The organism is Vibrio sp. SCSIO 43086, from assembly GCF_051132235.1.
In the GTDB taxonomy this organism is placed as follows: Bacteria; Pseudomonadota; Gammaproteobacteria; order Enterobacterales; family Vibrionaceae; genus Vibrio; species Vibrio diabolicus.
Genome location: NZ_CP072677.1, coordinates 2,529,045 through 2,586,715 on the forward strand (window position 1 = coordinate 2,529,045; position 57,671 = coordinate 2,586,715).

Sequence of the window (57,671 nt, forward strand, 5' to 3'; positions counted from 1 at the left end):
CATAATCATCAACAGTAACGTGACCACCAAGAATCGAGTTATTACCGATATGAGTGTGGTTACCAATAACAACATCATGCGCAACGTGTGCATTCACACACAATAAGTTGTCATCACCAATGATCGTGGTTGCTTTGTCTTGCACTGTGCCACGGTGAACTTGGACCGCTTCACGAATGACGTTACGATCACCGATAACCACGGTTGTATCTTCACCACCGTATTTTTTATCTTGGTTTTCCTCACCAATAACAGCATGCGGGAAAATACGGTTATCTTTGCCAATAGTCGTGTGACCTTTGATCACAACGTGAGACATCACTTCTGTGCCTTCACCAATTTCAACCGTAGAGGTGATGTACGTAAAAGGACCTACCGTTACGTTAGCACCAATTTTGGCGCCCTCTTCTACCACCGCTGCCGGGTGGATTTTAGCGGTTTCATGAATCATATTAAAACTCTCGACGAGCACACTTCAGTTCTGCAGAACATACCACTTCGCCGTCAACTTTTGCTACACCGCTAAATGCAGCAATGCCGCGACGTTCTTTCAGAAATTCTACCTCAATAACCAATTGGTCGCCCGGAACCACTGGTTTACGGAATTTCGCGCCGTCTACGCTTGCAAAGTAGTACAGTTCATTTTCTGTTGGTGCACCAAATGATTTAAATGCAAGTAAGCCTGTTGCCTGAGCCATTGCTTCTAAAATCAAAACACCTGGGAATACTGGTAGTTGAGGAAAGTGACCTGTGAACTGAGGTTCGTTAACCGACACGTTTTTAATCGCGTGAAGGTACTTCTCTTCTTGGAAGTCTATCACTCGGTCGATCAATAAGAATGGGTAGCGATGAGGTAGTAGCTCTTGAATTTCAGAGATGTTCATCGTTTTCTTTTCAGTAGTCAAAGTCGTCTTCCTATATCAATTTTTTGCCGCCAAGATGGCAAACGTGGCAACAGGTCGTAAAGCCGAATCGCTTTGCAATATACCAGCAAAATACGCACCATCTTGGAGTTAAATCTACTTAGAGCGCGTCATTATAGAAGAAAAAGACCCGCATTTCGCGAGTCTTCGTACAGAATATGGAACTAGAGCCTGTTAGCTTTCACGTTAAATACAGAGCGAAAGATAACTTGTTCTAAATTTCTTCTTTCTGTTCCAGCTGTTTTTCAACCGCTTTCAGGCGCTTATTCATCTCATCAATACGGTGAACTCGAGTTGCAGTTTTACGCCACTCTCTGTTCGTTTGTAGTGGAATACCTGATGAGTAAAGGCCTTTTTCTTCGATACTGCGCATTACCATGCCCATACCTGTAATCGCCACACCATCTGCGATAGTGATATGGCCATTCAGTACAGACGCGCCGCCAATCTGGCAGTACTTACCAATTTTTGTACTGCCCGCGACAATAGTACCACCAGGCATCACGGTACCATATCCGATCTGCACGTTGTGCGCGATTTGAAGTTGGTTATCCAGAATGACATTGTCTTCAATGATTGTATCTTCGAGTGCACCGCGGTCAATCGTAGTACAAGCACCAATCTCAACGCGGTTACCGATACGCACTGAACCAAGCTGAGGAATTTTAATCCACTCGCCTTTGTCATTCGCATAACCGAAGCCATCAGAGCCAATGACGGTGCCCGATTGAACAAGACAGTCATCACCCAATGACACTTCATGATAGATAGTGACATTAGCCCAAAGCTTGGTGTTATTCCCTAGCTTGGCGTTCTTACCGATAAAACAACCAGCGCCAACGCTTACGTTGTCGCCGAGTTCCACGCCCGTTTCAATCACGGCGTTAGCGCCGATTGTAACGTTCTCACCCATCTTAACGTCAGCGGCAATCACAGCACTTGGTGCAATATCGTCTGCCGGTTTTGGTGTGGTATCCATCGCTTGGACCACACGAGCAAATGCGACATAAGGGTCCGAAACCACTAGCGCGTTTCCAACGCATTGCTCTTTATGCTCAGCCTTTACCATAACAACGGTAGCTTGGCACTCAGAAAGGTGTTTTGCGTATTTTGGGTTAGACAAGAAGGTTACATCACCTTCTTGTGCTTTATCCATTGGGGCAACACGGCTTACAACGAGAGACTCGTCACCAAACAGCTCACCCCCGGTAATTGTCGCCAATTCGGCTAATGTTAATGTCTTCATAACTTCTTATTTTAGAGCTTTAATTACGTCTTCAGAGATATTGAATTCTGGCTTGCCGTACTGCAAAGCAGAGATATCAATCACAAGATCGTAACCATTTTTGTCTGCGACTTTCTTAACTGCATCTTGAATCGTTTTGAAAAGCTTCGCTTTTTCTTCAGCTTCACGACGCGCACTTGCTTTTTCAAGTGCTTGTGCTTTCACTTTGTACTCGCTGTCTAGCTTCGCGATATCGATACGTAGCTTTTCAACTTCGTCTTGACCCAAAAGCTCGCCGTCACGCTGTAGCTTCTCAATCTTTGTTTTAGCTTGTGCTTGGATTGACTTCAGTTCATCAGCTTTGCTTTTGAAGTCTTTCTGCATTTTTTGTAGTACAACTTCACGTTGAGGAAGAGCTTGAAAAACTTGAGCTGTATTTACGTAAGCAATTTTCTGTGCAGCTTCTGCCGCATTTGCAAACATTGAAGAGCTCAGTACAAGAAGGCCAATCCCAGCCGCTTTGATCATTTTATTCAAAATATTTTCCTCTTTAGAAAGTTCTACCGATAGTGAATGTGAAGAACTCTTCATCATCGCCATCAAATTTCTTAATTGGTTTCGCTAGTGAGAATACTAGTGGCCCCATTGGAGACATCCACTGCAACGCCGCACCGTAAGAAGAGCGGTAGTTGGTTGGATCTGAGTAATCGTAGTAGTAGTTAGCACCCGAAATGTTGCTATTTTCTCGGTAATCAAACTCGGTATCCCAAACACTTGCCATATCAAAGAAGATACTGGTACGAATTTGGTTTTGTACTTCCTCTGATGCGAACGGCGTTGGAACGATCAATTCAATACTTGCTAATGCGACTGCGTTACCACCCACTGAATCATCTGTCGCAATATCTGTACCATTGTTTGAGCCGGATGTATCGCGGTAAACCGCTTTTGGACCAACAGAGTTTGAGCCAAAGCCACGAAGCGACGTAAAACCACCGGCGTAGTAGTTTTCATAGAATGGGAACAAGTTATCGTTACCATCCGTTTGACCATAACCATTACCGTAACCTAAACGGCCACGGAACAAGAGGGTAAACTCGTGCTTCTTAGTCAATGGCACATACTGGCGAACATCGTACTGCAGTTTAAAGTATTGAACGTCAGAGCCAGGTACCGTCATTTTATAGAATGCACGTTGGTGGTTACCTGCCGTTGGGAAGTAACCACGGTTTAAGTTATTACGTGTCCAAGAGATATTGAAGTCGAAGTCGTTCGTATTCAATGCCCCACTTGAATCTATATTATCTTTTTGCGCTTCTAAGAACTGCTCTACCTGCAAGTAAGGCGATAAGTTACCGATCTTGTTGTGCGTATAACCGACACCGAATTCAAAACGGTTCAGCTCATCGAATGGGAAGCCCCACGTTAAGCTCGCACCATAGCTTTCGTTGGTATAGTCAACGATATTGGCTTCTTTCGCTTCAAATTCGTTGTAGAAGACCTTACCACCTAAGCTAACACCGTCTAAGTTCCAGTACGGGTCTCGGTAATCTAGACTGATGTTTTTCTGGTAGTCATTCATCATCGCGTTGATACCAACACGGTTACCGCTACCAATAAAGTTATCTTGTTGCAGGCCAACCTGGAAGCTCACACCCGATTCTGTACCGTAGCCAACACCGAAGTTAACGCTACCAGAGTTCGCTTCTTTGACAGAGTAAACTAGGTCAACTTGATCATCACTACCAGGAACTCGAACCGTCTGTACTTCAACATTTTCAAAGTAGCCCAAACGGTTTAGACGAGTTTTACCCGTTTCAATCGATTTCGAGTTCAACCAACTGCCTTCCATCTGACGCATTTCACGACGAAGGACTTCATCTTTGGTTGAGTTGTTACCCGTGAAGCGGATATCACGAACGTAAATTCGGTTACCTGGATCGACGTTAACGACCAAAGATACTTCTTGATTCTCATCGTCAAACTCAGGAATGGTATTCACTTGAGGATAAGCGTAGCCGGACTCACCAAGCACACGTTTAATACCCTCTTCCATTGAAGTGACCAACGAGCCGTTGTACGTCTCATTGTCTTCAAATGGTACAAGTCGTTCGAACGTCGCTTCCTCACCAATCAAATCACCACGGAACTTTACGTCCTTGACGGTATAAACCTCTCCCTCTTCTAAGCCAAGAGTAATGTATACCCCTTTCTTGTCAGGAGAGATTGCAACTTGTGTCGAATCAACGTTAAATTTTAAGTAACCGCGGTCCAGATAGAATGATTTGAGCGCTTCAATATCACCTGCAAGCACTTGTTTTTGGTACTTTTCGTCAGACAGGAAATTCCACCACGGCACATCAACATTCAAGTTAAAACGAGAAAGAAGGTCCTCATCGCTGAAAACTTCATTGCCGATAAAATTGATTTGCTGAATTTTTGCCGACACGCCTTCAGTAAAGACAAACTTTAGGTCAGAACGGTTACGTGGCAGTGGAGTCACCACAGCTTTTACTGTGGCGTTGTATTTACCTACGCTGTAGTAAAAGTCTTCTAAGCCTTTTTCAATGTTGCTTAGCGTGGTGCGGTCAAGCGCTTCGCCTTCACGAACACCAGATGCGTTCAGGTTTTCTTGTAGCTGCTCGTCCTTGATTGCTTTGTTACCAGAAAATGAGATGCTGGCAATGGTAGGACGTTCTTTGACTTGAACCATCAGAACGCCGCCGTCACGTAACACTTTCACATCTTCAAAGTTACCAGATGCATACAGTGCACGGATAATCTCTGCAACATCGCCTTGGCCAATGGTATCACCGACACGTACAGGCATTTTCAACAACGCAGCACCCAGTGCTACACGCTGCAATCCATCGATTTCAATATCTTGAACTACGAAGTTCTCTGCTCCATTTGCAGATACACTGGTCGCCAGTAAACTTGCAAATAGAATTCGCTTAATCGCCATACTTGTTCTAATTATTCCTTGCTACTGCTTTTGTCTCTGAACTATCACAGACGAGTAAAATCATTAAATAGCGCTAACGCCATGAGCGAGAAGATGATCGCACCACCAATTCTAAAGCCCATTTCCTGCACTCTCTCAGGAACGGGACGTCGAATGACTGCTTCAATTGCAAAAAACAACAGATGACCGCCATCCAACATTGGTAAAGGAACGAGATTAATAATACCTAGGTTAACACTAATTAGAGCGAGAAAACCTAAAAAGTAGACCAAGCCATAATCAGCCGTCGCACCTGCGCCTTTGGCTATTGATATTGGACCACTCAGATTATTCAGACCAACGTCACCAACAATCAGTTTCTTAAGCATGCTGATTGTCAAGCCAATGACTTGGCCGGTTTTGTCTACCGCCTTACCTACTGACTCGAATACACCAAACTGAAGGTCGAAGCGATAACTTTCTGGCCATTCTGCGACTTTAGGTGCAATACCTGCAAAACCAACGACTTCTTTGTTAGCTAGCTCACGGCTACCAGGCGTCAGCGTTAATGTTTGCTCATAGCCCTGACGCAATACCGTTAATTCAATCGGTGTATCAGGATTAGAGCGAACCGCTTCAACAACCTGCTTCCACTCCGTGACGCGTTGTTCATCAATAGCGACAATCTCATCACCTGGAAGCACACCTGCTTTTTCCGCCGCTCCACCTTGCGAAACCTGTTCGATAACGCGATACACCTCCGGTGTATACGGCGCAAAACCCAAGGACTGCATCGCAGACTGAGTTTCAGGGTCGAACTCCCATTCGCGCAGATCGAGCGTTTTCGTTACTTCTGAACCAACTTCATTCGCTGACGTCAGTGTTACTGTCATCAAATCATCGCCAATATGAGAAATCAATCCCATATTTACCGATTCCCAATCCGGAGTTTTGATACCAGATATCGATTTAAGTTCCATTCCAGATTCAATTCCGGCTTCTGCGACGATCGAATTGGGCGTAACTTCACCAATTACTGGCTTAACTGCTGGGATACCAATAAGAAATACGAGCCAATAGGCGAAGATTGCGAAAAGGAAGTTAAAGATAGGGCCTGCCGCAACAATAGAGGTTCGCTTCCATAGCGGCTTCTTATCAAACGCTAAGTGCTTCTCATGTTCTGGCACCTCATCAACACGGCTATCAACCATTTTTACATAGCCGCCGAGAGGGATCATTGAGATGCTGTACTCCGTTCCGTCTTTGCCTACCTTACTCCAGATAGACTTACCGAAACCGATTGAAAACTTTTCAACTTTCACGCCGCAACGGCGAGCAACCCAAAAGTGCCCAAACTCGTGCACAGCGACAAGAATGCCCAGTGCGACGATAAAAGAAATGAGATTCCACAATATACCAGTCATCAGCTACGCTCGCGTATGGTTTCTAGGGCAATAGTTCGTGCCATTCTATCTAGCTCTAACAAGCTTTCCAAGCTATTCGCATTCTCAGCTTTGCAGCTTGCATTGATTTTATTCAACACAGACTCATTGATGCGAGCGATATCCGTAAAACCTAGGCTGTTATTTAAAAATGCATCAACAGCGACTTCATTCACTGCATTCAGTGCCGTTGTTGCATGTTGACCTTCATAACAAGCGTCAATTGCTAGTTTTAAACATGGGTAACGAGCAAAATCAGGTTGCAAAAACGTCAATTCGCCAATTTGCGTGAAGTCTAGTGGCTTAACCCCCGCTTCAACTCTTGATGGGTATGACATAGTCAGTGCAATAGGGGTCGCCATATCCGGCTCACCCATTTGTGCCAAAACCGAACCATCGCGGTATTGAACCATTGAATGAATAACAGACTGCGGATGAATAATAACCTTTAGCTGCTCGCGAGCCGCATTAAACAACCATTTAGCTTCGATATACTCTAAGCCTTTGTTCATCATCGTGGCTGAGTCAACGGAAATCTTTGGTCCCATCGACCAGTTTGGATGGGCGATCGCCTGTTCAGGAGTCACCTTTTCCAGTTCTGCGATGTCAGTGTAACGGAAAGGACCACCAGAACCAGTCAGCAAAATATGAGAAATGCCATGTTCTTGTAAATTACAACGACCTAAATTGGTTTGTACTTGCTGTGGTAAGCACTGGAAAATAGCATTGTGTTCACTATCGACGGGAAGTAGCTCCGCACCAAACTCTTCTACGGCATCAATAAATAACTGGCCTGACATTACCAGCGCTTCTTTATTTGCCAACAATACTCGCTTACCAGCTTTCACAGCAGCCATGGTAGGCAGTAGACCAGCCGCTCCGACAATAGCAGCCATCACACTGTCAACTTCGTCCAATGAAGCAATATGGCATAGAGCATCCACACCACCTAATACTTCGGTGTTTGGAGAAACCAAATGTAACTCAGATTGGAGTTGAACCGCTGCGGCTTTGTCCGCCATGACCGCGTATTTAGGTTGCCACTGACGACATAGCCCGATCATCTTTTCAACGTTGGTGCTTGCCGCTAAGGCAACGACAGAAAACAGCTCTGGGTTTTGTTCGACCACTTTAAGCGTGCTTGCACCAATGGATCCAGTAGCACCAAGAATCGTTAACTTTTGCATGTTGTAAGACCGTTAGAAAGCTCAGGAGCGACAATGCCGCTCCTGATAAATTAGAATACGTAGTAAAGAAGAGCAAAAACTGGGAATGCTGCGGTTAGGCTGTCAATACGATCGAGCACACCGCCATGTCCTGGGATAATGTTGCTGCTGTCTTTAATGCCTGAGACACGCTTGAACATACTTTCCACCAGATCGCCGAGCACTGATATAACAACAGTAACCAACGTAATCAACACCATATGTACAGGACTGGTGAACTGAATATCGAACCAATCAGCAAATGCCCACGCCACGATCAATGCCGTGATAATGCCGCCAATAAGCCCTTCAATGGTTTTATTCGGACTGACATGTGGCGCCATCTTGCGTTTGCCTAAGCTTTTGCCTGCAAAGTAAGCACCGCTATCTGCAGCCCATACCAAGAAACAAACGTATAACACGAGCTTTGCTCCGTGGTATGGATCTACCGTAATGTCATGAGCTCTAAGAATAACTACACTCCAAAGGAATGGAATTAATGTCAGAAAACCAAAGACATGGCGTAAAACAAAATTATTTTGCCAAGATTTCGTCGTTTTGGGATAAGTAATCGCCATTAAGCTAGCAATAATCCACCAAACAAAACCAAGGCCCAGTACAACATAATGAGGCGTTACTAAATGGTTGAGGCTATGTGCGTCAGGCGAAATATATAGAAAACTAAGTCCGGTAACAATGACTGCCGGAACGAGGGCAGCAAAGCGAGAGTTGCTTCCTGTAAATTGAGTCCACTCCCAAAAACCTAATAGGGTAATTGCAGTTAAAGCGGCAATAAAGCCCATTAGGGGTAATTTAAAAATGCCTAAAATAACCAGGGGAGCTAAAATTAGTGCTGTTATTATTCTCTGTTTCAAACTAACTAGTCCTTATTGAGCTGCCATCAATGCCTTTATTTGTTCACCTGTACAGCCAAAACGACGTTCTCGATTGATAAACCAAGTTACAGCTTCAACTAAGCTGTCTTCGTCGAATTCCGGCCAATACTCGGGTGTAAAGTACATTTCTGCATAAGCCATTTGCCACAACATAAAGTTGCTGATGCGACACTCTCCACTGGTACGAATCAAAAGATCCACTTCAGGTAAGTCTGCCATGGTCAAATGCTCAGTGATTAGCTGCTCATTGATATCCTCTACACGAATCTCACCGTTACGTGCTTTTAACGCTAACGTTTTGGCCGCTTCTGTGATGTCCCACTTACCGCCATAATTGGCTGCAATGTTGATCACCATCCCCGTGTTACCTGCCGTTAGATTTTCAGCTTCTACAATCTTCTTTTGTAGACGCTCACTAAATCGACTGGTATCACCGATCACGCGCAACCGTAAATTATTTTTGTGTAGTTTTTTTACTTCACTAGACAGGACCGTGATAAACAGTTCCATCAAAAGACCCACTTCTTCCTCCGGACGACGCCAGTTTTCACTACTAAAAGCAAATAGCGTCATGGCTTTAATGCCAAGCTTTGAAGCAGCAGCCACGGTCTTACGAACGGCATTAACGCCTTTTTTGTGACCAAATACGCGAGGTTTTCCTTTGGACTTAGCCCAACGGCCATTACCGTCCATAATGATGGCAATATGCTTAGGAAGGGAATCAGAGAAGGCTTGAGAATTTTGCATAGGGAGTTAATTGAGTTCCATCAGTTGGATAGACTAACATAAAAAAACGCTGAGCTGTGAGCACAGCGTTTTCCAACAGTGATGTGTGTGGGAGTATTAAACTTCCATCAACTCTTTTTCTTTTGCAGAAAGAACTTCATCGATCTTCTTAACTGCAACGTCAGTTAGTTTTTGAATTTCGTCTTGTGCTTTACGATCTTCATCTTCAGAGATTTCTTTATCTTTTAGAAGCGCTTTTAGATCGTTGTTTGCGTCACGACGGATGTTACGAACAGCAACACGACCACCTTCAGCTTCACCACGAACAATCTTAACTAGGTCTTTACGACGCTCTTCCGTTAGTGGTGGAAGTGGAACACGGATGATAGTACCAGCAGACATAGGATTTAGACCAAGATCAGACGTCATGATCGCTTTTTCTACTTTCGGAGTCAGCTCTTTATCGAAAACCGTGATTGCAAGTGTACGTGCATCTTCAGCAATAACGTTTGCTACTTGGTTTAGAGGTGTTGCTGCACCGTAGTATTCTACAGAAATACCAGATAGTAGGCTTGGGTGTGCACGACCTGTACGAATTTTAGAAAGGTTGTTCTTAAGCGCTTCAACGCTTTTATCCATGCGCTCTTGCGCGTCTTTTTTGATTTCGTTAATCACAGTTTCACCTTAAAAATGTCATCTTTCCTGAAGAAAGCCTAAAACGGTTGAGCAAAGCAAACGCCACCCTAACGCTTTGGGTGGCACCTTGGGACAAGCTTATTCGTTGATTAGCGTGCCTTCTGCTTCGCCCATAACCACGCGACGTAGTGCGCCTGGTTTGTTCATGTTAAATACGCGGATTGGCATTTTGTGGTCACGAGCTAGCGTAAACGCCGCCAAGTCCATCACTTTCAGCTCTTTATCCAGAACTTCTGCGTAAGATAGCTTATCATACAGCTCTGCGTCTGGGTTTGCTACAGGGTCAGCAGTAAATACACCATCAACTTTCGTCGCTTTTAGTACAACATCCGCTTCGATTTCAATACCACGTAGGCAAGCAGCAGAATCCGTTGTAAAGAACGGGTTACCCGTACCAGCAGAGAAGATGACAACACGGCCTTGGCGAAGCTCACGGATCGCATCAGCCCAATTATAGTCGTCACATACGCCTTTTAGAGGAATGGCAGACATAACGCGCGCATTCACGTATGCACGGTGAAGGGCATCGCGCATCGCTAGGCCATTCATTACTGTAGCAAGCATACCCATGTGGTCACCAACTACGCGGTTCATACCAGCTTCAGCAAGGCCTGCACCACGGAACAAGTTACCGCCACCGATAACTACACCAACCTGAACACCCAGTTCAACCAGTTCTTTAACTTCTTGTGCCATGCGATCAAGGACCGCAGGATCAATACCAAAACCGTCTTCACCTTGAAGAGCTTCACCACTCAGTTTTAATAGAATACGTTGATACGCTGGTTTAGGGTTCGTAGTCATGGAGTTTACCTTCCAAAGAGAGTTGTTGATTAACAGTCATGAATAGACACAAATTCAGTTATGGCTATTCATCACGGCTAATCGTTCACTGCTCATAAAAAGACCGCAGCCAAGGCTACGGTCTAATCTTTATACAGTCTCTAAGGATTAACCTTTTTGAGCTGCAGCAACTTCTTCAGCGAAGCTCATTTCTTCTTTCTTCTCGATACCTTCACCTACTTCTAGGCGAACGAATGTAGAAACTGAAGCGCCTTTTTCTTTCAGCATTTCACCTACAGTTTTCTTAGGTTCCATGATGAAAGCTTGACCTGTTAGAGAGATCTCGCCAGTGAATTTCTTCATGCGGCCAACAACCATCTTCTCAGCGATTTCAGCAGGCTTGCCTTCGTTCATTGCGATTTCAACTTGAACCGCTTTCTCTTTTTCTACTACGTCAGCTGGTACGTCTTCTGGGTTAACGAACTCAGGCTTAGAAGCAGCAACGTGCATTGCAACGTGCTTAAGAGTTTCTGCGTCGCCTTCACCAGCAACAACAACACCGATTTTCTCACCGTGACGGTAAGAAGCAATTGCAGTGCCTTGAACATATTCTACGCGACGGATAGTGATGTTTTCACCGATTTTAGCTACAAGAGCTACACGTGCGTCTTCGAATTGTGCTTGTAGCTCTTCAACAGTCGCTTTTGAAGCTAGAGCTGCAGCTGCAACTTCTTCTGCGAATGCAGTGAAGTTACCGTCTTTAGCAACGAAGTCAGTTTGGCAGTTAACTTCAAGAAGAACAGCAACGCCGTTTTCTTCTTTGATGATGATTGCGCCTTCAGCTGCAACGTTACCAGCTTTCTTAGCTGCTTTCGCTGCGCCAGATTTACGCATGTTTTCAATTGCTAGTTCGATGTCAGCGTTTGCTTCTACAAGCGCTTTCTTACATTCCATCATGCCAGCGCCAGTACGCTCGCGAAGTTCTTTAACTAGAGCAGCAGTTACAGTTGCCATTCTGTATTCCTCGTTTGATTCGAAATAAGGTAAAAAACAGGGGCCTAACATTGTCGGCCCCCATTGCTAACTATAACTTAGTTTATGCTACACAAAGGTTTCACATAGACCAAGTGTGACACAGAGCCGCTATTATTCAGCTTCTACGAAACCGTCTTTTTCAGCAACTGCAGCTACGTCTTTGTTACGACCTTCAGATACTGCTGAAGCAGCAGCGTTCAGGTATAGCTGTACAGCGCGGATCGCGTCGTCGTTACCTGGGATTACGTAGTCAACGCCGTCTGGGTTAGAGTTAGTATCTACCACAGCGTATACTGGAATACCTAGGTTGTTAGCTTCTTTAATTGCAATGTGTTCGTGATCAGCGTCGATTACGAATAGAGCGTCTGGTAGGCCGCCCATGTCTTTGATACCACCAAGAGATTTCTCTAGCTTCTCCATTTCGCGAGTACGCATTAGAGCTTCTTTCTTAGTTAGTTTGTCAAAAGTACCGTCTTGAGATTGAGTCTCTAGATCTTTTAGACGCTTGATAGACTGACGAACTGTTTTGTAGTTTGTAAGCATACCGCCTAACCAGCGGTTGTTTACGTAAAACTGGTTGCTTGCGATTGCAGCTTCTTTAACAGCTTCAGATGCAGCGCGCTTAGTACCTACGAATAGAACTTTACCTTTCTTCTCGCCAACTTTAGCTAGTTCAGCTAGAGCGTCGTTGAACATTGGTACAGTTTTTTCTAGGTTGATGATATGAACTTTGTTACGAGCGCCAAAGATGAATGGCTTCATTTTTGGGTTCCAGTAACGAGTCTGGTGACCGAAGTGAACACCAGCTTTTAGCATATCGCGCATTGATACAGTTGCCATTTTAAATTCCTCTATGGGGTTAGGCCTCCACATTCCCCATAACTCCGACCAAGCTTCTGCTCAGCACCCCGGAATATGTGACGGAATGTGTGTGATTTAAAGATAAAAGGTTATTCGGATGAAGCTTGCTTCGCCGCTTAGCTTTGCTGAGCGAAGAGAACAGTCCTCTATTCCGGCGCGCTTTATACCATATTTTAGCTCACTGTGGCTAGTAAAAATTATTTCTTCACCGTGCCACTTTCTCCTATTTATAAGCAAAACTTTAAACATACGATCGAATTAAGAATGATGCATATTCCTATCTAACTTGGGTTAACGCCCCGATGTCTGATAGAATGCGGCCATTCGCACGTTTACGTGCTTAGGAATAAGTAGAGAAAGCCAATGTCAATCAAGATTAAAACTGCTGAAGAAATAGAACGCATGCGCATTGCGGGCAAGCTGGCCGCAGAGATTCTAGAAATGATCGAACCACACATCAAAGTTGGTGTGACGACAGAAGAGTTGAACAAAATCTGTCATGAGTACGCTCTAGAAAAAGGCGCATACTCTGCTCCGCTTGATTACCATGGTTTCCCTAAGTCGATTTGTACTTCAATCAACCATATCGTATGCCACGGTATTCCAGCAGAAAAAGACGAAATCGGTAGCAACGGTCAAATGAAGCCAGCGGTACTAAAAGATGGCGACATCTTAAACGTTGATATTACCGTAATCGTTCCAAATGACGAAAATGCGGATCTGAGCGTGCGTCCTCAAGGTTACCATGGTGACACTTCTAAGATGTTCCTAGTCGGTGATGTTTCACCTGCAAACAAACGTCTATGCATGGTTGCTCAAGAAGCACTGTATGTTGGTATGCGTACCGTTAAGCCAGGTTCAACAGTTGGTGACATCGGTACAGCTATCGAGAAGTACATCAAAGAGAACAACAAAAACAACCCTCGCAACAAGTTTTCTATTGTGAAAGACTTCTGTGGCCACGGTATCGGCGATGAGTTCCATGAAGAACCACAAGTGGTTCATTACAAGAACAAAGACCGCCGCGTACTAAAAGAAGGCATGTGCTTTACTATTGAGCCGATGATTAACGCAGGTAAATTTGGTTGCTCTGTTGACGCTCAAGACGATTGGACCGTTTACACAGGCGACGGCAAGAACTCTGCGCAATGGGAACATACCATTGTTGTAACAAAAGAAGGTTGTGAAGTACTGACGCTTCGTAGCGACGATACGATTCCTCGCCTAATGAAAAACGCGTAAAGCTTACGACCACTCGTTGTTTACTATATCCCTGCTTCGGCGGGGATATTTTTTATCTGCCACAAATTTGTTAGATTGTAACTAGATTAGCTTGCACGGATGGCAAATATGACACTTCAGTCCCCTCTTACCTTTTCCGATGAACAAATCAATATCGGAGAACTCAAACAAGAGTTAGAGAAATTTAGCTCCGATCAAAACCAAGAGTTTCTCAATCATCATCCGGTAACAAGCTTGGTTTTAGCCAGAGCAGAATACATGGATCTGCTTCTGAATCGTTTGTGGCAACATTTTGGCTTCAAAGATATTTACAACATTTCCCTAGTTGCCGTGGGTGGCTATGGGCGTGGCGAGCTGCATCCGCTCTCCGATATCGATATTTTGATTCTGTCGAACAATAAGCTACCGACCGCGCTAGAAGCAAAAATCAGCGAATTCATTACGCTGTTGTGGGATTTAAAACTCGAGGTCGGACACGCAGTTCGCACCGTTAACGAATGTGCGGAAATTGGTAAAGCCGATCTGACCGTCGCGACAAATCTTCAAGAAGCGCGTCTACTGTGTGGCAGCGAGGATACCTTTCAGGCACTGAAGAAAGTTGTATTATCAGACTCCTTTTGGCCAAGTGAAACGTTTTATCGCGCTAAAATTCAAGAGCAGCGAGAACGCCATGCCCGTTACCACGATACGACCTACAACTTAGAACCAGACATTAAGTCGACCCCTGGCGGGCTGCGCGATATTCATACATTAAGCTGGGTCGCCCGGCGTCACTTTGGTGCCACGTCATTGCTGGAAATGAGCCGATACGGATTTTTAACTGACGCAGAATACCGAGAATTGGTTGAATGTCAGGACTTCCTTTGGCGAGTGCGTTTCGCTCTGCACATGGAGCTTCGCCGCTATGACAACCGCTTGACCTTTGCCCATCAAGCACAAGTTGCGGAAAATCTAGGCTACGTCGGTGAAGGCAACCGAGGCGTAGAAATGATGATGAAAGAGTTTTATCGCACACTTCGTCGTGTGGCAGAGCTCAATAAAATGCTACTCAAACTTTTTGATCAAGCGATCATTAATGGTGGTGCGACAGAAAGTGCCGAGATTCTCGATGCCGACTTCCAACGTCGTGGCTCTTTGATTGAAGCGCGGAAACCCGCATTGTTTCAAGCTCGCCCAGAAACTATTCTGGATATGTTCTTACATATCGCGAACGATTCAACCATTGAAGGGGTGAGCCCACCAACACTACGTCAGCTGCGCACCGCGCGCCGTCGACTCAACAAATTTTTGCACACCATTCCTGCTGCGCGTGAAAAGTTCATGGCGTTATGTCGTCACCCTAATGCTCTGCATAAAGCATTCAGCCTAATGCACCGATTAGGGGTTATGGCGGCCTATTTACCACAATGGAGTCAAATTGTTGGTCAAATGCAGTTTGACTTATTCCACGCCTACACCGTTGATGAACACAGTATTCGCTTACTGAAACACATCAACACCTTTAGTGACCCAGACAATCATGCGAAGCACCCTATTTGCTGTGACGTCTACCCTCGGATGCAAAAGAAAGAACTGTTGATTATTGCCGCTATTTTCCACGATATCGGTAAAGGACGTGGCGGCGATCACTCTGTTATAGGCGAAGGTGAGGCTTACGACTTCTGTATTGAGCATGGCTTATCAAAGCCCGAGGCCAAACTTGTCGCTTGGTTGGTAAGGCATCATCTATTAATGTCCGTCACAGCACAGCGCCGAGACATTTATGATCCCGATGTGATTACCGAATTTGCCAAAAAAGTCAGAGACGAAGAATCTCTCGATTATCTTGTGTGCCTGACAGTTGCAGATATTTGTGCAACTAACCCAGAACTTTGGAATGCTTGGAAACGAACCTTACTGGCAGAGCTGTATTACTCCACACAACGTGCTTTACGTAGAGGGTTAGAGAATCCTGTCGATGTGCGTGAGCGAATTCGCCACAATCAACAAATGGCCTCCGCAATGCTACGTAAAGAGGGCTTTGCCGCGCGCGAAATTGAAGTATTGTGGCAGCGCTTTAAAGCTGACTATTTCCTTCGTCATACTCATACGCAAATCGCGTGGCACTGCGAACACTTACTTCGCATGGAAGATCCGACTAAGCCTTTGGTGTTGATCAGTAAAAAAGCCACTCGTGGCGGCACTGAGGTGTTTGTATATACGAAAGACCAGCCAGCTTTATTTGCGACGGTCGTGGCGGAGTTAGATAGGCGTAATTTTAATGTACACGACGCGCAAATCATGACCAGCAAAGATGGGCACGTGATTGATACCTTTATGGTACTCGATCAACATGGCGAAGCGATCGATGAGTCTCGTCACGCGGCGGTGATTAAACACCTCACCCATGTACTGGAGGCGGGCCGACCAACCAAGATTAAAACGCGCCGTACTCCGAACAAACTTCAGCACTTTAATGTGAAAACCAAAGTCGACTTCTTACCAACCAAAGGTAAAAAACACACTTTAATGGAGTTTGTCGCGCTAGACACACCAGGGCTGTTGGCCAAAGTAGGCCGTACGTTTGCTGATTTAAATATCAACCTTCATGGTGCAAAAATCACCACCATTGGTGAGCGAGCAGAAGACTTATTTATTTTAACCAGTGATGCAGGGGGAAGATTAAGTGAAGAACAACAGGATGAGCTAAGAGAGAGATTGATCGAAAAGTTATCTGATGAGGTCGCTGCTTAGATCAAACCTGCCAATCTTTTCGGTTCAGGGCGAGAGCGATCTTGCCCACAAGTTAAGCATTTTGGCTAAATATCAGCTATCTAGCTCATACATAGGCTGCTACAGTTATATCAATATCAATTCGATGTAATAGAGGTAGCCTATGTATCCCCACCTCACTGGTTTGGGTATTCACGACCCTAAGCAGATTGAACGTTATTCCCTACGCCAAGAAGCACACAAAGACGTGCTCAAGATATATTTCCACAAGCAAAAAGGCGAGCTGTTCGCCAAAAGCGTTAAATTCAAATACCCGCGCCAAATCAAAAATGTTCTTGTGGACAGTGGCAGTCACAAATATAAAGAAGTAACGGAAATCAACCGTAACCTCACATTGGTCATTGATGAACTGAATAAAATCACTAAGCCAACAAAACAACCTGAGGTTGATGTCAAAGAGAAAATTCTCTCAGACCTTCGTCATTTAGAAAAAGTCGTTTCGAGCAAGATCGCAGAGATCGAAGCAGATCTCGAAAAACTAAAGTAAAACGTTAAGTCTTAAATATTAAAAAAGGGTTAGCATTGATGCTAACCCTTTTTATTTGTACTCAATCATTATCTAGATCTAACTGCGCCGATTATCGGTTGATCATTGATTCATCCCACTCAAAACGAGTAAACAATTGCTGCCAAGTTTCATCAATATTGGCAGTCATGACAACCTCTTGATCGGTAAATGGGTGGACGAACCGTAACTCTGAAGCGTGCAGTAGCAAGCGGTGAGCATCAAACTCTGTGCGATACAGCTTGTTGTGCTTGCCGTCTCCGTGCGTTGTATCACCCACAATAGGATGGCGTAGATGCGCCATATGACGACGAAGTTGGTGCTTACGCCCCGTTTTAGGTTTCATCTCAACTAAGCAGTAGCGCGTTGTAGGAAATTTACCCGTCGAATAGGGAACTTCCACTTTAGCCAACGGTTTATATTCCGTCACCGCTTCTTGCGCTTCTTTTTCTTGTGAAGCAAACTTATCCGCAATCTTGTCTAACTCGACTTTAAGTGCGTAATCCAAGACGCCCTCTTCCTCAATCCAACCGCGTACTATCGCGTGGTACGTCTTTTCCATTTTATGTTCAGCAAACATCGGCATGACTTGTGACGCGACTTCACTCGACAACGCAAACACGAGCACACCAGATGTTGGACGATCCAGACGATGTAATGGGAACACATGCTGACCAATTTGGTCGCGCAAAGTTTGCATGACAAACTGAGTTTCGTGTTTATCTAACCAACTGCGATGCACTAACATGCCTGCAGGCTTGTTGACCGCTACAAAATATTCATCCTGATAAACGATCTCCAGCTCAACTGGTTCTGAAGATCGTGCTATTTCTTGTTCTAACATTTGGTTACTTACATAGTTCATCAATGGTTCGGATTGTAACAAGCAGCTCTGCGAACTGCGGTTCCTGCTTCCACGCTTCTGAAAAATAGGGCTCGAGAGAAAACCCTCTTGGCAATGGTTGGTTGTTTTCCACTAGCACGTGCATTCTGTCTATAAAGATCCACTGCAACCACTCATGAGGATGCAGTGTATCAATCGCAAATGGCTCCACGCTTTGTAAGACTTGCTCTGAAGGCCTAGTGTGTTGCCACAACTTATGTTCTTTAAGCTGCGTTTCAAGTTGGTGAAGTAAGTCGACCAATTGAGTATTTGTTACCATTAATTCTATCTCGAACCTTGAATTAGCCGAGAATGATACCATTTCTTGTGAAAAGAACGTTAGGACGTCGTATTTAATGGAAAACATTCAAACCCTCACTCAACTGTTGAACAACAGCCACTGTGATTATCAAATCTTCGATCTTGGTCGTCGTATAAAAACCATCGCTAAGAAAGAGTTTGCCGATGTAGAAAAAGGTCAAGCACCGTACCCATTCCCAATGCAGCGTAGAGCACACCTTGCCATCGCTTATTGGAATGAACAAAAGCAACCTTGGATTTGGTTTCTTAAGTTTGAATTGGACGAGCGCGGTTTGTTAAAGCAAGCGGATATCGGCAATTTCATTAAATACGTAGTGGAAGCCATGGGAACACGCCTCAATGATGATATCACTGAAGAGCAACAGCAAAAGCTGTCTAATAACCCATATACGTTCAAACCTTCCGAAGACAAAATGGCCGTGTTTCATAGCCAGGTCCGCGCGAACCTCGATCTTCCTACCAGCCAATATTATGAGCACACTCAGCATTACTTTTCAGGTGGCTTAGGCTGGGATAATTGGCAAACCGTAGGTCTGCAAGGGATCACCGACATGGCCGCTCGTTTGGACAAAGAGCAAAACGGGGTAATGATACGCAAAGCGTTGAACCACCTACCGAATGAACCACTTTATGCTCTGTTGGGTGCGCTTGAGCATGTAAAGTTACAAGAGCGTTTAGCTGAGCGTATCGCCGACAAAGCACAACAAGAAATCGCAAGTAGCGAACCGGATCTCTTCCTACTTTCAGCACTTATTCGAGCTTTGGCTGGCTCACCAACAGCCATTGCCTCTCCAGTGTTAGAAGCGATATTACAAAGCCCTCGTTTAAGCCATCAGGAAGTACTGATTGGCGTGGCTGGCCGAGCTTGGCACTTACTAGCCAATGAAAAGGTAGCAGAACAGTTTTTGCTACGTTTAGCTCAAACCGGTAATCAAGCCCTATTTAATCAGTTATTTGCCGATTTAGTGATGCTACCAGAGTTAAGAATGGTGCTATTGCCCTTGCTACATTCAAATCCATCTGAAGAACTAGCAAACGCGCTAGTAAGCTTACAACAAGCAACAAAGGGATAATAAAGGTTCAGGGATGATTGGTGATCTTTTAGCAATTTTAGGGCTATGCTTTTTCTGTTATCTGTTTTGGCAACAACGTCGTCAAGCCGAACTCGCAAAAGTGGCAATCACGCGTAAATGTGAGCAATTGGATCTCCAATTAATCAGCATCGCCTTTGGTGCCCATAAACTAAAAACGCCAGACGGAGTCTGGCGTTGGCATACGGTGTATCAATTTGAGTTTTCATCTCTTGGTGACGATTGCTACCAAGGGGAGTTAACCATGGTCGGTTTCAGGCCGCAGAACTTTCACCTACCACCGCATCGCTTGTAAATTCCATTTCAAAGTAAGGACCATATAGATCCTTACTTTCTTTTGTTTCAACAAATCCCAGTTTTTTCAGCACCGCCATAGAAGCTTGATGGTTGCTATTCACATTAGCTTTCACCTTGTGTAGCCCCAGCTCACGGCACGCCTTGGGGAAAAACGCTTTTAGAGCTTCTGTCGCTAACCCTTTACCCCAATAAGATTTATCAAAAATAAACCCTAACTCAGGCTCGGAATCGAGATGGGAAATGAACACGTGCCCCATATAGTCACGACTGGTACTTTCTAGCACCGCCATACTATAAATATTTTCATCATCCAGTATTTTCTCAAACATCTGTTTGGCAGACGCGACAGTATACGGACCGTTCATTTCAGCACGGTTTTTCGCACAGCAATTCAGCATGACGAACTCTAGTTGCAACGACTCATTGTAGGGTAGAAGAAGCATTCTTCTGGTTACTATGGCCACATCTGTTCCTTGATTACAACAAACTTTATTTATCCGCAGATCACAAACTCGATGAGCTTGAATATGCTCAATAGCTGCGGGGCATAACACCTTGTAGAGAAGCCGAAAGTTAAACCAACTGATTGGAAAGGATATTGATCTGGATTGTTTTTTATTAAGTGTTATTAGGAATTTATAAATTTTGTGATATTGATATACCCAAGCCACCTCTAGGTGCTTAATTCAACGAGAACGACTAGGTATCTTTTTATATAAGAAAGACCCCGACACATAAGTATCGGGGTCATGGTCTTACTCGCAGCAGTCCGGCTACTAAAAGTGCTCCATGCATCATCCATAATAGTGGCTGATTCCGTCAGCTTATTCCTTACGTCGCCGTCCTAGCGGTGTCCTTATCATCCTGATAGCTAACATTCCCCGTTAGCACACATCACTTGTTCCTTGAGCGGTGTCCCTTGCATCTTCCTGACGCTGTCCATAACCTCTATCCTAGAGGGGTCCATTGTCTATCCTTAGTCATCAACATCCTATTGATGATAGTGTCCTTACAATGTCCTACGCTCCATGCTTGATTAATCATCCTGACCAACCAAATCATCTTCCTGACGATAACCAAATCCTTGGTGCTTTCCTGTTCCATGTCTGCTTCCTGCTGACAACTCTCAATTTACGCCTTTCCTAAAAATTGACAATCTATCCTAGATAAATATTTATACGCCACATTGGTTAAATAGTTGTTAAGTCATTATTTATCAATAACTTGATGATTGTAACTTCTATTTTTCCGCTCACGAAATCGTTTTCTCTCACAACCCATGTAAGAGATCTCTCACACCACACATTCCAAATTGCTATTCGCCAAATTAGGGGACTCAACGTATGATGATAGATATATCGTTGTTAAGGATTAAAAATGTTAACTCAAGACGTTACTAAAGAATTAGAAGCGGTAATGGAACAACTGCAACAACAAGGAAAAGAACCAACCGTAGCGTTAGTGAAAGCACGCTTGAAAACGCCCGTCCCAATGCCTGCATTAATCACCGCAATAAAAAGTTGGAAAAGTGCTCAGCGTGTTCCCAAGGTTGAAGTCGCAGCGCAAGCGCATACCGATAATGATCGTCTTGCAGCGCTAGAAAGCACGGTGAAAAAACTAGTCGCTCGCATTGAAGAGCTAGAAGCTAAGCTAAGTGAGAAGTCATCATGAAGTTATGGGTAGATGCAGACGCGTGTCCGAAAGTCATCCGCGAAACCATTGTGCGTGCCGCCGAACGCACGGGGATTGAATGTACGTTTGTCGCCAACCACGTTGTCCCGGTGCCCAAAAGAGACAACATCCACTCGCTGCAAGTTCCAGCTGGATTTGACATCGCTGACAACGAAATCGTTAAGCGTGTGGAGGCCAACGATTTGGTGATCACATCAGACATTCCGCTTGCAGATGAGGTCATCTCTAAAGGCGCTCAAGCCCTCAGTTCACGTGGCGAGCTTTATACGAAAGACACCATCAAAGCGCGTCTAAATATCCGCGACTTCATGGAAACCATGCGTTCAAGCGGAATTCAGACTGGTGGTCCCGCTGCGCTTTCCCAAACCGATCGCCGCGAATTTGCGAACCATTTAGATCGTATTTTGGCTAAATTTAAGAAGTAATACTCACTCTATTCATATTGAGCCAGCAAATCAAAGCCTGGCTCATTCCTGAAAATTCATTCTCAGCATTGCACCCAAAGCGTGCTCTTACTCCCATTTGTTTTGTTCTGTTTATTTTTCATCTCGCTCGCCATAGCTTCAATATGCAACGTGGTTTATTTTGAACGACGTTTTTAATAAGTGTATAGAGAATAATGGGCTTTAACATCGTTTCCAGTGGAAGCTACCTGCCAACGAATCAATGGTCTGATCGAGAGATGGATCGCTTCCTAAAATTAGCGCCAGGGACCTGCCGAAATAAATTCGACGTTGAATATCGTCATGTAGCCAATACAAAAGAGACCGCTATTTACATGGCGGTGCAGGCAATAGAGCAGTGTTTAGGAAACACACATACCTTAAGCTCCGTTGATCTCCTTATCTACGCTAGCGGCACACACCACCAGTCTCTACCCTACGACGCCTCAGCGGTTCTCGCCGCGTTAGACGCTCCGACATGGCTAGAAAGCTTTGATTTGAACAGCACCTGTTTATCCTTTCTCTCTGCGCTTGATCTTGCTCAGAGTCTATTCTTAGCAAAACGGTACCGTCGGATTCTTATTGTCACCAGCGAACTCGCCACTGGCATCACACTGAATCGAAATTTTACGCTCAAACCAGAAGTTGCAACTTTATTCGCGGACGGTGCCGCCGCATTTTTGCTCGAAGAACACAACGATGATGGATTGCTCACCAGTCACTTTGAAACGCATCATACCGGGTATTCATTTTGTCAAATTAAGGGCGGAGGTAGTCATATCAATCCGCATACCTCCGAGCATCAAGCCTATTTAAAAAGTTGCCAGTTTGAGATGGAGGGCAAAGCACTCTTTAAACATGTGCGTAAAGCCTTACCAGCGTTTCTAAAAAAAGGGTTTGACGCCTCTCCGGTAACACTCTGCGATATTGATTATTTTCTTCCGCATCAAGCCAGCGCGCATGGATTAAAAAAACTGCCTTCACTCACCGGGCTACCAACAGAGAAAACAGTTAATCACTTTTCGACTTTGGGAAACCAAGTCGCTGCCTCACTCCCAATTAACTTACACTGGCTGCGTAATCAGCCAGAAACAGCAGGAAAACATGTGTTATTAGCTGGCACCGCCGCAGGGTTGTCACTAGGGATGGGAGTGCTAAAACTATGAAGATATTAGTCACTGGTGGCAGTGGAATGTTGGGTAGCGCAATTCTAAGAATGTTTCACCAGCAACATGAACTGCATTTTACAGCACGAAACACAGTCATCGCTAAACAACTCGCCGAGCAATTCGATGTTATCCCACATATAGTCGATTTAAGAGACCACTCAGCAGTTCATGCGGTATGCCAAGGTATGGATGCAATCATCCATTGTGCCGCTCTCTCAAGCCCATGGGGCAAGTGGGAAGCGTTTTATCAAGCCAATGTAGATGCCACCAAAAACCTCGTCAGTGCGGCTAATTCGCATCAAATCTCGCGCTTTATCCATATTTCCTCCACCAGCGTCTATTTTGACCATCAAGACCGTTGGAATATTCGAGAAACCGACGCCATTGCTTCACACTGGTGTAATGATTACGCACACACCAAATACCTATCTGAACTTGAAGCCATAAAAGGCCAAAGCAAAGCGATCATTTTAAGACCGCGTGGCATTTTTGGTCCCAACGATCGCGCGATTATCCCAAGAGTGCTTAAGGCGATAAAAAACAACACTCTGCTTCTGCCATCGGGTAGAAACCCAGTGGTTGATCTAACTTATGTCGACAACGTTGCCCATGCGGCGATGCTCGCTTGCACTCAGGCAGACCGGCTTCAGCATGGTGATGTCTTCAATATTTCCAACAACGAACCAATGCCAATTGAGACTGTTCTACAAGCTTTATGTGTGGGGTTGAACCTAAAAGTAAAGTTACAATCATTACCATACGGTGTGGTATCACCATTATTAAAGCTCAGTGAGCAAATACGAAGGCGCTTACCACATCAGCCAGAGCCAAGGCTCACCTCATACAGCGCAGGATTGTTTAACTATCATCAAACTCTGGATATCAGCAAGGCGAAACAAACACTGAATTACCAACCGCTTTTTTCAATTCAAGAAGGAATACAGCAGTATGCAAACTGGTCTAAAAATAAAAATCTTTGAGGCTGGACACTGCGTACACCCAGGCTTTGTTGTCAAACCAGGTTCTGGTATCAAGCCTAGAACATTTCCTGCAGCCGTTGCGTTAATTCAGCACCCGACACAAGGCAACATCCTGTTTGATACGGGATATCACGAGCACTTTTTTAGCGCGACTCGTCCCTTCCCTGAACGTTTTTATGCTTGGACAACACCTTGCCGCTATCAACAAGAACATGGGATTGTTGCGCAGTTAGCAAAAGAAAATCTCAAACCTCATGATATTGATCATTTAGTGCTCTCCCACTTTCACGCTGATCACATTGCCGCCGTGTCTGAGTTTTCTCACTCTCAATTGCATTGCCAACAAAAAGGGGTAGATGCGATTACTAAAAGTGGTCGAATTGGAGGCGTAAGAAAAGGCTACCTAAAAGCTCTGCTTCCTCCACAACTAGAATCTAACTTCATCATTCATGGTGATTTTTCTGTGCCAATCAGCCAAATTCTTCCTCAGTGCCAAGGGGTTAACTTGCTCTGTAAAGACATGTTCGACGATGGACTTATTTATATGGTTAGCTTGCCAGGCCATGCTGCGGGTCAAGTGGGCTTGCTGGTTAAAAGAGACCAAAGTTGGCTGTTCTTACTCGCCGATGCATGCTGGTTAATCGAGAGCTTGAGTGAAAATATCGATCAGCATTGGCTGGCGAACATGCTTTGCGATGACACAAAAGCCTATAAAAACACCCTCTCCGAGTTGAGAAGTTGCTACCAACGAACCCACCACGTTGTTCGCTTTGTACCTTCACATTGTCAGGAAACTATCCAACAGCTAATCAAAGAAGGATGGATGAAGTGAGAACGCTTATCTCAGAATTCTGGCGAACCCGCTACCGCCCTTTCGGCTCAAGGGAACAAGTCGAAACATGGCAGCAACAACACTTAACGCAACACTTGGATTGGGTATGCCGTCATTCACCGTATTACCGCTCTTTTCAAGGTGCACCACTCAATGATTTCCCTATCATGAATAAGCAAACCATGATGGAGAACCTTTCAGAGTTAAATACGAAGGGCTTAGATGCTGAACAGTTAATGCAGCAGGCACTCAAAGCAGAGCAGTCACGCAACTTTGCCGCTTCGAAAGTTGGCGATGTTACGGTTGGGCTCTCTTCGGGCACATCAGGCATGCGCGGGCTGTTTCTTGCTGACAAGCAGGAAACACAACTGTGGGCCGGCAATATATTGGCTCGCCTTTTGCCCAACCTATGGCAAAAGCACCGAATTGCACTAGCCTTGCGAGCCAACAGCCCACTGTATAAATCCGTCGCGAAAGGGCCTGTCACATTCTTTTATGCCGATTTAACCAAACCTTACCAAGAATGGATAAAAGAGTTGGATGAGTTCCAACCCACGCTTTTGGTTGGTAGTGCGCAAGCTCTTCAGCTCTGCACCCAGTTCAGCGGTCAATTTGGTCAACCCGCAATTCAACCACAGCGGATCATTTCTGGGGCAGAGGTTCTAACCGAGAGTGACCGTCACTATATTTCTCAACGGTTCGACAGCGAACTCCATGAAGTCTATCAATGTACTGAAGGTTTTCTTGCATGTACTGATCAGCATGGACAAATGCGCTGGAATCAAGATGTTGTTTACATCGAAAAACATTGGCTGAATACCGAACGTACTCATTACAGCCCAATCATTACCGATTTTCGTCGTAAAACTCAGCCAATTATTCGTTATCAGCTCGACGATATTATTGAGAATAAACAGGATAATGGCGTATTTGAACCTCTTGGCGCGATTGCCGGACGATGTGGTGATCGCCTCACGCTAAACGCAAACCACGTCCCAGTGACGGTGTTACCAGATCTCATCTACCGCGCTATAACACTATCCGCCCAAGGCCGCGTGGATTACCGAATCACCCAAACAGGGTCACAAGCCATTCAAATTGAAGCGGATGTTCACCACCATCGGGTTATACATCAAGCCTTGATAAAGTTGTTTGACCAATTGCGGCTTGATCCTGTCAGATTTAGTTACCGCCCTGCGCCTATTTGGACGCCAATGAATAAACAACGACGTGTGGTGAACATATGCGGGTCTTAATCACCGGAGCCCGAGCACCAGTTGCACTAGAGTGGGCAACCATGTGTATGCATCATGGGCATGAAGTCATTCTCACCGATTCGCTAAAAAAGCCTCTGGGATCGTTTTTGCGAGGCATCGAGTCTTATATCCCCACCGCTTCACCTCGATTTGCATTTCCCACCTACCAACAGCAGATCCTAAAAATCATTACTCAGATGCACATTGATATGGTGATACCCACTTGTGAAGAAGTGTATTACTTGGCTCATGTTGACAAACAATGCCCAGATGTGAATTTCTTTCTGCCCGATGTGGCGCTGCTCAATGCCCTACACAACAAGTTGACCGTCTTTGAACAGCTTCAAGGCTTGCCAGAAATTACACTTCCAAAAACTCGTTTGGTCGCTGATAAAAGTGAGGTTGAAACTAATGAAAGAACCGTTCTAAAACCAGTTTACTCTCGGTTTGGCGGGCAAGTAATAAGAGATGTGACAACTCAGTCTATTTCTGCCGTCACGATATCGCCACTTTATCCTTGGGTTCAGCAACAAAAAATCCATGGGACTCCGGTGTGTAACTATGCGATTTTTGAACATGGTGACCTTAAAGCACACCAAGCTTATGTGCCGAAATACTGTGTAAACGGCTCGGCCGCCAGTGCTTTTCAGCCGATCTCGTGCGAACGACTAGATACATTTATCGCAGCTTTTGGTAAACGTCATACTTATCATGGGCAAGTGTCGTTTGACTTCATCAAATCACAAGATGAACTCTACGTGATTGAATGTAACCCAAGAGCCACCAGTGGTTTGCACCTACTCTCGTCTCGATGCAACCAACTGCTTCCTAATATGGAGTTTACCAGTCCTTCCAAGCAGCGATTGCATCATTTAGGTCCAATAACACTCATCGCTGAAGGCGGGTTATCCCTGTTCAAGGCTCGAACTTGGCAAGATTGGTGGTCTGGAGTGAATGTGATGCAACAGCATAACTTACCGGTCGGGAGCCAAATCCGGAGTATGTTTGAATTACTCCGGTTAGCTAGGCAGAACAAGACGAAGTGGAGCGACGCTTCTACCGTTGATATTGAGTGGAATGGAGAGGCATTGAACTCATGACACTTTCCTCTCAAGAATGGCATCAAACCTTTATCACTCTTATGCAGTCAAATCCTATTGATGAATGCACAGCAAGCTTTGGTTGCTACTATATCGATGATGTTGCCATTCCTTACTCCGTAACACCAAAAATACCAAACAACTGTTATGCAGTCTCCCCTATGACACTGCTTAGTGGCTACGCCGAAGAAGAGCTTCACAAAGTCAAAAATGTGGCTGTTCGATGGGTATGTAAGTTACTTATTAATATGACTAAACCAATCTTATCATTGGCTGGATTGGATCAAGTCCAAACGCTCAACAATCAGTGCTTGTCCACCAATATGTATAGCGAACAATGGGCAGCCTTAAATCTCGATGAACTGCGTCGCGTCGCACTCGATCAATACCCCACCTTTCCCTTGGTGCTTCGCTCCATTAACCAACGTCAACAATCACGCTTTATTCAGCGATTAGAGCAGCAGCAATGGCAAAGCTTGGTAACACGACAAGTGTATCTACTTGATGATTGGCAAGCGTTCAGCTTCAACCGAGATTTAACGAAAGACTTCAAACTGCTTAATGATAAAGATTGGCAGTTTAGGCCACTGACCACTAATGAAGAGTTTCAGCGTGCCAAAGAGTTATATGACATGCTTTACCTTGATAAATACAGCCTCAATAACATCCAGTTTTCAAGCCAATATTTAAAACAGGCGAGCCAGAACAAATTAGTACATTTAGTGGGACTGTTTTATCAAGAAGAGATGCTGGCTACGTTAGGCATTGTAGAAATTGATAATGATATGACTTGCCCAATTTTTGGCTACGATACCAATAAGCCACAACGCCTCGCATTGTATCGTCGAATATCGGCCTATACCATCCGCCATGCAATGATATACCAGCGTCGCTTTAATATGAGCTCAGGCGCTCCGGCTTTTAAACGCAACAGAAAAGCCCGGCCAGAAATTGAATTTAGCTATGTTTATATTGCGCACTTACCTTGGTACAAACGCATAATTTGGAAAAGCTTGTGCTGGCTCACTCAGCACTTTTATCGCCCTTTGTTGATACGTTTTCAGCTATAAACCGACATCTATAATCAGGTAAGCCTGCGTACACAGTCTCAATCGATAAAAAAGCCTGCGACGTTCGCAGGCTTTTTATAATGGAGCTGTGTGAGGTAACCGTTTTCTACGGTGTGTAGTATGTTGCTGCGCCAGGGCCTACTGGTAAACCAAATACGAATACCCATAGGTAGAACAGCACACTCCAACCTATAATGAAGCAGATTGAGTAAGGTAGCATGGTCGCGATCAGCGTACCGATACCTAAGTTCTTCATGTAACGAGTCGCTACGGCAAGAATCAAACCAAAGTAGCTCATCATTGGAGTAATGATGTTTGTCGTCGAGTCACCAATTCGGTAAGCAGCCTGAATCGTTTCCGGTGCATAACCAACAAGCATCAACATAGGAACAAAAATCGGAGCCGTTACTGCCCACTGTGCCGATGCCGAACCAATCATTAGGTTGATAAAGCCACACATCAGGATGAAGGCAAAGAACAACATTGGACCAGTTAAGCCAATTTCTTGCAGGAAGCTAGCGCCAGCAACCGCGAATACCTGACCGAAGTTAGTCCATTTAAAGAAAGCAACGAACTGAGCCGCAAAGAAAACTAATACAATGTACATGCCCATAGAAGACATAGATTTCGCCATTGCATCAATTACATCGCGATCCGTCTTCATCGTGCCAACAACTTTACCAAACACAAAGCCTGGAATAGCAAAGAACACAAAGATGAATGCCACGATACTTTTCAGGAATGGTGAACCTGCAATTGTACCTGCATCAGAACGTAGAATGCCGTCTTCTGGAACAACCGTCCAAGCAAGCAGCGCTGAAACAACCAGTACAGCAACACCTGCTAGTTTTAGGCCTTTCTTCTCAATGTCTGTTAAGCCACCCATTTTGTCGTTCGACAAATCTTCTGAGGCTTCTTCTTCACTGTATTTGCCAAGCTTTGGCTCAACAATTTTTTCAGTAACAAACGCACCAGTGATTGCAATGAAGAACGTCGAAACAAACATGAAGTACCAGTTAACTTCTGGACCAACAGTGTAAGTTGGGTCAATCATTTGCGCTGCAGTTTCAGTAATACCTGACAGTAGCGGGTCAACCGTACCGATAAGTAGGTTTGCTGAATAACCACCGGATACACCAGCGAATGCCGCAGCAAGGCCTGCAAGTGGGTGACGACCTAGAGAATGGAACAGCATTGCTGCCAGTGGAATAAGTACCACATACCCCAGCTCTGATGCCGTATTTGAAATGATACCAGCGAAAACAACAGTCACTGTTACCATGCGTTGAGATGCGCCCATGACCAAGCCACGCATAGCTGCAGATAGCAAACCAGAGTACTCAGCAATAGCAACACCCAACATCGCAACCAAAACCGTACCTAAAGGCGCAAAGCCAACAAAGTTTTTCACTAAGTTAGTAACGATAAGTTCGAGTCCATCAGCGTTAAGTAAGCTGACGACATGAATCATGCCATCTGCGGCACGACCTTTTGCGCCCTCAGGACGAGGGTCTACAACGGAAACTTCGAAGTATCCTGCAATGCCCGACATCACCAGAATGGCTAAACAGAAAATGGCAAATAGTGTGATCGGGTGAGGTAATAAGTTCCCCAAATATTCGACAGTATCCAAAAAGCGCGTAAACAGCGGCTTCTTAGGCGAGTTTTGTTTAATTGAATCAGATGAACTCATCTGTTCCCTCCTTGTTTTTATTCCTGTGCAAATGTGACAAAAATGTCAAAAAAGCGAGCGAAGGGTACTTGAGTAGAAGGTTAAAGAAAAGCCCTAAATGTTACAAACTGTGACCATTAGAGAGTTTTATAACCAATAATAAACAAAAACGTAGATATTTCATCCATGCAAAACAGTTAAGTCAAAATTATCAATTAAACAAAACCATAAGCCAGAAATATGCAGAACGATTACTTCTGCACTGCTTTAAACCTCGGATTCGCCTTACAAATGACATATAGACGCCCTCTTCGTTTTACGACCTGGCAATCCGGATGACGACTTTTTGCACTTTTTAATGATTTTACTACCTTCATGATTTATTCCTTTTCGCTCTTAAATTGACCAAAACGACGGTTGAAGTTCGCAATACGACCTTCTGTTTGAACCACTCGCTGTTTACCGGTGTAGTACGGATGGGATGCTGACGACACATCTAACGTAAAGTAAGGGTAGGTTTTGCCATCTTTCCATTCGATGGTTCTCTCTGTTTTCAACGTAGAACCAACAACGAAGTATTCATCTACGCTGGTGTCGTGGAACACCACTGGACGATATTCAGGGTGGATTCCTGGTTTCATAATACTTTTCCTCTTAATTAAAATGTTATGTTATAACATTTTAATTAATAATCATTATCAACAAGAAAAGCAAGAGAAATTTGTGATACTTTTCATCTCAATGAATTCTTAAAGATGTCCACCATGTATTCCATTGAACCCATCGGTGTCATTGAGACACCGTACAAAGAAAAGTTTGCAGTACCGCGCCAGCCTCGCTTAGTACCAACAGCGAAAGCACGCGTAAAACTGTTAGGCGCAGCGAATAGCCCTGAAGCAGTGCGTGGGCTAGAACAGTTCTCTCACGTTTGGCTGTTATTTTTGTTTGATCAAAATCTGGAAGCAGGTTGGAAGCCAACCGTCCGTCCGCCACGACTAGGCGGCAATGAACGAATAGGTGTCTTTGCCTCACGCTCGACTTTCCGCCCAAACGGAATCGGAATGTCAGCCGTTGAAGTAAAAGGAGTCACTAAGCAAGGCGATCAAATCTATCTTGATCTAGGCAGTGTTGATCTCGTGGATGGTACACCGATTGTGGACATTAAGCCCTATATCCCCTATTCGGATTCGATTCCAGAAGCACAAGGTGGATACGCAGACCAAGAACCAGAAAAGTCACAAGTCAACTTTTCTGCTCAAGCATTAGCAACGATAGAAAATCGATCCGATACTGACTATGTAAGATCAGTCATTGAACAAGTTCTGGCCCAAGATCCTCGTCCTGCATACAAGAAAAACAAGCCGGACGGCAAAGAATATGCGGTAAATTTGTTCGACTTGAACGTAAAGTTCACAGCAACAAGCAACTTAATAACGGTTACCGCTATTGAAAGCTTTTGACAAACGCAATTGGCTGATATTATAGACGGCTAATAAATTTCCCTTTCGGGAACTCCCATACTCCAGCTTATTAAAGCTTGAGTATCTAACTTAAATAAACGGATAAATTTAATGCGTACCAGTAATTATCTTCTTTCTACTCTGAAGGAGACTCCAAACGACGCAGAAGTAGTGAGCCACCAGCTCATGCTACGTGCAGGTATGATCCGTAAGCTGGCTTCAGGTCTATACACCTGGCTACCTACTGGTCTACGTGTACTGCGTAAAGTCGAAAACATCGTTCGTCAAGAAATCGACAATGCAGGCGCAGTCGAAACTTTGATGCCCGTTGTTCAGCCGTTTGAACTATGGGAAGAGACAGGCCGCAGCGAAAAGATGGGTCCTGAGCTACTTCGCTTTACTGACCGTCATGTTCGTCCGTTTGTACTTAGCCCAACCGCTGAAGAAGTGATCACTAGCCTTGTTCGCAATGAAGTGAGCTCTTACAAACAGCTTCCGCTAAACCTGTACCAAATCCAAACCAAATTCCGTGACGAACGTCGCCCACGCTTCGGTGTAATGCGTTCACGTGAATTCTCAATGATGGATGCGTACAGCTTTGACATTGATAAAGACGGCCTACAAAAGTCATACGACGCAATGCACGATGCTTACTGCAAAGCATTCGATCGCATGGGCCTGGATTACCGTCCTGTACTAGCAGATAGCGGTGCTATCGGTGGTAGCGGCTCTCAAGAGTTCCACGTACTGGCTGAAAGTGGCGAAGACATCATCGCATTCTCTACCGAGTCAGATTACGCGGCAAACATCGAAAAAGCAGAAGCACTAGCTCCAGCCTCTGAAGCAGCGGCACCAACGCAAGAAATGACGTTGGTAGATACGCCAAACGCAAAAACAATCGCTGAATTGGTTGAGCAGTTCGAGCTGCCAATTGAAAAAACAGTGAAAACTTTGTTTGTGAAAGCGTCTGACGAGGTTGATGCACCAATCATCGCGCTTATCATTCGTGGCGATCATGAACTGAACGAAGTGAAAGCAGAGAACCTTCCTCAAGTTGCAGCTCCACTGGAAATGGCATCTGAAGAAGAAATTCGTGAGCTTATCGGTGCTGGTCCTGGTTCTCTAGGCCCTGTTGGCCTTAAACTGCCGTTCATCGTTGACCGCAGCGTAGCGGTAATGAGTGATTTCGGTGCGGGTGCGAACATCGATGGCAAACACTACTTCGGCATTAACTGGGGTCGTGACGCAGAGCTTGGTCAAGTTGAAGACCTACGCAACGTGGTTGAAGGCGATCCAAGCCCATGTGGTAAAGGCACTATCCAGCTTAAGCGTGGTATCGAAGTTGGCCATATCTTCCAACTTGGCAACGCTTACTCGGCAGCGATGAACTGTGGTGTACTTGGTCCTGATGGTAAGAACGTCATCCTAGAAATGGGCTGTTACGGCATCGGTATCACTCGCGTCGTAGCGGCTGCTATTGAGCAAAACCATGACAAATACGGCATCATCTGGCCAGATGCAATCGCACCATTCCAGGTTGCGATCGTTCCAATGAACATGCACAAGTCAGAAGAAGTAAAAGAAGCCGCTGAGAAGTTGTACGCTGAGCTAACGGCAATGGGCATCGAAGTCCTATTTGACGACCGTAAAGAACGCCCAGGCGTAATGTTCTCTGATATGGAGCTTATTGGTGTACCGCATACCATTATTATCGGTGACCGCTCGATGAAAGAAGGCAACTTCGAATACAAGAACCGTGCTACTGGTGAGAAAACGCCAGTCGCAATGACTGATATTATCGAGCACGTAAAAGCTCAACTAAAGTAAGCGCTCGACGAGTTCGCATTTGAAGTAATTTCAAATAATTAGAAAGGGTTGGCTTCGGTCAGCCCTTTTTTATTACTGGGCAACCTTACTACTCCCCTTTAGATCTATTCACTTTGTTAATCTTTGGTTCAGCTTCTTGCTATTAAACTGATTTCATCATCTAAAGGAGGTCAGTTATGGATTTAAAAAGTCTTCTAAACCAAGCACTCAAATCAGAGTTACTCAAGCAAGGGGCTGATGCGTTAGGTAAACAAACTAACAACATCAAATCCTCATCAAACTCAAGTAGCCTGAAAACGCTAGGAGCAGGTGCCGTTGGCGGAGGCCTTATCGGTATGCTGATGGGCTCGAAGAAAAGTAAAAAAATGACCAAGAAAATAGGCTCGAGCGCATTAAAAGTCGGTGGCGCTGCTGCGCTTGGAGCATTAGCCTACAAAGTTTATAACGACTGGCAAGCCAAACAGTCCAGTCAAGGTGTTCATGAGACCTTTGACCCCGATGACAGCAAACACAGTGTACTAATTTTAAAAGCAATAATTGGAGCCGCAAAAGCCGATGGCCATGTCGATGAAGAGGAAATGGCCCGCATCGAGCAAACCCTCGCGGATATGGGCGCAGATGAGCACGTACGTCAACTCGTTCAGCAAGAACTAAACAAACCGCTCGATCCTGCTGAAATTGCTAATCAGGCGACCTCTCCTCAACAAGCGTCAGAAATTTATCTCGCGTCTTTGATTGTTGCTGATGAGCAAAACTTCATGGAAAAAGCGTATTTGCAAGAACTGGCAAAACAACTTCAGCTTTCACCAGAAGTCACTCAGCAGTTAGAAGTACAAATGCAGTGATTAAATCTCGCTCAAGCAACTCCTCAACTTGAGCCAAAACAACTCTGCACTTTGAGTTTCAAATCTGCTGTGTGTATATTGAGATAAGTTATCATTTAGTGGAAAGAAAACATGCAAGTATACGGCTGTTGTGAACTGGTTCGTGAGCTTTATGCTCAAATTGGTAGTGGCGATCAAGCTTACATTCCTCAGGCAATTTCATGTGCTGTTAAAGCGCTGAACGATGTTGCTGCGGATGAATCGCTACCAAAAGAAGTGCGTGAAAAAGCGGCATTTGCTGCGGCAAACCTACTGATTTCAGATTTTGAGGATAAGTAATGAATCTAGCGAACTTTGAATCCATGGATTCTGTCATGCTCATGAGCATTGTAAATATGAAGCTACGCGACGACTTCGGTGGTGACTTAGATAAACTGGCGGCTTTCTTCGATATCGATCGCGCGGCACTAGAAGCAAAACTGGCTTCTGCTGGTTTTGACTTTCTTCCAGAAGCAGGACAATTCCGTTAACCCGCAGCAATCCCCGCGGGTAACTGAAACGGGGAATAACCAACATTAAAAAGGGCTTGATGATCACTCATCAAGCCCTTCTCTTTTGTCCAATAGACGTTTCGATTAGCCGAATGAAGCCCAGATGACCGTAGCCACAAGAATTGGACATACAAACTTCACATACGCTGGCCATAACTTACCAAACCAACCTTGCGTAAACTCCGGGCAACCTTGCTCAAGCTCTTTGATTTTTGAGTTGCGATTCCATACCCAACCACCAAATAAGCAGAATAAGAGCGCAGCGGTTGGTTGTAGATACTGAGTAGCAACCGTCGCGACCATACCAAACAGAGCGCCAAAGTTATAAACAATCACCACACTGAACAAGGCGATGAGACCACCTAAAACCCAGCTCGTTGCGCTACGCTTGGTGTTGAAACGCTCACTCACTAACGCCACTGGACACTCTAACATTGAAATGGAAGACGTTAGCGCCGCAATCGTCAGCAATAAGAAGAACACAATAGAGAACAATTGACCAAGCAAACCTAAGCTATCAAACATCAATGGCAATACGGTAAATACCAACGTATCAGAGCTTAATAGAGAGCCATCTTCAGCATAGATTTGAACGCCTTTTTGCGTCGCAACAAACATCGCTGGCATCACCACTAACCCTGCAATGAAAGCAACGGCAGTATCTACCATGGTCACGTTCATCGCCATCTTTGGTAGGTTCTCTTTCTTACTCAAGTAAGAGCCATAAATCAGCATTGAACAGCCACCGATCGTAAGCGAGAAGAAGCCCTGCCCCATTGCAGCAAGAATCAACTTGCGGTCCCATACCTTTTCGAAATCCGGTACCAAGTAATGCTTTAGCCCTTCCATCGCACCGTTTTGCGTCATGATGTAAGCAAACAGCAGAGCAAACAAAACAAACAATGCTGGCATCAAACGTGTGGACCACTTCTCAATACCTTGTTTTACGCCACCTTGTACGATGAGAATCGTTAGCACATAAAAAGTAATGGCTCCGAACAAGTTACGTTCAACGCTAAAGCCCTTCAGCCATTGAGTTGCAGCTTCTAACCCCATTAGATCTGTGATTGCACCCAGTAAAAAGCAGATCAACCAACCACCGACAATAGAGTAAAACGCTAAAACAGCGCTTGGTACGCTTAAACCAATCCAGCCCACAATACCGCCGAGCTTTTTACCTACCGGATGATTGGTAAGCGAACGCATACTATCTACCGGATTGGCTTGACCATGACGACCAATCGCCATTTCAACCACCAGCATAGGAAATGCGACGATAAGAATCATCACCAAATAAACCAACAGGAAAGCACCGCCGCCATTACTGGCAGCTTGGGTTGGAAAGCCCCAAATATTGCCAAGGCCAACTGCGGCACCTGCGGCTGCTAAGATGAATCCGAGACGAGAGCCAAAATGCTCACGAGGCTGAGAAGAGGTTTGCTGTGTCATACTACTCACACAAAATATCATTGAACTAGCTAACTAGTACACTATAGCAATATTCACTATTCAACAAGAGCGCTCCGGTTAAATACTCGACAGTTGAAACAATTCACAGTCATTCAGCTTGTAAATTTTAACGTACATCTCACATTCATCATTCTAAGACCTAGCGACTTTTGTCTTTTTCACACGCCTAGAATTTGTGATTCTCCCATCGTGAAGTGAGCCGAAAAATAATGAGCTTTGGTGTAAGGAACGAATAGTTCCTCGTGATACTGTGTCGAAAAGCAGAATATTATGCTTCGCTTTTTCCCCCTTATGTCTATTTATCAGCTAGTTATTACTCTGTTCTCATTTATATCCATGACTCAAGGAGAGGAAAATGAAGGTCACTCTACTTCACGGAGCGATGGTTGCAGCACTCAGCGTCAGCTACCAAGCTCAAGCCTATAACTGCCAAAGCCTACCCGACTGGGACAGCACTGCGACTTATACATCGGGCACTTTAATAAAAACACAAGGAGCCGCTTACGAGGCCGCGTATTGGACGCAAGGCAATGACCCTGTTACCAATTCAGGGGCTTGGGAGGCATGGAAAGCGTTAGGGCAATGTGATGGTGGAAGCAACAACCTAGAGCCAAAAGTGTCATTCTCCTCTCCAACAAACAACGCACAAATTCCCGAAGGCAGTGCGATCACCTTGCTAGCCAACGCAGCTGACGAAGATGGCCAAATCGCACAAGTTGAGTTTGTTGCAGGCAACCAAACGGTTGCTGTGGTAACTCAAGCACCATTCGAAGCATCTTGGACCGCTATTGAAGGTGTCTCGCAATTGACCGCGATTGCGACCGATAATGAGGGAGCCGTTACAACCACGACGATTTCTATCCAAGTTCAACCACAAGTCGAGTTGCCACCACCTAGCATTTCACTGACAAGCCCATCGGGAACGGAAGCGCTTAACGTGGGTGGGAACCTCACGGTGGCCGCTCAAGCTGATGATATTGATGGTGTGGTCACACAAGTTGAGTTCTTCGTGAACAATCAATCCGTCGCGATTGATACCAGCGTACCTTACGAATATCAATGGACCGCGAGTGCTGGTACACATTCGTTTAAAGCACAAGCGACTGATGACACAAACCTCACAACCATGAGCCAAGAAGTAACGCTTGTTGTTAGTAATTCAGAAACAGGGACGGGCGGATGTGCAGATGCAGTGCCTTACGCGGCGGGCACGAGTTATCAAGTTGGCGACCTAGTTTCTCACTTCAACCAAAAATATCGTTGTGATGTTGCTGGTTGGTGTTCCTCGGATGCGGCATGGGCTTACGAGCCAGGTGAAGGGTTATACTGGCAAGATGCTTGGAGTGGCCTAGGTGCTTGTTCGACGCCACCGCAAGTTACCATTACGGCACCAACGGATGGACAAGTCGTGCTCGCTGGCAGCAATAACGAAATCACGGCTAACGCAAGCGATGCTGATGGCACAGTCACGCAAGTTGAGTTTTTTGCGAACAACACCAGCTTAGGGGTCATCACTCAAGCACCATATTCCGTTACTTGGAACGCCACACTTATTGGCGCTAACCAGCTTAAAGCCGTCGCAACCGATAATGATAACAACACGTCAGAGTCCTTGGTTGGTGTGGAAGTCAGCGATAAAGATTTGGTCGTCTCACTGACTTCACCAAGTAGCGGTCAAACCGTCGGCTTAGGCAAAAACCTCGCATTAAGTGCCGATGCAACATCTTTAACCTCAGGCATTAAACACGTTGATTTCATGATCAACGGCTCTATTGTTGCAACCGATACCACGGCACCTTACACAGCCAACTGGACACCAACTGTACTTGGTAACTTTACAGTTAGCGCCCAAGCTGTGGATTTGTCAGGAAGCAATGCATTGTCTGACGCAGCAGCAATAACGGTGGTTGAGCAAGCAGAGAAACGTCATAAACTCATCGGTTACTGGCACAATTTTGTAAATGGGGCTGGCTGTCCAATTCGTCTAGCGGATATGGCTGATGCGTGGGATGTGATTGATATTGCCTTTGCCGAAAATGACCGCAACAGTGATGGTACCGTGCACTTTAATCTATATTCAGGCGATATTTACAGCGATTGTCCAGCGCTCGACCCAGCACAGTTCAAACAAGACATGGCAGCGCTTCAAGCTAAAGGTAAAAAGTTTGTTCTCTCTCTTGGTGGCGCAGAAGGCACGATTACGCTGAATACCGATCAAGACGAAGCCAACTTTGTCTCTAGCCTAACAGGTCTTATCGCTGAGTGGGGCTTTGATGGTCTTGATGTGGATTTAGAGAGTGGATCTAACTTGGTTCATGGCTCGCAAATTCAAGCTCGCCTTGGTCGTGCTTTGCTTCAAATAGAGCAAAATATGGGTGGCGACATGTACCTAACCATGGCACCTGAGCATCCTTATGTTCAAGGCGGCTATGTGGCTTACAGCGGTATTTGGGGAGCTTACATTCCTGTGATTAACGAGACACGTAGCACGCTCGACCTGCTTCACGTCCAGCTATATAACAACGGTGGTTTGCCAAACCCATATCTGCCAGGCAGTGCACCAGAAGGCTCTGTGGATATGATGGTAGCGCAATCTAAAATGCTTATCGAAGGCTTTGAATTGGCCGACGGCACTCAGTTTGCACCACTACGTGATGATCAAGTCGCAATCGGCTTACCTTCAGGTCCTAGCTCAGCAAATTCAGGGCAGGCTCCGACACAGAATATTATCAGCGCACTAGATTGTTTAACCAAAGGCACTTCATGTGGCACCGTTAAACCAGCGTTCATTTACCCGAATTATGCAGGGGTAATGACGTGGTCTATCAACTGGGATCAGCATGATGGTTTTAACTTCTCAAAACCTGTCGGCGATAAACTCACTCAGATGAACGCGCAGTAAGTTGTTAATGAGCAAACGAATAACATCGTCTTGCTTTCATTACTTGTTCAAGTATGTAAAAACGAAAAGAGAGCACAATTGTGCTCTCTTTCTTTATACCATTGAGTTCTACTTTTTGAAGGGTAATTAAATCGTAAATACTCGGTAATCTTTTAGCTCAGGGATTTTCTTCAACAAATCGTCTTCTTGCCCTGCCATGTCATCCAACGAGTCGCACAAGTCTTCTGCTTGTTGCTCTACCTCTTTCGAATGCTCAGCTAAACGCTCTTCTACTTTCGCGCTGAGTTCAGCCATACTCTCCGATAATGCAGTGAGGTTTATTCCCCCCTCTTCCTTCATTTTTTTCGATAAAGCATCCAACGAACTCGTTAAAAACTCTTTATTGAAGATCTCTTGTGCTTTTGCAAAGTCTTCAGTCCACCCTTGTGTCATGGACTCAAAGCTTTCCGCTGGTAGAATGAAATCACCATCTTTGTAGTAACGTGATTCAACATCAGCGAAAAAGTCCTGTACTGCGACTTTGACGTTATCAAACGCGCCAGGTGCGTCTAGGCTTTCCGCGACATCATCGATGATGTCATTTGCAAGCGCTAAACCATCACTCGCCAACTGCTTTGCTTGTGGAATATACGCGTTCATTTTTTCGCGATAGTCTTCAACTGCCGCTTTTTGGTCGGCATTGAGTTCAATTAGCTCACCTTTGATGAAGAGGTTGTTATCCTCATCCACGACAGCTTTATCACCTGTCGTTTGGCGAATTTCCAAGCTTTGCCCATCCATACGGACTTCATTATTGATGTCCACACGACACTGCGCTGCATAACCAGTAGCACTGACCATCAGCAATGAGAGTGTAAAAAGCTTTTTCATGTCATTCTCTTTTATTTAACATTACTCGTGTTAAACATAACACTGAGTGATACATGAGATGTCAGCAAACCGTCACGACTTCGTAACAAGTTGTTTTTTCTCCTATTTTTACATCAATCTCATCGCCTTCTTCTTTCCCGAATAACGCTCGACCAAGAGGAGATTTTGCTGTTAAGACAAAGACTTCCTGAGCCTGATATTTAACAGTCAGACCACCAGAACAAGGGCCTACAAAGAAGTGCTTTTCAAGCAAATTCTCATCTGCGAGAACGACGTAAGCACCTACACCAACAGGTGCGCCTTTAAAGTCGCGAGTCACTAGAGCGCGATATTGACGCAGCTCGTCTTCACTCTCTTGGATTCGCATTGCTTGTCCATGAGCAAGATACGCGGCTTCAAGTGCTAACGTATCGTACTTATGCTCGGGAACAGTTTCTTCATCTGTCGCGGCATCAATGGCTCGCTGAGCCGATGCATGGGCCACTTGAAGTTTTTCTTCCAGATGTTGGATGATAATTTGGACTAAGTCAGCTTTGTTCATACTTTTAGGACGCGCGTTTGGCACTCAGGGTGTGTTAATGTACCTAAGTTTACCATCAAAGAAAGGTTTCCCTATTATGCAAAGTGACTCGCTGCATCAAACACTTCAATCCGTATTTGGTTTTGACTCATTACGCCAAGGTCAACAACCTGTTATTGAAGCGGTTATGAATGGTTACTCTGCTGCGGCCATCTTTCCTACGGGTTCGGGTAAGTCTCTCTGTTACCAATTGCCAGCAACCGTATTGCCCAATCTTACGTTGGTGATCTCGCCGTTGTTGGCGCTAATGAAAGATCAGCTGAACTTTTTGCAAAGTAAAGGGATCCCAGCCGCTTCTATCGATAGCAGTCAAAGCAGAGAAGAGTCACAACGCGTCATGGCAGGGGTAAAAAATGGACAGATCAAAATATTGATGATTTCTGTTGAGCGCCTAAAGAACGAGCGTTTTCGTGAGTTCATTCGCCAAGTGCCGATCTCTTTGATGGTGGTTGATGAAGCGCACTGTATTTCCGAATGGGGACATAACTTCCGCCCTGATTATCTCAAGCTACCGCAATATCAACGTGAACTGAACATTCCACAATCTTTGCTTCTCACTGCAACAGCAACGCCCGCAGTTATTGAAGACATGAAACAAAAGTTCGATATTGCCAGTGAACATATTACCGTTACAGGCTTCTACCGCCCCAATCTGGATATCTCGGTTATCCCATGCGAGGAAGCAACGAAACAAGAAAAGCTAAGTGAAATCATCGCCTCTTCTCCTAAGCTTCCGACTATCGTATACGTGACACAACAGCAGACAGCAGAGCAAGTAGCAAAATCACTAATCCATATTGGCATTAATGCTCACGCGTACCATGCTGGTATGAAAAGCGACATCCGTGAACAAATCCAACAGCAGTTCATGGATAGCCAAATTGACTGTATTGTTGCAACGATTGCATTTGGTATGGGGGTCGATAAATCTGATATCCGCCGCGTCATTCACTTCGACTTACCCAAATCGATCGAGAACTACGCACAAGAGATTGGACGTGCAGGCAGGGACGGGCAACGTTCTGAGTGCATTCTGCTAGGCAATACGTCCGGCTTAACGGTGTTGGAAAACTTTGTCTATGGTGATACACCTGAACTAACCTCGATTAACTATGTAGTCGAGCAAGCGAAAGAACATGCTCCACAATGGGAGGTAGTGCCACTGCGTTTATCGCGTGAAAGTAATATCCGCCAATTGCCACTCAAAACCTTGTTGGTTTATTTGGAGCTACATAAACTCATTGAAGCAAAATACAGTTACTTTGCGGAATATCGCTTTAAGTTTTTGCACGATCAGCAATTTATTGTGAATCAATTTCAAGGCGAGCGACGTCAATTCGTGGAGGCTATTTTCTCCTGCTCGCAAAAAGCCAAAGTGTGGTGCCAAGTTGACCTAGAAGCGTTATGGATGAACTATCAATCGGAACGCAGCCGAGTTGTCGCAGCCCTCGACTATTTTCACCAGAATGGTTGGATAGAGCTAGAGAGCAAACAACTGACCGACGTGTACTCTGTTTTGCCAACCACACAGAGTTCTGATGTTTTAATCCAACAACTGTATGAACTGTTCCAATTCAAAGAAAGCAAAGATATCGAAAGAATTCACACCATGCTGCGCTTGTTCCAGTCAGAGCACTGTTTGAGCTCACAATTGGCGAACTACTTTGCGGATCACAATGCACCAGAGCAATGTGGTCACTGCTCCGTGTGTCGTGGTCAAGTCGCCTCGTTCCCAACACCACAAGATGAGGATATTGAGCCACCTCAAGTAGCAATGTGGGTGCAGGAATTTATTCAGCTCTCCCCTTCAGCTATCAGCAATGATGCTGTCGCCCGCTTCTTGTGTGGAATTAGTACCCCTTTAATTAGCCAGCTAAAAGCTTCAAAACTGGCGGGTTATGGTGCGATGGCCAACACAAGCTTTGAACAAGTATTAGCTCAGGTAGAAGCAGTAAGAGCCTAGAAAAAGCTCAACTGGCGCGCTTGGTTCTCGGGCTTGAGCATCACGTTCAAGCCTAAAAGGCGTATTTCCCGTCCGTTTTGGCGCTTAAGAATATCTCTTAACAAGATCTTGAAGTCCTCAAGCTCTAATTGCGGATGGATATGCTCAATTGTTGTCAGTTGAAAGTCGGCAAATTTAACTTTAATACCTTGTTTAATAATCGATTTATCTGGGCTTGCACGCTCTAAGCGTTTCTCGAGTTCAGGATAAAGTTTATCCTCGATCACTTGCCAACATTCATCATAGCTCGAGATATTCTGGCTGAATGTTCGTTCCACACCGACGGATTTTCTCTCTCGCTCAACGACGACCTCTCGATTATCAATTCCATGGCTACGCTGCCATAAAGATGCTCCCTGACGACCAAACTGTCTCAGCAATTCACGATAGTCGCTGTTTTTAATATCCTCACATCGATAAAAGCCCGCTTGATGTAGCTTCTCAAGACTCACCTTCCCAACACCAGGAATGTTTTCCAGCGGAAGTGTATCGATAACTTCCTGGACCTTATCTGGCGGGATAACAAACTGACCGTTGGGTTTATTCATATCAGAGGCGACTTTGGCAAGAAACTTAATCGGTGCAATGCCCGCCGATGCCGTCAGTCCAAGCTCATTCCAAATGTCGCGTCGAATAGACTCTGCGATCAACGTTGCGGAGCCACGACAAGCTGTCGAGTCCGTGACATCGAGGTATGCTTCATCTAATGATAGAGGTTCAATGATAGGCGTATAACGCTCAAAAATAGCACGAATCTGCTGAGAGACTTGTTTGTACACGTGCATTCGACCGGGAACGACCAGTAGATGGGGGCAGAGTTGCAATGCACGCGCCGTTGACATTGCACTACGAACGCCATATTTGCGCGCCTCATAATTACAGGTGCTAATCACGCCACGCTGTTTTTCATGACCGCCAACGGCGAGTGCAATGCCACGGTAACTAGGATTATCTCTCATCTCAACGGCAGCATAAAAACAATCCATATCGACGTGAATGATTTTTCTAATTCGGTCTGACATAGCCATCAAATACTGTTCAAAAAAACAGTATAAATTAAATCTGCCTTGATAGAAATGAGAGTTTGTAAACGTGCTTTAATCTCGTAACATCACATCAAGCTGATCGACCAACTCTGCCCAGTCTGCGTCTTCTTCAATGGCTTGTTTGAGAAATGTGGCTTGCGAACTTGTCCAAAAGCTGGCTTCATGCAGAGGGGCTGAAGCTCTTTTGTGCCGATGTTCGTTAATAAAGTCCTTTATCTCTTGAGGAGAGCTGCCGAGGCCTAGTTGTTGAAACAATTCAGCCATACCGTGTTGATGCATTTCCATATTTCCTCCTAAGTTGACGCGCTTTAGTTTGAGTATATAACCAAATAACAGTTAAGTACGGTGATTAAAGGGAAATGACTTGGCTGTGAAGTCTGCACCGACTTAAGCTTCCGGTCATCCTAGATTAAACGTAGCAAGCAAAGTATAAACTCTCAGAGAAGTAGAGCGAGAAATATAAAAAAACCCAGCTTTGGCTGGGTTATTTTGTATTACTCTTTGGATGATCGATACTTAAGCAATTCGATCTTTTTCCCATGCAGCCAATTTCTCAGCTCGCGCCGCTTCACGTGCTTCACGTTTCTTACGCGCGTCACATGGTTCTGGACAGTTACATACTTTCTCAATACCTACTGCACCAAGACCGCCACAGCTACCCTTCACTACTTTCTTCTGGAAGATGTAGCCAACAGCCATCGCTGCGATTACCGCAACAAAAACTGCAAACGTAATTAGAAATGTACTCATAAGAACATGCTCACTTCTGTTGTTATTTCTTCATGAACGGCTTGTATGCTTCCGAAGCCAGCTCTTTAAAACCATTTTCCGTCTTCACAATCATGAAAACAGGAATATTATTTTCGTTCGCAATTGCCATGCCTTTGTCTTCACCTAGCACCATAAGACCAGTTGCAAGACCATCAGCAGTCATCGACGATTTATCTAATACCGTTACAGACACCACTTTATGATGAATAGGTTTGCCTGTTCTTGGATTAATAATATGAGAGTATCTCACACCATTACTCTCAAAGTAATTACGATAGTCACCACTTGTTGCAATTGCCATGTCCCCTGGCTCAATAATTTCTTGAATTGAGCGCTCATCAATAGTCGGCTTTTCAATCGCAATGCGCCAAGGCACGCCTTCACGATTCACGCCTTTGAGGCGCATTTCGCCGCCCACTTCTACCATGAAGTTATGAACCCCTTCAGATTGAAGGTAGTCAGCAACCACGTCAACCCCCCAACCTTTAGCAATAGTTGATAAATCGACATACAAGTTAGGAATATCTTTGGACAATTTATTGCCATCAACAGATAGGTGGTGAATGCCAGTATTGGCTTTGCGTGCCGCTAGCTCCTCATCTGTAGGAACGACATCAGGGCGAGCTTCTGGGCCAAAGCCCCACAGGTTAACTAGAGGGCCGACAGTTACATCCAACGCACCTAAAGTAAGACCGTTAAGGCGAATTGCTTCTTTCACTACCGTTGCAGTTTGTGTCGAAACTGTAAATGGCTCGCTCGTTTGATGCTGGTTAAAACGACTTAACTCTGAATCATCACGGTAGGTCGACATTTGGTCATTAACCTCTTCCAATAAGCGATCAATTTCCGTCTGCATCGCTTTTGGCGTTGGAATACCATCTTGCTCAATATATTTGATGTTATAAGAAGTCCCCATGGTAGGGCCACTTAGATGAATTTGATCTGCTGGCTGCTCACAGCCAGCCAAAATCAATAGAGAAGCGAATGCAACAAGCCACGTTTTCACTTGTTAACTCCCAATGTTGTTGAATTGATATGGGGAATGGGACCGATTACTTAAATCCAATTACCTATATCAACTGTTGAATATTATTTTTACTTCTACAAAAAATAATGGCTAGCTCTTAGAGAGCTAGCCATAGATTCAATCACTTGGAGGGATTAACCACCGAAGTCATCTAGTAGGATGTTTTCATCCTCTACACCTAGATCTTTTAGCATGCCGATAACAGCCGCATTCATCATAGGTGGACCACACATGTAGTATTCACAGTCTTCTGGCGCTTCGTGATCACGTAGGTAGTTCTCGTAAAGAACGTTGTGAATAAAGCCAGTGTAACCATCCCAGTTATCTTCTGGAAGTGGATCAGACAGTGCACAGTGCCATACGAAGTTATCATTCTCAGCTTGTAGCATATCGAAGTCTTCTACGTAGAACATTTCACGCTTAGAACGTGCGCCGTACCAGAAAGACATCTTACGCTTAGAGTGCAGACGCTTAAGTTGGTCGAAGATGTGTGAGCGCATTGGAGCCATACCAGCACCACCACCAACGAATACCATTTCTGCATCTGTATCTTTCGCAAAGAACTCACCAAATGGACCAGAAATAGTACACTTGTCGCCTTCTTTTAGAGACCAAATGTACGAAGACATGATGCCTGGTGGTACGTCTGGGTTGTTCGGCGGCGGAGTCGCGATACGAACGTTAAGCATGATGATACCGTGCTCTTCTGGGTAGTTAGCCATTGAGTATGCACGGATAGTCTCTTCGTTAACTTTAGACTCGTAACGGAAAAGGTTGAACTTCTCCCAGTCTTCACGGTATTCCTCAGGAATATCGTAGTCTGCGTATTTCACGTGGTGAGCAGGTGCTTCAATCTGGATGTAACCACCAGCACGGAAAGGTACTGATTCGCCATCTGGAATTTGTAGCTTAAGCTCTTTGATGAATGTCGCTTTGTTATCGTTAGAGATAACGGTACATTCCCACTTCTTAACGCCGAAGATTTCTTCAGGAAGCTCGATGTCCATGTCAGTTTTCATAGCAACCTGACACGCTAGACGCTCACCTTCACGTGCTTCACCTTTAGTAATATGGTCAAGCTCGGTTGGTAGGATGTCGCCACCACCTGATTTAACTTTTACGCGACACTGACCACATGAGCCACCGCCACCACAAGCAGAAGATACGAATACGCCAGCACCGGCTAGAGCACTCAGTAGCTTACCACCTGGTTGTGTAACGATCGCCAGAGAAGGGTCATCGTTCACAGAAATTGTAATGTCACCTGTTGGTACAAGCTTAGACTTAGCGAAAAGAATCACTAGTACTAGTGCAAGTACGATCAGAGTAAACATCACTACACCAAGAATAATGTCCATTGACTATTCCTTAATTGTTGCGGTTTACCCGACTTACAGTTGAACACCAGAGAAAGACATAAAGCCTAACGCCATAAGACCTACAGTGATAAATGTGATACCAAGACCACGTAGACCTGGAGGTACGTCAGAGTACTTCATCTTCTCACGGATACCTGCAAGAGCAACGATTGCCAGCATCCAGCCCACACCAGAGCCGAAACCGTAAACGATAGATTCAGCAAAGTTGTAGTCACGTTGTACCATGAAAGATACACCACCGAAGATTGCACAGTTTACTGTGATCAGCGGTAGGAAGATGCCTAGCGCGTTGTACAAAGGTGGGAAGAAACGGTCTAGAACCATCTCTAGAATCTGTACAAGTGCTGCAATTACACCGATAAAGGTGATGAAGTTTAGGAAGCTAAGGTCCACGCCCTCAACTAACGCGTTCTCTCTCAGAACTAGGTTGTATACTAGGTTGTTCACAGGAACAGCGATAGTCAGTACTACCACAACTGCAACACCTAGGCCGAAAGAGGTCTTAACCTTCTTAGATACGGCAAGGAAAGTACACATACCTAGGAAGAAAGACAGAGCCATGTTTTCGATGAAAATCGATTTAACTAACAGACTAATGTAATGTTCCATGACGTCCTTACTCCTTCGCTTCTACTTGTTCTGGTTTCAGAATACGGATTACCCAGATAAGGAAGCCGATTAGGAAGAATGCTGATGGTGCTAGTAGCATTAGGCCGTTAGGCTGGTACCAACCACCGTTGCTCACTAGAGGTAGAACTTCTAGGCCAAATAGTTTGCCTGAGCCAAATAGCTCACGGAAGAAACCTACAGTGATAAGAACGAAGCCGTAACCTAGACCGTTACCAATACCGTCAATAAGAGATGGTACTGGCGCAGACTTCATTGCGAATGCTTCAGCACGACCCATTACGATACAGTTAGTGATAATCAGACCAACGAATACAGATAGCTGTTTAGAGATATCGTATAGGTAAGCTTTTAGCACCTGGTCTACCACAATTACTAGCGATGCGATAATTGCCATCTGAACGATGATACGCACACTGTTAGGAATGTGGTTACGGATCAATGAAACAGAGAAGTTAGACAACGCAGTTACAAATGTTACCGCTAGCGTCATTACAAAAGCTGTTTCTAGTTTAGTTGTTACTGCAAGAGCAGAACATACACCAAGAACTTGTAGCGCGATTGGGTTGTTATCCAATACTGGCGCTAGAATGCTCTTTTTAACGTTTTGTGCACTAGACATTAGTTAAGTTCTCCGTCACGAACTTTTGCTAGGAAAGGACCAAAGCCCTTGTCACCTAACCAGAAGTCAAATGTGTGTTGAACACCATTACTAGTGAGCGTTGCTCCTGATAGACCATCAACACCGTGCTCAGAACCTTGCGGTGCGCCGCCTTTCACGACCTTAATCGCTGGCTGATGATCTTCATTGTACAATTTCTTGCCAATGAATTGATCGCGCCATGAAGGGTTCTCTACTTCACCACCAAGTCCAGGAGTTTCACCTTGCTCGTAGTAAGTAATAGCAGACACAGTGTTACCATCAGTTTCAACGGCTACAAAGGCATACATCATCGACCATAGTCCTTTACCGTGCATAGGCAAGATAACTTTTTGGACTTCATCTTGGTCTTTTACTAAGTACACCACTGCTGTATTCGCACGACGACGGATATCAGCGACGTCTTCTTCTGGTGTCAATGCGATTGAACGTTCTGCATCTTTTGATGCTTCACGCTGATCGTACGTAGATGCATTACCCTCAGTAAAGTTACCTGTTTCAAGGTCTACCAGACGAGGTTCGATGTACTCAGCAAATAGCTCTGGTACTTTCTTACCGTTCGCGTCAATGCCTGCAACTTCAACGATCTTTGATTGCTTATCTAGGACAGCGTTAGCTTTTTGCTTATCACGCAGACCTACTGCTGCTGTTGATACGATGATTGAACAAACAAGGCTCAACCCGATAACAACACCCAGCGTCTTTTTAATGCTGTCGTTATTACTTGCCATAGCGTGCTAGTCTCCGCTTGATGTTCTTCTCAATCACTACATGGTCGAACAGAGGTGCGAATAGGTTCGCGAATAGAATCGCCAGCATCATACCTTCTGGGTACGCCGGGTTAACTACACGGATCATCACACACATTGCACCAATCAGGATGCCGTACCACCATTTACCTTTGTTAGTAAATGACGCTGATACTGGGTCCGTTGCCATGAAGAACATACCGAATGCAAAACCACCTAGAACTAGGTGCCAGTGCCATGGCATGTTGAACATTGGGTTAGTGTCAGAACCGATCACGTTAAACAGAGTCGATACTGCAATCATACCGATCATTACGCCCGCAATGATGCGCCATGAAGCGATTCGCATGTAAACGATCATCGCTGCACCGATCATTAGAGCTAGAGTCGATACTTCACCAATAGAGCCAGGGATGTTACCGATGAAAGCGTCCATCCAAGTGATAGGAGAACCAGTTACTGTGTTAACTAGAGCACCGTTACCACCTTGAGCCCATTGGCTAAGAGCAGTTGCACCAGAGAAGCCGTCAGCTGCAGTCCATACTACGTCACCCGAGATTTGCGCTGGGTAAGCGAAGAATAGGAATGCACGACCTGCAAGTGCAGGGTTAAGGAAGTTACGACCTGTACCACCGAAGATCTCCTTCGCAACAACAACACCAAATGTGATACCTAGTGCCGCTTGCCATAGAGGTAGCGTTGGTGGAACGATAAGTGCGAACAAGATAGAAGTAACAAAGAAGCCTTCGTTTACTTCGTGCTTACGCACCATACAGAAAAGCACTTCCCAGAAACCACCAACAAGGAATACTGTTGCGTAGATAGGTAGGAAGTAGGTCGCACCTAGTAGCATCTTACTGCCAACCCCTGCATCAGCGGCAATCGTTCCGCCCAGCATTTCAGTTAGCCAGTAGTGCCAGTTACCAGAGATAACTGTCGCTAGTTGATCACCAGCGTACATGTGGTTAAGCGCTGCAATAGCTTGGCCACCTGCGTTGTACATACCCCAGAACATTGCTGGGAATACCGCAAACCAAACCATGATCATGATACGTTTTAGGTCAACGCTATCACGAACGTGCGAGCTTTTATTTGTTACGATACCTGGAGTGTAAAAAACTGTTGCTACAGCTTCGTACAGGGCAAACCATTTTTCGTGTTTACCACCAGGCTCAAAATGATGCTCGATGTCTTCAAGAAACTTTTTAAGAGCCATGAAAATTACCCTTCCTTCTCGATAGTATCTAGGCATTCACGAAGTAACGTACCGTACTCGTACTTACCTGGACATACAAAGGTACACAATGCTAGATCTTCTTCATCCAGTTCAAGCGCACCCAGTGCTTGAGCACTGTCTGTATCACCTGCACATAGATCACGAAGCAGCAGAGTAGGCTCCATATCTAGAGGCATTACGCGTTCGTAGTTGCCAATTGGAACCATTGAACGATCACTACCATTGGTCGTCGTTGTCATATTGAACAACTGACCTTTGAATACGTGACCAAGGAAAGAGCGAGTTACCGAGAACTTATTCTTACCAGGCATTGCCCAGCCAAATAGTTCTTTCTCACGGCCTTCACGTAATACAGAAACCTGTTGATGGTAACGGCCAAGATATGCGTGTGGACCAGTTGCATGTGTACCTGTCAGTACAGAACCAGAAATCACACGAACTTCGCCAGGCATCAGCTCATTATCTGTTAGGTCATCCAAGCTTGCACCGATTACGGTACGAACTAGACGAGGGTTATTCACAACTGGACCAGCTAGAGACACAACACGATCTGTGTATAGCTCACCAGTTAGGAACAGCTTACCGAACGCGATAACGTCTTGGTAGTTGATGCTCCATGCCACATTTTCTGCATTCACTGGGTATAGGAAATGCATGTGGGTGCCAGCAAGACCTGCTGGGTGAGGGCCATCGAAGACGTGTTCTTCTACGTTAGACTGTGAAGAGCGTGGCAAACTAGTGCCAGATTTACATACGTAAACCTTGCCTTCTGTCAGGGCTGAAAGAATGTCTAGACCAGCAATGAATGCTTCTTGTTGCTCATTAATGATCAACTCAGGCTTAGCTGCTAGTGGATTAGTATCCATTGCAGTTACGAAAATAGCCTTAGTAGAAGACTCGATTGCAGGAACCTTGCTAAACGGACGAGTACGTAAAGCGGTCCATAGGCCAGAGTCAACCAACTGAGTCTTGATCACTTCACGATCTAGACCTGAAAGTTGAGCGGCTTCGAACTTATCAAATGTCACCTGCTCTTCACCTGCCACTTCAATCACTACAGATTGAAGGACACGTTTAGCGCCACGGTTAACTTCGATCACTTTACCGGCTGCTGGTGCAGTAAATTTCACGCCAGGGTTCTTTTTATCTTCAAAAAGAACTTGCGCTTTTTTCACTTCATCACCAACGCGGACATGCATGGTAGGACGCATGCCAACGTACTCTTCGCCAAGCAAGGCGACTTTTTTGATGGTCTTACCATCATTAATCACCTGGGATGGAGTTCCTGCGATAGGAAGATCCAAGCCCTTCTTTATTGTAATCATACGCACTTGCACTACTTTTATCGGGAAAAAGATTCTTTTGATTGCGTAACTTTTAGACACGACATCAGTGTCCGGTTTTGATGTTGTTTTAAACATCAAAATCGCAACATCCTATTAAAAATCTCGTCACAAGGAATACGCGAGATTTATCAGGTGCCGTAGTCTAGCATTTTTTAGGAACTTGATGCCATGACCAATCATTAGAATAGAGGGGTTATTTCGGTAGAATCAGGTCTAAAAGGTCAAAGAATAGTCATAACTTTGACCGATCGCACAAATGCCATATTCCATACATATCTTATGGAAAAGTCATATTCATCGCCTGAAATATCCTGCAATTTCCATTCATTTGTTGAAACACTGTTAACACATTTTTTAACCAGAATTTGTGCCACATCGATGCCCCTAAAGAATGTAAAACGAAAAAAGATGGCCTTAGCCACCTTTTCTCTGCACCTTTACATTTTGCGTCTTTAGTGACCGCCACCCATACACATAGGGCTATCAGGAGCGCCATCTTGTTCTCGCTTCCACTCTTCATCAGTGTATGTATGGATAGCTAGTGCATGAATGTGGTTATCCAGCTCATCTGCCAAAATTTGATGAACTTGGCGATGGCGTCCAATCAAACGCTGTCCCGCGAACGAATCACTCACAACAATCACTTTGAAGTGACTCTCCGAGCCTGGTGGCACATTATGCATGTAGCTCTCATTAATCACTTTGAGATAGCTTGGTTGCAGCTCACTGTGTAGTTTCTTCTCTATGATTTCTTGGATCATATTCGTTCCTCATTGATGCGAATTCCATAAGTATATACCTAAGTAAAGCAGACGTGTATCACTCAAACATCACTCTCATTATTGATGCATTTTACGTTCAACTGATTTCAAAGCGCTTGACGCCATGAACATGCCTAGAGAGCGAGCACCACTGAACACGTAAAATTTGACAGCTTTTTGTATCTCGACACGTCATCATTTGCGACAATAACACTTAATTTCTAAATCAACTTACATTTAGCTATGAAAACCGAACTGAATCTTCACGAGCGAAGCCTAACACTTTATCGTTTCCCAAAACGCAGCAATGAAACTCTACAAGCGTGGGATGCCGGTGATGAGTATCTTATTAATCATGTTGAAGAACTTGCTTTGCCAAACAATCAAAACATCCTCGTGATTAATGACAGCTTTGGTGCCCTCTCCTGCTGGTTTTCAGAAAAGCACCATGTGACGCTAATGAGTGATTCTTTCATTTCTCATAAAGGTGTGCAGCAGAACCTTGAGCAAAACCAGTGCAATAAGGTAGCGTTTGCAACCACGATGGATCCCGTACCTTCCAATACTGATCTCGTATTGCTGCAACTGCCAAAAAGTAACCGTCACCTCGTTTGGATACTCAGTCAGTTAAGAAAAGCACTGCCTGCATCCTGCCCCGTCATTGCAGTTAATAAAGCGAAAGACATTCATACTTCAACGCTAAAACTGTTTGAAAAATATTTGGGTGAGACAAAAACCTCTCTGGCCTGGAAAAAGCACCGATTGGTATTTGCTCAAGCAACGGTTGACCCAACAATTGAAGTAAGCCCTTTCACGACTTGGCGCGTTGATGGCGAAGATATCGAACTCAAGAACATGCCAAATGTCTATTCAGGAGAAAGCTTAGATTTAGGTGCGCGTTTTATGCTTCAGCACCTACCTCAAGATCCATTGGTAGATAATGTTATCGATCTCGGTTGCGGTAATGGTGTTCTGTCTGCGAAGTTTGGTCAGCTGAATCCGAATGCTCGATTAACATGTGTTGATGAAAGCTTTATGGCGCTTGAGTCCGCGAAGCAGAACCTGCTAGATAACCTTGGTGAAGATAGAGACATACAGTGTGTTGCAAACAATTGTTTGGACGGTTTTAAACACAACAGCTGCTCTATGATTATGTGTAACCCACCCTTTCACCAACAGCAGGCCATCACCGATCATATTGCTTGGCAAATGTTCTGTGATGCAAAGCAAGTATTGAGTGAAGGTGGTAAGTTACTGGTGATTGGAAATCGTCATCTTGGTTATGACGCAAAACTAAAACGGCTGTTTGGCGATAAGAATGTGAAACTTATCGCTTCCAACAATAAGTTTGTGATTTTACAGGCCACAAAAAATCCTGCTAAATTAAGCGCAAAATAAGCTTTAGCAAAATAGTTAAAAGGAATAATAAAATGAGAAAATTGGTACTTGCGGCTTCGGTTGCGTTGCTTGCTGCGTGTTCAGCTCCTCAACAGCCTCAGCTGAATTTGATGCCAGAAAGCACACTGAGCACCAATCCAATTGTTCAAGGCAAGACTTACAGCTTGACCAGCAAAGATGTACGTGCAGCGCAGTACGTGGCGTTGGTGGATAACGGCCGTTCGAACATTCTTCCTCTTCATGCTAAACAGAATTTACGTATTGCGTTAGAAGAAGCATTAGAGAAGCAGTTTTCATCTCAAGGCTTCCATGCCGATCTAAACAGCAACAATGCAATTGAATTAAACGTTCAAGAAGCATTAGTTAACGTAAAACATTCGGTGATGGAAAATGAGATGGATGCGAAAGTCGTGCTTGAAATCACCGCAGAAACACCAGAAGGTAAACTGGTCAAAACTTACACAGGCACTGCGAAGCGTTCTGGCACATTGAGTGCGTCTGATGCCGACATTGAGCAAACACTGAATGATGTAGTGACATTAACACTTAAAGAAATTGCCAATGATCCTGAGCTTCGTCAGTACATGCAGGAGCGTTTCTAATGTTACGCAAGGCAATTCTTTCTCTCGCGCTACTCAGCTGCAGCGTTTGGGCTGGACCAAAAGTGGCGTTTGAAACAACGTTAGGTTCATTTACTGTCGAACTGAATGAAGAGAAAGCGCCGATTACGGTAGCGAACTTCCTTAAATATGTAGAAGACGGTAGCTATGAAGGCACTATTTTTCACCGCGTTATTCCAGGCTTTATGGCGCAAGGTGGTGGCTTTAACCAAGATATGCAAATGGTGGAGACTTACGCTCCAATCAAAAACGAGGGTAATAACGGTTTAAATAACGACCGTGCGACGATTGCAATGGCACGCACCAACGCGCCTGACTCGGCTACTCGTCAGTTTTTTATCAATTTAGTCGACAATGATTTTCTAAACTACGGCGCTCGTCCACCGGGTTATGCGGTATTTGGCGAGGTCACGGAAGGATTCGACATTATCCAAAAAATGGCAAAACAGCCAACTACGACGACTCGCGGTATGCGTGATGTTCCCGAGACTCAAATCGTCATCACTAAAGCAACACTACTTAAATAGCCAAAACGATAAGCCCTTTGAACAATCGAAGGGCTTTCTCTTTCAACGGCTTCATTTTATTGGATTGATTTATGTCTTCATTACCTTCCATCACTTGGTTGGAAACGGTAAAAAGTTACCTCGATAAACGACTCATGTGGGTTTTCATGTTGGGCTGCTCTAGCGGCTTTCCGTGGGTACTTATCGGTTCAAATATGTCTGGCTGGCTAAAAGACGCTGGTTTGACCCTATCCGCAATAGGCTACTTTGGTAGTGTCTTTGCGGTTTATGCAATTAACTTTCTCTGGGCGCCACTCGTAGACCGGGTGAAGCTACCAGTGCTCTATCGACTACTTGGACAAAGGCGTAGCTGGATTTTCTTCTGTCAAAGTATTGTACTCGTCGCGACGGTATTTATTGCGGGCGTGAATCCAGCAGAGAACTTGGTGTTTGCGTCTCTACTCGCTTTGTGTATTGCAACCGCATCAGCCACACAAGACATTGCGATTGATGCTTTTCGTATTGATACTTTCCCAAAATCAGAAGAATCTAAGCTGCCACAAGCTTCTGCAATGGCGGTCATTGGCTGGTGGACAGGTTATTCACTACCGGGTTATTTAGCGTTTGTTAATGCTGATAGCGTCGGTTGGAATGGCGTGTATTACGGGATGGCGGTGATAGTCGGTATTCTAATGGTCTTTACGATTTTAGTCGGAGAGCCTAAGACTCAACGCGAACAACTTCAGTCTGCCGCTGAACAACGCCACAAAGAAGTGGTTGGTTCAAAAGTCGTGGCTTGGTTTACTGTGACTGTTGTAGAACCTTTCCTTGACTTCTTTAATCGCAATGGCGTCCGTGTCGCGATTACTCTTTTGCTGTTCGTTTTCCTATTCAAAATTGGCGAAGCGTTTTTAGGCAGGATGTCGATCGCGTTCTATAAAGATATTGGTTTTAGTAACGAACAAATTGGTTATTACTCCAAACTGATCGGATGGGGAGCCACTATCTTCTTTACCTTTGTCGGAAGCATGTTCAACGTCAGGTTTGGTATTGTACGTGGATTAATGATCGGTGGTATTGCTATGTCTGCCAGCAACTTGATGTTTGCTTGGATTGCATCGGTAGGCCCAAATGAGCACCTATACTTAGCAACCATAATTGTCGATAACTTTACGACTGCTTTCTCAACCGTCGCTTTTGTTTCATTTTTAACGATTCTAACCGGACAAGCATTCTCAGCAACGCAGTATGCTTTGCTCGCCTCTTTGGGGAACTTCGGACGAACGACTCTTGCTTCTTTCAGTGGAGAACTGGTGGACTACCTCAATGACTGGAGCACGTTCTTTGTGCTTACCGCTGTTATGGTCGTGCCAAGCTTGATTATGTTGTACTCGCTACGACATTACTTTGATGCTTTATTGGAAAAAGCACGTCACAAGCACTAAGAAGCGCATCAAAAAACCACCGAATTCGGTGGTTTTTGTTTTGCCGAGATATGAGATAAGAGGTCTATGGGTATAGCCCTTTGCCAAACATATTAAATATACGTGCCACACCTTGAGTAAAGATCATCGGCTCGGTCAATACGGTTAAACACAAGCAATCTTCTCCGGCCTTAGTGTAAGGGCTGTGCTTCACTGACGCATCTCTAATCATCAAATCGCCCTCTTCATATTGGCCATCCTCATCACTAAACCCACCATGTAGGATCAATGTAGATTCTAAGCCTTTGTGCGTATGTTGAGGGATTTGCACATCTTCTCCGATGTACATTAAGCTAACACGAGCATCTTCCCCTAGATCAATCTGAGCACTGAAAACCTTGCCTCCGTAACTTCTCCATGACCCTACAAGGTCAGAGAAACGCGCTAAGGTTTTGGGAAGTTCAAAGCTCTTTCCTGCAACATTCACTGCGGCAGGATCTCGGATAACGATGTTATCTGTCGCTGGCTCCGCATTGATAATATCATTGAACATATCGTCGAATTCAGGGACATATTCAGAGGGGATGTCGCTCACGATATTCGCTTGGCTGGCTTCGACTTGGTTCACATAAGCTCGGCACTTGGTGCATGTTTCTAAATGGGTTGCGACCACAAGACCAGAAACTGCATCAATGCTTCCCGAAGCGTATGCTTCTAACAAGCTGTTATCTGGGTGTTTGTTCATAGTTGCTCCGTATGCATTGAATGCCTTAGCTTTTCTACTGCAAGCCTCAGCCTGGATTTTACGGTACCGAGGGGTATATCAAATAATTCAGCGACCTGCTGATGAGGTAGCTCTTCAAGATACACCGCTTGTAAAACGTCTCTCTGATTTTTCGGTAAAATATCTAAAAATTTAACCACCTGTTCTTTCAACATGTCTTGCTCTGGTGAATAGTGATCAACAAGATCTGGTGGATAATATTCTGACGGCCAAATGTCATCAGAATGAATGTGTAATTCCTTACCTTTCTGCTTTCTCAACAGATCAAAGCATAGGTTTCGGATTATGGTGTATATCCAAGTCGATAACGCGCTCTTTTCCCCATCATAGAGGTGCGCTTTCTGCCAAACTGTCGCCATGGTCTCTTGCACCATCTCCATAGCAACTTGCTCATTACCAACATGTTTGTAAGCGAATTGCTTCAGCTTGGGTGCGTAAAAACGGAATACAAAAGCGAACGCGTCTTTATCTCGAGCCTTCACTTTGTCCATGTAATCGTTCCAATCACTGCGCCCCAGTTTTTTTGGGCTATCACTCATCATAATCGGCCTTAATTTTAGGGAGGAGTCATCTCCTCCCATTCGTCCTAATCGGTCACGTCATCAACCAACAAGTTGAAGCCACCGTTGTTCCCATCATCAATGGCAACCACCTGATACACAACACCATTCATCACATTGACTGGTGCTGAATCAACAGCAACCGTACTTGGATCGCCTGCCACTGTCACGGTTACATAATAGGTACCTTCAGCGACATATAATCCCTGAACGCTATCTTTGTACGCA

Annotated in this window: 60 protein-coding genes (2 of these 60 cut by a window edge); 24 read left to right on the plus strand and 36 right to left on the minus strand. The window is 44.8% G+C overall.

The features are described from left to right. The 13 genes from lpxA to rpsB form a co-directional block, all read right to left on the minus strand. Positions 1–451: the 5' portion of an acyl-ACP--UDP-N-acetylglucosamine O-acyltransferase gene (gene lpxA / locus J8Z23_RS12030; protein ID WP_005380357.1), read on the minus strand. It extends 338 nt beyond the left edge of the window; only the first 451 of its 789 coding nucleotides appear in the window; it begins with the start codon at positions 449–451; its stop codon lies off the left edge, out of view. A 1-nt stretch (position 452) separates the two neighbouring features. Further along, positions 453–905 (minus strand): 3-hydroxyacyl-ACP dehydratase FabZ, encoded by a 453-nt coding sequence (gene fabZ / locus J8Z23_RS12035; protein WP_005380349.1) that lies wholly within the window; start codon positions 903–905, stop codon positions 453–455. 232 nt (positions 906–1,137) lie between these two features. After that, positions 1,138–2,169, minus strand: a complete 1,032-nt coding sequence (lpxD, locus tag J8Z23_RS12040; protein WP_065645509.1) for a UDP-3-O-(3-hydroxymyristoyl)glucosamine N-acyltransferase — start codon at positions 2,167–2,169, stop codon at positions 1,138–1,140. Between the two features lie 6 nt (positions 2,170–2,175). Then, complete coding sequence (locus J8Z23_RS12045) at positions 2,176–2,685, minus strand: OmpH family outer membrane protein (protein ID WP_046875560.1); 510 nt, start codon at positions 2,683–2,685, stop codon at positions 2,176–2,178. A gap of 13 nt (positions 2,686–2,698) precedes the next feature. Beyond that, positions 2,699–5,113 carry an outer membrane protein assembly factor BamA gene (gene bamA / locus J8Z23_RS12050; RefSeq protein ID WP_047008880.1) on the minus strand — a complete coding sequence of 805 codons (2,415 nt, stop codon included), beginning with the start codon at positions 5,111–5,113 and terminating at the stop codon, positions 2,699–2,701. A 44-nt stretch (positions 5,114–5,157) separates the two neighbouring features. After that, complete coding sequence (rseP, locus tag J8Z23_RS12055; protein ID WP_012841504.1) at positions 5,158–6,516, minus strand: sigma E protease regulator RseP; 1,359 nt, start codon at positions 6,514–6,516, stop codon at positions 5,158–5,160. Next, the gene (gene ispC, locus J8Z23_RS12060; RefSeq protein ID WP_301659735.1) at positions 6,516–7,721 is read right to left on the minus strand and encodes a 1-deoxy-D-xylulose-5-phosphate reductoisomerase; all 1,206 of its coding nucleotides are present in this window, start codon (positions 7,719–7,721) and stop codon (positions 6,516–6,518) included. Before ispC ends, rseP begins: the two co-directional genes overlap by 1 nt. 50 nt (positions 7,722–7,771) lie before the next feature. Next, positions 7,772–8,614: a phosphatidate cytidylyltransferase gene (locus J8Z23_RS12065; RefSeq protein ID WP_301659736.1), complete on the minus strand. Its 843-nt coding sequence runs from the start codon at positions 8,612–8,614 to the stop codon at positions 7,772–7,774. A gap of 12 nt (positions 8,615–8,626) precedes the next feature. Continuing rightward, positions 8,627–9,382, minus strand: coding sequence for an isoprenyl transferase (locus tag J8Z23_RS12070; protein WP_006741661.1), 756 nt, complete (start codon positions 9,380–9,382; stop codon positions 8,627–8,629). A gap of 96 nt (positions 9,383–9,478) precedes the next feature. Next, on the minus strand, positions 9,479–10,036 hold the full coding sequence (gene frr / locus J8Z23_RS12075) for a ribosome recycling factor (protein ID WP_301659737.1): 558 nt from the start codon (positions 10,034–10,036) through the stop codon (positions 9,479–9,481). Positions 10,037–10,135: 99 nt separating this feature from the next. Further along, positions 10,136–10,861 carry a UMP kinase gene (gene pyrH, locus J8Z23_RS12080; RefSeq protein WP_005380329.1) on the minus strand — a complete coding sequence of 242 codons (726 nt, stop codon included), beginning with the start codon at positions 10,859–10,861 and terminating at the stop codon, positions 10,136–10,138. A gap of 147 nt (positions 10,862–11,008) precedes the next feature. Continuing rightward, entirely contained in the window at positions 11,009–11,854 is an 846-nt protein-coding gene (gene tsf, locus J8Z23_RS12085) for a translation elongation factor Ts (RefSeq protein ID WP_012841502.1), read from the minus strand. Between the two features lie 132 nt (positions 11,855–11,986). Continuing rightward, positions 11,987–12,715 carry a 30S ribosomal protein S2 gene (rpsB, locus tag J8Z23_RS12090; RefSeq protein ID WP_012841501.1) on the minus strand — a complete coding sequence of 243 codons (729 nt, stop codon included), beginning with the start codon at positions 12,713–12,715 and terminating at the stop codon, positions 11,987–11,989. 384 nt (positions 12,716–13,099) lie between these two features. Here rpsB and map point away from each other — a divergent pair, with 384 nt between their 5' ends. From map to J8Z23_RS12105, 3 genes are all read left to right on the plus strand, one after another. Then, positions 13,100–13,978 carry a type I methionyl aminopeptidase gene (map, locus tag J8Z23_RS12095; RefSeq protein ID WP_005380326.1) on the plus strand — a complete coding sequence of 293 codons (879 nt, stop codon included), beginning with the start codon at positions 13,100–13,102 and terminating at the stop codon, positions 13,976–13,978. Between the two features lie 108 nt (positions 13,979–14,086). Continuing rightward, complete coding sequence (gene glnD / locus J8Z23_RS12100; RefSeq protein WP_085344087.1) at positions 14,087–16,711, plus strand: bifunctional uridylyltransferase/uridylyl-removing protein GlnD; 2,625 nt, start codon at positions 14,087–14,089, stop codon at positions 16,709–16,711. A gap of 142 nt (positions 16,712–16,853) precedes the next feature. Continuing rightward, complete coding sequence (locus J8Z23_RS12105) at positions 16,854–17,237, plus strand: DUF3461 family protein (protein ID WP_005380322.1); 384 nt, start codon at positions 16,854–16,856, stop codon at positions 17,235–17,237. 91 nt (positions 17,238–17,328) lie between these two features. Here the strand turns inward: J8Z23_RS12105 and truC are convergent, their stop codons facing one another. Beyond that, on the minus strand, positions 17,329–18,099 hold the full coding sequence (truC, locus tag J8Z23_RS12110; RefSeq protein WP_225462194.1) for a tRNA pseudouridine(65) synthase TruC: 771 nt from the start codon (positions 18,097–18,099) through the stop codon (positions 17,329–17,331). 4 nt (positions 18,100–18,103) lie between these two features. Next, complete coding sequence (locus tag J8Z23_RS12115) at positions 18,104–18,418, minus strand: YqcC family protein (RefSeq protein WP_104970076.1); 315 nt, start codon at positions 18,416–18,418, stop codon at positions 18,104–18,106. A gap of 76 nt (positions 18,419–18,494) precedes the next feature. Here J8Z23_RS12115 and J8Z23_RS12120 point away from each other — a divergent pair, with 76 nt between their 5' ends. Next, on the plus strand, positions 18,495–19,532 hold the full coding sequence (locus J8Z23_RS12120; RefSeq protein WP_268845241.1) for a DUF3549 family protein: 1,038 nt from the start codon (positions 18,495–18,497) through the stop codon (positions 19,530–19,532). 13 nt (positions 19,533–19,545) lie between these two features. Further along, positions 19,546–19,845 (plus strand): DUF3301 domain-containing protein, encoded by a 300-nt coding sequence (locus J8Z23_RS12125; RefSeq protein ID WP_012841498.1) that lies wholly within the window; start codon positions 19,546–19,548, stop codon positions 19,843–19,845. Here J8Z23_RS12125 and J8Z23_RS12130 read toward each other — a convergent pair. Continuing rightward, positions 19,805–20,290: a GNAT family N-acetyltransferase gene (locus J8Z23_RS12130; protein ID WP_080936742.1), complete on the minus strand. Its 486-nt coding sequence runs from the start codon at positions 20,288–20,290 to the stop codon at positions 19,805–19,807. The two genes, J8Z23_RS12125 and J8Z23_RS12130, sit on opposite strands and share 41 nt — an antisense overlap. Positions 20,291–21,224: 934 nt before the next feature. Between J8Z23_RS12130 and J8Z23_RS12135 the strand changes: the two genes are divergently transcribed. The 8 genes from J8Z23_RS12135 to J8Z23_RS12170 all read left to right on the plus strand — a co-directional run bounded on the left by J8Z23_RS12135 (position 21,225) and on the right by J8Z23_RS12170 (position 28,389). Next, the gene (locus tag J8Z23_RS12135; RefSeq protein ID WP_012841496.1) at positions 21,225–21,518 is read left to right on the plus strand and encodes a hypothetical protein; all 294 of its coding nucleotides are present in this window, start codon (positions 21,225–21,227) and stop codon (positions 21,516–21,518) included. Next, complete coding sequence (locus J8Z23_RS12140) at positions 21,515–21,964, plus strand: YaiI/YqxD family protein (protein ID WP_005380310.1); 450 nt, start codon at positions 21,515–21,517, stop codon at positions 21,962–21,964. The genes J8Z23_RS12135 and J8Z23_RS12140 overlap by 4 nt, the downstream gene beginning before the upstream one ends. Positions 21,965–22,158: 194 nt before the next feature. Next, positions 22,159–23,148 carry a ketoacyl-ACP synthase III gene (locus J8Z23_RS12145; protein ID WP_434633695.1) on the plus strand — a complete coding sequence of 330 codons (990 nt, stop codon included), beginning with the start codon at positions 22,159–22,161 and terminating at the stop codon, positions 23,146–23,148. Continuing rightward, a complete protein-coding gene (locus J8Z23_RS12150) occupies positions 23,145–24,131 on the plus strand; it encodes an NAD-dependent epimerase/dehydratase family protein (protein ID WP_434633698.1) in 987 nt (328 codons plus the stop codon). Before J8Z23_RS12145 ends, J8Z23_RS12150 begins: the two co-directional genes overlap by 4 nt. Next, positions 24,100–24,963, plus strand: a complete 864-nt coding sequence (locus J8Z23_RS12155; RefSeq protein WP_434633701.1) for an MBL fold metallo-hydrolase — start codon at positions 24,100–24,102, stop codon at positions 24,961–24,963. The genes J8Z23_RS12150 and J8Z23_RS12155 overlap by 32 nt, the downstream gene beginning before the upstream one ends. Next, positions 24,951–26,219, plus strand: a complete 1,269-nt coding sequence (locus J8Z23_RS12160; RefSeq protein WP_434633704.1) for a F390 synthetase-related protein — start codon at positions 24,951–24,953, stop codon at positions 26,217–26,219. Before J8Z23_RS12155 ends, J8Z23_RS12160 begins: the two co-directional genes overlap by 13 nt. Continuing rightward, a complete protein-coding gene (locus tag J8Z23_RS12165; protein ID WP_434633707.1) occupies positions 26,207–27,319 on the plus strand; it encodes an ATP-grasp domain-containing protein in 1,113 nt (370 codons plus the stop codon). Before J8Z23_RS12160 ends, J8Z23_RS12165 begins: the two co-directional genes overlap by 13 nt. Continuing rightward, positions 27,316–28,389: a hypothetical protein gene (locus J8Z23_RS12170; RefSeq protein WP_262597450.1), complete on the plus strand. Its 1,074-nt coding sequence runs from the start codon at positions 27,316–27,318 to the stop codon at positions 28,387–28,389. Before J8Z23_RS12165 ends, J8Z23_RS12170 begins: the two co-directional genes overlap by 4 nt. Before the next feature lie 106 nt (positions 28,390–28,495). Here the strand turns inward: J8Z23_RS12170 and J8Z23_RS12175 are convergent, their stop codons facing one another. From J8Z23_RS12175 to J8Z23_RS12185, 3 genes are all read right to left on the minus strand, one after another. Further along, positions 28,496–30,082 (minus strand): AbgT family transporter, encoded by a 1,587-nt coding sequence (locus J8Z23_RS12175; protein WP_262597452.1) that lies wholly within the window; start codon positions 30,080–30,082, stop codon positions 28,496–28,498. Between the two features lie 230 nt (positions 30,083–30,312). Beyond that, positions 30,313–30,438: a type B 50S ribosomal protein L36 gene (gene ykgO / locus J8Z23_RS12180; protein ID WP_074191703.1), complete on the minus strand. Its 126-nt coding sequence runs from the start codon at positions 30,436–30,438 to the stop codon at positions 30,313–30,315. A 3-nt stretch (positions 30,439–30,441) separates the two neighbouring features. After that, a complete protein-coding gene (locus J8Z23_RS12185) occupies positions 30,442–30,702 on the minus strand; it encodes a type B 50S ribosomal protein L31 (protein ID WP_012841491.1) in 261 nt (86 codons plus the stop codon). 123 nt (positions 30,703–30,825) lie between these two features. Between J8Z23_RS12185 and tsaA the strand changes: the two genes are divergently transcribed. From tsaA to J8Z23_RS12210, 5 genes are all read left to right on the plus strand, one after another. Continuing rightward, complete coding sequence (gene tsaA, locus J8Z23_RS12190; protein WP_256950356.1) at positions 30,826–31,521, plus strand: tRNA (N6-threonylcarbamoyladenosine(37)-N6)-methyltransferase TrmO; 696 nt, start codon at positions 30,826–30,828, stop codon at positions 31,519–31,521. Between the two features lie 111 nt (positions 31,522–31,632). Then, positions 31,633–33,348: a proline--tRNA ligase gene (locus J8Z23_RS12195; protein WP_046874977.1), complete on the plus strand. Its 1,716-nt coding sequence runs from the start codon at positions 31,633–31,635 to the stop codon at positions 33,346–33,348. Between the two features lie 176 nt (positions 33,349–33,524). After that, on the plus strand, positions 33,525–34,193 hold the full coding sequence (locus J8Z23_RS12200; RefSeq protein WP_301659741.1) for a tellurite resistance TerB family protein: 669 nt from the start codon (positions 33,525–33,527) through the stop codon (positions 34,191–34,193). Positions 34,194–34,304: 111 nt separating this feature from the next. Continuing rightward, the gene (locus J8Z23_RS12205) at positions 34,305–34,511 is read left to right on the plus strand and encodes a YaeP family protein (protein WP_005391765.1); all 207 of its coding nucleotides are present in this window, start codon (positions 34,305–34,307) and stop codon (positions 34,509–34,511) included. Beyond that, positions 34,511–34,702 carry a DUF4250 domain-containing protein gene (locus tag J8Z23_RS12210; RefSeq protein WP_301659742.1) on the plus strand — a complete coding sequence of 64 codons (192 nt, stop codon included), beginning with the start codon at positions 34,511–34,513 and terminating at the stop codon, positions 34,700–34,702. Before J8Z23_RS12205 ends, J8Z23_RS12210 begins: the two co-directional genes overlap by 1 nt. 105 nt (positions 34,703–34,807) lie before the next feature. Here J8Z23_RS12210 and J8Z23_RS12215 read toward each other — a convergent pair whose 3' ends face one another. After that, positions 34,808–36,172 carry a sodium-dependent transporter gene (locus J8Z23_RS12215; RefSeq protein ID WP_301659782.1) on the minus strand — a complete coding sequence of 455 codons (1,365 nt, stop codon included), beginning with the start codon at positions 36,170–36,172 and terminating at the stop codon, positions 34,808–34,810. Between the two features lie 376 nt (positions 36,173–36,548). Here J8Z23_RS12215 and J8Z23_RS12220 point away from each other — a divergent pair, with 376 nt between their 5' ends. Then, positions 36,549–39,095 carry an Ig-like domain-containing protein gene (locus tag J8Z23_RS12220; RefSeq protein WP_434633714.1) on the plus strand — a complete coding sequence of 849 codons (2,547 nt, stop codon included), beginning with the start codon at positions 36,549–36,551 and terminating at the stop codon, positions 39,093–39,095. 126 nt (positions 39,096–39,221) lie between these two features. On the opposite strand, the gene J8Z23_RS12225 is transcribed toward J8Z23_RS12220, so the two are convergent. Together J8Z23_RS12225 and J8Z23_RS12230 are read right to left on the minus strand one after the other, a co-directional pair. Then, the gene (locus tag J8Z23_RS12225; RefSeq protein WP_268845236.1) at positions 39,222–39,965 is read right to left on the minus strand and encodes a YggN family protein; all 744 of its coding nucleotides are present in this window, start codon (positions 39,963–39,965) and stop codon (positions 39,222–39,224) included. Positions 39,966–40,026: 61 nt separating this feature from the next. Then, complete coding sequence (locus tag J8Z23_RS12230) at positions 40,027–40,506, minus strand: GreA/GreB family elongation factor (RefSeq protein ID WP_109169655.1); 480 nt, start codon at positions 40,504–40,506, stop codon at positions 40,027–40,029. Positions 40,507–40,582: 76 nt separating this feature from the next. Here J8Z23_RS12230 and J8Z23_RS12235 point away from each other — a divergent pair, with 76 nt between their 5' ends. After that, entirely contained in the window at positions 40,583–42,508 is a 1,926-nt protein-coding gene (locus J8Z23_RS12235) for a RecQ family ATP-dependent DNA helicase (RefSeq protein ID WP_434635294.1), read from the plus strand. Here the strand turns inward: J8Z23_RS12235 and dinB are convergent. From dinB to bolA, 11 genes are all read right to left on the minus strand, one after another. Continuing rightward, positions 42,505–43,569 (minus strand): DNA polymerase IV, encoded by a 1,065-nt coding sequence (gene dinB, locus J8Z23_RS12240; RefSeq protein ID WP_053809828.1) that lies wholly within the window; start codon positions 43,567–43,569, stop codon positions 42,505–42,507. The genes J8Z23_RS12235 and dinB overlap by 4 nt on opposite strands. A gap of 75 nt (positions 43,570–43,644) precedes the next feature. After that, on the minus strand, positions 43,645–43,878 hold the full coding sequence (locus J8Z23_RS12245; protein ID WP_012841486.1) for a DUF2789 domain-containing protein: 234 nt from the start codon (positions 43,876–43,878) through the stop codon (positions 43,645–43,647). Positions 43,879–44,109: 231 nt separating this feature from the next. Further along, complete coding sequence (gene nqrM / locus J8Z23_RS12250; protein WP_005436655.1) at positions 44,110–44,343, minus strand: (Na+)-NQR maturation NqrM; 234 nt, start codon at positions 44,341–44,343, stop codon at positions 44,110–44,112. Between the two features lie 22 nt (positions 44,344–44,365). Then, positions 44,366–45,370, minus strand: a complete 1,005-nt coding sequence (locus J8Z23_RS12255) for an FAD:protein FMN transferase (RefSeq protein WP_047008896.1) — start codon at positions 45,368–45,370, stop codon at positions 44,366–44,368. Between the two features lie 155 nt (positions 45,371–45,525). Next, positions 45,526–46,749, minus strand: a complete 1,224-nt coding sequence (gene nqrF / locus J8Z23_RS12260) for an NADH:ubiquinone reductase (Na(+)-transporting) subunit F (protein ID WP_005380271.1) — start codon at positions 46,747–46,749, stop codon at positions 45,526–45,528. A 33-nt stretch (positions 46,750–46,782) separates the two neighbouring features. Beyond that, the gene (nqrE, locus tag J8Z23_RS12265; protein ID WP_005380270.1) at positions 46,783–47,379 is read right to left on the minus strand and encodes an NADH:ubiquinone reductase (Na(+)-transporting) subunit E; all 597 of its coding nucleotides are present in this window, start codon (positions 47,377–47,379) and stop codon (positions 46,783–46,785) included. Positions 47,380–47,386: 7 nt separating this feature from the next. Beyond that, entirely contained in the window at positions 47,387–48,019 is a 633-nt protein-coding gene (locus J8Z23_RS12270; protein ID WP_005380269.1) for an NADH:ubiquinone reductase (Na(+)-transporting) subunit D, read from the minus strand. After that, complete coding sequence (locus J8Z23_RS12275; RefSeq protein ID WP_006742550.1) at positions 48,019–48,789, minus strand: Na(+)-translocating NADH-quinone reductase subunit C; 771 nt, start codon at positions 48,787–48,789, stop codon at positions 48,019–48,021. The genes J8Z23_RS12270 and J8Z23_RS12275 overlap by 1 nt, the downstream gene beginning before the upstream one ends. Next, the gene (locus J8Z23_RS12280) at positions 48,779–50,023 is read right to left on the minus strand and encodes an NADH:ubiquinone reductase (Na(+)-transporting) subunit B (RefSeq protein WP_006742551.1); all 1,245 of its coding nucleotides are present in this window, start codon (positions 50,021–50,023) and stop codon (positions 48,779–48,781) included. The genes J8Z23_RS12275 and J8Z23_RS12280 overlap by 11 nt, the downstream gene beginning before the upstream one ends. A 5-nt stretch (positions 50,024–50,028) precedes the next feature. Then, positions 50,029–51,369, minus strand: a complete 1,341-nt coding sequence (locus J8Z23_RS12285; RefSeq protein WP_041853022.1) for a Na(+)-translocating NADH-quinone reductase subunit A — start codon at positions 51,367–51,369, stop codon at positions 50,029–50,031. A 473-nt stretch (positions 51,370–51,842) separates the two neighbouring features. Then, positions 51,843–52,151, minus strand: a complete 309-nt coding sequence (gene bolA, locus J8Z23_RS12290) for a transcriptional regulator BolA (protein ID WP_005380262.1) — start codon at positions 52,149–52,151, stop codon at positions 51,843–51,845. Between the two features lie 243 nt (positions 52,152–52,394). Between bolA and J8Z23_RS12295 the strand changes: the two genes are divergently transcribed. The 4 genes from J8Z23_RS12295 to J8Z23_RS12310 all read left to right on the plus strand — a co-directional run bounded on the left by J8Z23_RS12295 (position 52,395) and on the right by J8Z23_RS12310 (position 56,120). Continuing rightward, entirely contained in the window at positions 52,395–53,549 is a 1,155-nt protein-coding gene (locus tag J8Z23_RS12295) for a methyltransferase (RefSeq protein WP_434633724.1), read from the plus strand. 32 nt (positions 53,550–53,581) lie between these two features. Further along, positions 53,582–54,151: a YajG family lipoprotein gene (locus J8Z23_RS12300; RefSeq protein ID WP_012841484.1), complete on the plus strand. Its 570-nt coding sequence runs from the start codon at positions 53,582–53,584 to the stop codon at positions 54,149–54,151. Then, positions 54,151–54,696 carry a peptidylprolyl isomerase gene (locus tag J8Z23_RS12305; protein ID WP_434633727.1) on the plus strand — a complete coding sequence of 182 codons (546 nt, stop codon included), beginning with the start codon at positions 54,151–54,153 and terminating at the stop codon, positions 54,694–54,696. Before J8Z23_RS12300 ends, J8Z23_RS12305 begins: the two co-directional genes overlap by 1 nt. Before the next feature lie 71 nt (positions 54,697–54,767). After that, positions 54,768–56,120 carry an AmpG family muropeptide MFS transporter gene (locus J8Z23_RS12310; protein ID WP_006742554.1) on the plus strand — a complete coding sequence of 451 codons (1,353 nt, stop codon included), beginning with the start codon at positions 54,768–54,770 and terminating at the stop codon, positions 56,118–56,120. Between the two features lie 64 nt (positions 56,121–56,184). On the opposite strand, the gene J8Z23_RS12315 is transcribed toward J8Z23_RS12310, so the two are convergent. The 3 genes in view from J8Z23_RS12315 to J8Z23_RS12325 are tightly spaced (at most 44 nt apart) and all read right to left on the minus strand, a layout consistent with a single transcriptional unit that may run on beyond the window. Continuing rightward, positions 56,185–56,844 carry a ChrR family anti-sigma-E factor gene (locus J8Z23_RS12315; RefSeq protein ID WP_048625904.1) on the minus strand — a complete coding sequence of 220 codons (660 nt, stop codon included), beginning with the start codon at positions 56,842–56,844 and terminating at the stop codon, positions 56,185–56,187. Further along, complete coding sequence (locus tag J8Z23_RS12320) at positions 56,841–57,425, minus strand: RNA polymerase sigma factor (RefSeq protein ID WP_005380255.1); 585 nt, start codon at positions 57,423–57,425, stop codon at positions 56,841–56,843. Before J8Z23_RS12320 ends, J8Z23_RS12315 begins: the two co-directional genes overlap by 4 nt. Before the next feature lie 44 nt (positions 57,426–57,469). Then, on the minus strand, positions 57,470–57,671 hold the end of the coding sequence (locus tag J8Z23_RS12325; RefSeq protein WP_434633732.1) for a DUF4397 domain-containing protein. The gene runs 1,157 nt beyond the window's last position; 202 of the gene's 1,359 nt are visible here — the last part of the coding sequence; its start codon lies off the right edge, out of view — the gene reads right to left on this strand; it ends in the stop codon at positions 57,470–57,472.

Coding starts and splice junctions, on each gene's coding strand:
- J8Z23_RS12135 (WP_012841496.1), top strand. CDS start 21,225: ATGTTAACTCAAGACGTTACTAAAGAATTAGAAGCGGTAATGGAACAA.
- tsaA (WP_256950356.1), top strand. CDS start 30,826: ATGTATTCCATTGAACCCATCGGTGTCATTGAGACACCGTACAAAGAA.
- J8Z23_RS12280 (WP_006742551.1), bottom strand. CDS start 50,023: ATGGCTCTTAAAAAGTTTCTTGAAGACATCGAGCATCATTTTGAGCCT.
- J8Z23_RS12155 (WP_434633701.1), top strand. CDS start 24,100: ATGCAAACTGGTCTAAAAATAAAAATCTTTGAGGCTGGACACTGCGTA.
- J8Z23_RS12145 (WP_434633695.1), top strand. CDS start 22,159: ATGGGCTTTAACATCGTTTCCAGTGGAAGCTACCTGCCAACGAATCAA.
- J8Z23_RS12300 (WP_012841484.1), top strand. CDS start 53,582: ATGAGAAAATTGGTACTTGCGGCTTCGGTTGCGTTGCTTGCTGCGTGT.
- J8Z23_RS12105 (WP_005380322.1), top strand. CDS start 16,854: ATGTATCCCCACCTCACTGGTTTGGGTATTCACGACCCTAAGCAGATT.
- J8Z23_RS12195 (WP_046874977.1), top strand. CDS start 31,633: ATGCGTACCAGTAATTATCTTCTTTCTACTCTGAAGGAGACTCCAAAC.
- J8Z23_RS12285 (WP_041853022.1), bottom strand. CDS start 51,369: ATGATTACAATAAAGAAGGGCTTGGATCTTCCTATCGCAGGAACTCCA.
- J8Z23_RS12170 (WP_262597450.1), top strand. CDS start 27,316: ATGACACTTTCCTCTCAAGAATGGCATCAAACCTTTATCACTCTTATG.
- pyrH (WP_005380329.1), bottom strand. CDS start 10,861: ATGACTACGAACCCTAAACCAGCGTATCAACGTATTCTATTAAAACTG.
- J8Z23_RS12230 (WP_109169655.1), bottom strand. CDS start 40,506: ATGAACAAAGCTGACTTAGTCCAAATTATCATCCAACATCTGGAAGAA.
- rseP (WP_012841504.1), bottom strand. CDS start 6,516: ATGACTGGTATATTGTGGAATCTCATTTCTTTTATCGTCGCACTGGGC.
- J8Z23_RS12210 (WP_301659742.1), top strand. CDS start 34,511: ATGAATCTAGCGAACTTTGAATCCATGGATTCTGTCATGCTCATGAGC.
- J8Z23_RS12200 (WP_301659741.1), top strand. CDS start 33,525: ATGGATTTAAAAAGTCTTCTAAACCAAGCACTCAAATCAGAGTTACTC.
- J8Z23_RS12275 (WP_006742550.1), bottom strand. CDS start 48,789: ATGGCAAGTAATAACGACAGCATTAAAAAGACGCTGGGTGTTGTTATC.
- J8Z23_RS12215 (WP_301659782.1), bottom strand. CDS start 36,172: ATGACACAGCAAACCTCTTCTCAGCCTCGTGAGCATTTTGGCTCTCGT.
- truC (WP_225462194.1), bottom strand. CDS start 18,099: ATGTTAGAACAAGAAATAGCACGATCTTCAGAACCAGTTGAGCTGGAG.
- J8Z23_RS12160 (WP_434633704.1), top strand. CDS start 24,951: ATGGATGAAGTGAGAACGCTTATCTCAGAATTCTGGCGAACCCGCTAC.
- J8Z23_RS12225 (WP_268845236.1), bottom strand. CDS start 39,965: ATGAAAAAGCTTTTTACACTCTCATTGCTGATGGTCAGTGCTACTGGT.
- J8Z23_RS12140 (WP_005380310.1), top strand. CDS start 21,515: ATGAAGTTATGGGTAGATGCAGACGCGTGTCCGAAAGTCATCCGCGAA.
- J8Z23_RS12320 (WP_005380255.1), bottom strand. CDS start 57,425: ATGATGAGTGATAGCCCAAAAAAACTGGGGCGCAGTGATTGGAACGAT.
- J8Z23_RS12185 (WP_012841491.1), bottom strand. CDS start 30,702: ATGAAACCAGGAATCCACCCTGAATATCGTCCAGTGGTGTTCCACGAC.
- glnD (WP_085344087.1), top strand. CDS start 14,087: ATGACACTTCAGTCCCCTCTTACCTTTTCCGATGAACAAATCAATATC.
- J8Z23_RS12205 (WP_005391765.1), top strand. CDS start 34,305: ATGCAAGTATACGGCTGTTGTGAACTGGTTCGTGAGCTTTATGCTCAA.
- lpxD (WP_065645509.1), bottom strand. CDS start 2,169: ATGAAGACATTAACATTAGCCGAATTGGCGACAATTACCGGGGGTGAG.
- bamA (WP_047008880.1), bottom strand. CDS start 5,113: ATGGCGATTAAGCGAATTCTATTTGCAAGTTTACTGGCGACCAGTGTA.
- nqrF (WP_005380271.1), bottom strand. CDS start 46,749: ATGGACATTATTCTTGGTGTAGTGATGTTTACTCTGATCGTACTTGCA.
- J8Z23_RS12295 (WP_434633724.1), top strand. CDS start 52,395: ATGAAAACCGAACTGAATCTTCACGAGCGAAGCCTAACACTTTATCGT.
- ispC (WP_301659735.1), bottom strand. CDS start 7,721: ATGCAAAAGTTAACGATTCTTGGTGCTACTGGATCCATTGGTGCAAGC.
- rpsB (WP_012841501.1), bottom strand. CDS start 12,715: ATGGCAACTGTATCAATGCGCGATATGCTAAAAGCTGGTGTTCACTTC.
- J8Z23_RS12070 (WP_006741661.1), bottom strand. CDS start 9,382: ATGCAAAATTCTCAAGCCTTCTCTGATTCCCTTCCTAAGCATATTGCC.
- J8Z23_RS12130 (WP_080936742.1), bottom strand. CDS start 20,290: ATGCTTCTTCTACCCTACAATGAGTCGTTGCAACTAGAGTTCGTCATG.
- nqrE (WP_005380270.1), bottom strand. CDS start 47,379: ATGGAACATTACATTAGTCTGTTAGTTAAATCGATTTTCATCGAAAAC.
- nqrM (WP_005436655.1), bottom strand. CDS start 44,343: ATGAGTACATTTCTAATTACGTTTGCAGTTTTTGTTGCGGTAATCGCA.
- J8Z23_RS12270 (WP_005380269.1), bottom strand. CDS start 48,019: ATGTCTAGTGCACAAAACGTTAAAAAGAGCATTCTAGCGCCAGTATTG.
- ykgO (WP_074191703.1), bottom strand. CDS start 30,438: ATGAAGGTAGTAAAATCATTAAAAAGTGCAAAAAGTCGTCATCCGGAT.
- J8Z23_RS12125 (WP_012841498.1), top strand. CDS start 19,546: ATGATTGGTGATCTTTTAGCAATTTTAGGGCTATGCTTTTTCTGTTAT.
- J8Z23_RS12315 (WP_048625904.1), bottom strand. CDS start 56,844: ATGAACAAACACCCAGATAACAGCTTGTTAGAAGCATACGCTTCGGGA.
- map (WP_005380326.1), top strand. CDS start 13,100: ATGTCAATCAAGATTAAAACTGCTGAAGAAATAGAACGCATGCGCATT.
- tsf (WP_012841502.1), bottom strand. CDS start 11,854: ATGGCAACTGTAACTGCTGCTCTAGTTAAAGAACTTCGCGAGCGTACT.
- J8Z23_RS12165 (WP_434633707.1), top strand. CDS start 26,207: ATGCGGGTCTTAATCACCGGAGCCCGAGCACCAGTTGCACTAGAGTGG.
- J8Z23_RS12245 (WP_012841486.1), bottom strand. CDS start 43,878: ATGGAAATGCATCAACACGGTATGGCTGAATTGTTTCAACAACTAGGC.
- J8Z23_RS12310 (WP_006742554.1), top strand. CDS start 54,768: ATGTCTTCATTACCTTCCATCACTTGGTTGGAAACGGTAAAAAGTTAC.
- J8Z23_RS12120 (WP_268845241.1), top strand. CDS start 18,495: ATGGAAAACATTCAAACCCTCACTCAACTGTTGAACAACAGCCACTGT.
- J8Z23_RS12115 (WP_104970076.1), bottom strand. CDS start 18,418: ATGGTAACAAATACTCAATTGGTCGACTTACTTCACCAACTTGAAACG.
- J8Z23_RS12235 (WP_434635294.1), top strand. CDS start 40,583: ATGCAAAGTGACTCGCTGCATCAAACACTTCAATCCGTATTTGGTTTT.
- J8Z23_RS12305 (WP_434633727.1), top strand. CDS start 54,151: ATGTTACGCAAGGCAATTCTTTCTCTCGCGCTACTCAGCTGCAGCGTT.
- J8Z23_RS12150 (WP_434633698.1), top strand. CDS start 23,145: ATGAAGATATTAGTCACTGGTGGCAGTGGAATGTTGGGTAGCGCAATT.
- J8Z23_RS12220 (WP_434633714.1), top strand. CDS start 36,549: ATGAAGGTCACTCTACTTCACGGAGCGATGGTTGCAGCACTCAGCGTC.
- bolA (WP_005380262.1), bottom strand. CDS start 52,151: ATGATCCAAGAAATCATAGAGAAGAAACTACACAGTGAGCTGCAACCA.
- J8Z23_RS12175 (WP_262597452.1), bottom strand. CDS start 30,082: ATGAGTTCATCTGATTCAATTAAACAAAACTCGCCTAAGAAGCCGCTG.
- dinB (WP_053809828.1), bottom strand. CDS start 43,569: ATGTCAGACCGAATTAGAAAAATCATTCACGTCGATATGGATTGTTTT.